Origin of the sequence: Yokenella regensburgei ATCC 49455 (genome assembly GCF_000735455.1) — a bacterium.
GTDB classification, from domain to species: domain Bacteria; phylum Pseudomonadota; class Gammaproteobacteria; order Enterobacterales; family Enterobacteriaceae; genus Yokenella; species Yokenella regensburgei.
This window is the reverse complement of the sequence record NZ_JMPS01000076.1, coordinates 56,990-106,488: the sequence shown is the minus strand read 5'-3', so window position 1 is coordinate 106,488 and position 49,499 is coordinate 56,990. Positions and strand designations below refer to the sequence as shown.

General features: G+C 56.4%; 44 protein-coding genes (1 of these 44 cut by a window edge). 31 read left to right on the top strand and 13 right to left on the bottom strand.

Annotated features, from left to right (window positions below; translation table 11 throughout):
* Nucleotides 1-278 (bottom strand): META domain-containing protein (locus tag GYRE_RS19815; RefSeq protein WP_038257738.1); only part of this gene is annotated, 278 nt, incomplete at its 3' end.
* A gap of 111 nt (nucleotides 279-389) precedes the next feature.
* Nucleotides 390-1,379 carry a 2-hydroxyacid dehydrogenase gene (locus GYRE_RS19810; protein ID WP_006819800.1) on the bottom strand — a complete coding sequence of 330 codons (990 nt, stop codon included), beginning with the start codon at nucleotides 1,377-1,379 and terminating at the stop codon, nucleotides 390-392.
* A gap of 272 nt (nucleotides 1,380-1,651) precedes the next feature.
* On the opposite strand from GYRE_RS19810, the gene leuE reads away from it, so the two are divergent.
* The 4 genes from leuE to GYRE_RS19790 all read left to right on the top strand — a co-directional run bounded on the left by leuE (nucleotide 1,652) and on the right by GYRE_RS19790 (nucleotide 5,566).
* The gene (gene leuE, locus GYRE_RS19805; protein WP_006819801.1) at nucleotides 1,652-2,290 is read left to right on the top strand and encodes a leucine efflux protein LeuE; all 639 of its coding nucleotides are present in this window, start codon (nucleotides 1,652-1,654) and stop codon (nucleotides 2,288-2,290) included.
* A gap of 116 nt (nucleotides 2,291-2,406) precedes the next feature.
* Nucleotides 2,407-5,043 (top strand): YdbH family protein, encoded by a 2,637-nt coding sequence (locus GYRE_RS19800; protein ID WP_006819802.1) that lies wholly within the window; start codon nucleotides 2,407-2,409, stop codon nucleotides 5,041-5,043.
* Nucleotides 5,043-5,234 carry a YnbE family lipoprotein gene (locus GYRE_RS19795; protein ID WP_006819803.1) on the top strand — a complete coding sequence of 64 codons (192 nt, stop codon included), beginning with the start codon at nucleotides 5,043-5,045 and terminating at the stop codon, nucleotides 5,232-5,234. Before GYRE_RS19800 ends, GYRE_RS19795 begins: the two co-directional genes overlap by 1 nt.
* An 8-nt stretch (nucleotides 5,235-5,242) precedes the next feature.
* Nucleotides 5,243-5,566 carry a YdbL family probable chaperone protein gene (locus GYRE_RS19790; protein ID WP_038257735.1) on the top strand — a complete coding sequence of 108 codons (324 nt, stop codon included), beginning with the start codon at nucleotides 5,243-5,245 and terminating at the stop codon, nucleotides 5,564-5,566.
* On the opposite strand, the gene feaR is transcribed toward GYRE_RS19790, so the two are convergent.
* Nucleotides 5,567-6,463 (bottom strand): transcriptional regulator FeaR, encoded by an 897-nt coding sequence (gene feaR, locus GYRE_RS19785; protein WP_006819805.1) that lies wholly within the window; start codon nucleotides 6,461-6,463, stop codon nucleotides 5,567-5,569.
* A gap of 237 nt (nucleotides 6,464-6,700) precedes the next feature.
* On the opposite strand from feaR, the gene GYRE_RS19780 reads away from it, so the two are divergent.
* The 4 genes from GYRE_RS19780 (at nucleotide 6,701) to GYRE_RS19765 (ending at nucleotide 14,356) form a co-directional block, all read left to right on the top strand.
* Nucleotides 6,701-8,200 carry an aldehyde dehydrogenase family protein gene (locus GYRE_RS19780; protein WP_038257733.1) on the top strand — a complete coding sequence of 500 codons (1,500 nt, stop codon included), beginning with the start codon at nucleotides 6,701-6,703 and terminating at the stop codon, nucleotides 8,198-8,200.
* Between the two features lie 559 nt (nucleotides 8,201-8,759).
* Nucleotides 8,760-12,566, top strand: a complete 3,807-nt coding sequence (locus GYRE_RS19775) for a YadA-like family protein (protein ID WP_038257730.1) — start codon at nucleotides 8,760-8,762, stop codon at nucleotides 12,564-12,566.
* A 55-nt stretch (nucleotides 12,567-12,621) separates the two neighbouring features.
* On the top strand, nucleotides 12,622-13,422 hold the full coding sequence (locus GYRE_RS19770) for an OmpA family protein (protein WP_038257758.1): 801 nt from the start codon (nucleotides 12,622-12,624) through the stop codon (nucleotides 13,420-13,422).
* 4 nt (nucleotides 13,423-13,426) lie between these two features.
* Complete coding sequence (locus GYRE_RS19765; RefSeq protein WP_006819812.1) at nucleotides 13,427-14,356, top strand: hypothetical protein; 930 nt, start codon at nucleotides 13,427-13,429, stop codon at nucleotides 14,354-14,356.
* An 83-nt stretch (nucleotides 14,357-14,439) separates the two neighbouring features.
* On the opposite strand, the gene GYRE_RS19760 is transcribed toward GYRE_RS19765, so the two are convergent.
* Complete coding sequence (locus GYRE_RS19760) at nucleotides 14,440-14,952, bottom strand: helix-turn-helix domain-containing protein (protein WP_006819813.1); 513 nt, start codon at nucleotides 14,950-14,952, stop codon at nucleotides 14,440-14,442.
* Nucleotides 14,953-15,421: 469 nt separating this feature from the next.
* Between GYRE_RS19760 and GYRE_RS19755 the strand changes: the two genes are divergently transcribed.
* Nucleotides 15,422-16,627, top strand: a complete 1,206-nt coding sequence (locus GYRE_RS19755; RefSeq protein WP_051861002.1) for an FAD-dependent monooxygenase — start codon at nucleotides 15,422-15,424, stop codon at nucleotides 16,625-16,627.
* A 64-nt stretch (nucleotides 16,628-16,691) separates the two neighbouring features.
* Nucleotides 16,692-17,636 (top strand): zinc-dependent alcohol dehydrogenase family protein, encoded by a 945-nt coding sequence (locus GYRE_RS19750; protein WP_038257727.1) that lies wholly within the window; start codon nucleotides 16,692-16,694, stop codon nucleotides 17,634-17,636.
* Between the two features lie 24 nt (nucleotides 17,637-17,660).
* On the opposite strand, the gene tynA is transcribed toward GYRE_RS19750, so the two are convergent.
* Both tynA and paaZ read right to left on the bottom strand, forming a co-directional pair.
* The gene (gene tynA, locus GYRE_RS19745) at nucleotides 17,661-19,931 is read right to left on the bottom strand and encodes a primary-amine oxidase (protein WP_038257724.1); all 2,271 of its coding nucleotides are present in this window, start codon (nucleotides 19,929-19,931) and stop codon (nucleotides 17,661-17,663) included.
* A 162-nt stretch (nucleotides 19,932-20,093) separates the two neighbouring features.
* Entirely contained in the window at nucleotides 20,094-22,139 is a 2,046-nt protein-coding gene (paaZ, locus tag GYRE_RS19740; protein ID WP_038257723.1) for a phenylacetic acid degradation bifunctional protein PaaZ, read from the bottom strand.
* 287 nt (nucleotides 22,140-22,426) lie between these two features.
* Between paaZ and paaA the strand changes: the two genes are divergently transcribed.
* The 13 genes from paaA (at nucleotide 22,427) to paaY (ending at nucleotide 33,591) form a co-directional block, all read left to right on the top strand.
* A complete protein-coding gene (gene paaA / locus GYRE_RS19735; RefSeq protein ID WP_006819818.1) occupies nucleotides 22,427-23,356 on the top strand; it encodes a 1,2-phenylacetyl-CoA epoxidase subunit PaaA in 930 nt (309 codons plus the stop codon).
* Between the two features lie 10 nt (nucleotides 23,357-23,366).
* A complete protein-coding gene (paaB, locus tag GYRE_RS19730; protein ID WP_006819819.1) occupies nucleotides 23,367-23,654 on the top strand; it encodes a 1,2-phenylacetyl-CoA epoxidase subunit PaaB in 288 nt (95 codons plus the stop codon).
* 7 nt (nucleotides 23,655-23,661) lie between these two features.
* Nucleotides 23,662-24,417, top strand: coding sequence for a 1,2-phenylacetyl-CoA epoxidase subunit PaaC (gene paaC / locus GYRE_RS19725; RefSeq protein WP_006819820.1), 756 nt, complete (start codon nucleotides 23,662-23,664; stop codon nucleotides 24,415-24,417).
* A 15-nt stretch (nucleotides 24,418-24,432) separates the two neighbouring features.
* The gene (paaD, locus tag GYRE_RS19720; protein ID WP_006819821.1) at nucleotides 24,433-24,930 is read left to right on the top strand and encodes a 1,2-phenylacetyl-CoA epoxidase subunit PaaD; all 498 of its coding nucleotides are present in this window, start codon (nucleotides 24,433-24,435) and stop codon (nucleotides 24,928-24,930) included.
* Between the two features lie 7 nt (nucleotides 24,931-24,937).
* The gene (paaE, locus tag GYRE_RS19715; RefSeq protein WP_038257720.1) at nucleotides 24,938-26,008 is read left to right on the top strand and encodes a 1,2-phenylacetyl-CoA epoxidase subunit PaaE; all 1,071 of its coding nucleotides are present in this window, start codon (nucleotides 24,938-24,940) and stop codon (nucleotides 26,006-26,008) included.
* The gene (gene paaF, locus GYRE_RS19710; protein ID WP_006819823.1) at nucleotides 26,005-26,772 is read left to right on the top strand and encodes a 2,3-dehydroadipyl-CoA hydratase PaaF; all 768 of its coding nucleotides are present in this window, start codon (nucleotides 26,005-26,007) and stop codon (nucleotides 26,770-26,772) included. Before paaE ends, paaF begins: the two co-directional genes overlap by 4 nt.
* A 2-nt stretch (nucleotides 26,773-26,774) precedes the next feature.
* Nucleotides 26,775-27,569, top strand: coding sequence for a 2-(1,2-epoxy-1,2-dihydrophenyl)acetyl-CoA isomerase PaaG (gene paaG / locus GYRE_RS19705; RefSeq protein WP_006819824.1), 795 nt, complete (start codon nucleotides 26,775-26,777; stop codon nucleotides 27,567-27,569).
* Nucleotides 27,566-28,984, top strand: coding sequence for a 3-hydroxyacyl-CoA dehydrogenase (locus GYRE_RS19700; RefSeq protein WP_038257718.1), 1,419 nt, complete (start codon nucleotides 27,566-27,568; stop codon nucleotides 28,982-28,984). The genes paaG and GYRE_RS19700 overlap by 4 nt, the downstream gene beginning before the upstream one ends.
* Nucleotides 28,974-29,396, top strand: coding sequence for a hydroxyphenylacetyl-CoA thioesterase PaaI (gene paaI, locus GYRE_RS19695; protein WP_006819826.1), 423 nt, complete (start codon nucleotides 28,974-28,976; stop codon nucleotides 29,394-29,396). The genes GYRE_RS19700 and paaI overlap by 11 nt, the downstream gene beginning before the upstream one ends.
* Nucleotides 29,396-30,601 (top strand): 3-oxoadipyl-CoA thiolase, encoded by a 1,206-nt coding sequence (gene pcaF / locus GYRE_RS19690; protein WP_038257716.1) that lies wholly within the window; start codon nucleotides 29,396-29,398, stop codon nucleotides 30,599-30,601. Before paaI ends, pcaF begins: the two co-directional genes overlap by 1 nt.
* 33 nt (nucleotides 30,602-30,634) lie before the next feature.
* The gene (paaK, locus tag GYRE_RS19685) at nucleotides 30,635-31,951 is read left to right on the top strand and encodes a phenylacetate--CoA ligase PaaK (protein ID WP_006819828.1); all 1,317 of its coding nucleotides are present in this window, start codon (nucleotides 30,635-30,637) and stop codon (nucleotides 31,949-31,951) included.
* 99 nt (nucleotides 31,952-32,050) lie between these two features.
* On the top strand, nucleotides 32,051-32,992 hold the full coding sequence (paaX, locus tag GYRE_RS19680; RefSeq protein WP_006819829.1) for a phenylacetic acid degradation operon negative regulatory protein PaaX: 942 nt from the start codon (nucleotides 32,051-32,053) through the stop codon (nucleotides 32,990-32,992).
* Nucleotides 32,993-32,994: 2 nt separating this feature from the next.
* Nucleotides 32,995-33,591 carry a phenylacetic acid degradation protein PaaY gene (paaY, locus tag GYRE_RS19675; protein WP_038257714.1) on the top strand — a complete coding sequence of 199 codons (597 nt, stop codon included), beginning with the start codon at nucleotides 32,995-32,997 and terminating at the stop codon, nucleotides 33,589-33,591.
* A 98-nt stretch (nucleotides 33,592-33,689) separates the two neighbouring features.
* Here paaY and GYRE_RS24020 read toward each other — a convergent pair whose 3' ends face one another.
* Nucleotides 33,690-33,842: a Hok/Gef family protein gene (locus GYRE_RS24020; RefSeq protein WP_006819831.1), complete on the bottom strand. Its 153-nt coding sequence runs from the start codon at nucleotides 33,840-33,842 to the stop codon at nucleotides 33,690-33,692.
* 357 nt (nucleotides 33,843-34,199) lie between these two features.
* Between GYRE_RS24020 and GYRE_RS19665 the strand changes: the two genes are divergently transcribed.
* Together GYRE_RS19665 and GYRE_RS19660 are read left to right on the top strand one after the other, a co-directional pair.
* Nucleotides 34,200-34,898, top strand: a complete 699-nt coding sequence (locus tag GYRE_RS19665; protein WP_038257712.1) for a cysteine hydrolase family protein — start codon at nucleotides 34,200-34,202, stop codon at nucleotides 34,896-34,898.
* Nucleotides 34,899-34,976: 78 nt separating this feature from the next.
* On the top strand, nucleotides 34,977-35,930 hold the full coding sequence (locus tag GYRE_RS19660) for a GlxA family transcriptional regulator (protein WP_051861001.1): 954 nt from the start codon (nucleotides 34,977-34,979) through the stop codon (nucleotides 35,928-35,930).
* Between the two features lie 41 nt (nucleotides 35,931-35,971).
* On the opposite strand, the gene azoR is transcribed toward GYRE_RS19660, so the two are convergent.
* Entirely contained in the window at nucleotides 35,972-36,577 is a 606-nt protein-coding gene (gene azoR, locus GYRE_RS19655; RefSeq protein ID WP_006819835.1) for an FMN-dependent NADH-azoreductase, read from the bottom strand.
* Between the two features lie 201 nt (nucleotides 36,578-36,778).
* On the opposite strand from azoR, the gene hrpA reads away from it, so the two are divergent.
* The gene (gene hrpA, locus GYRE_RS19650) at nucleotides 36,779-40,678 is read left to right on the top strand and encodes an ATP-dependent RNA helicase HrpA (protein ID WP_038257753.1); all 3,900 of its coding nucleotides are present in this window, start codon (nucleotides 36,779-36,781) and stop codon (nucleotides 40,676-40,678) included.
* Between the two features lie 72 nt (nucleotides 40,679-40,750).
* On the opposite strand, the gene GYRE_RS19645 is transcribed toward hrpA, so the two are convergent.
* From GYRE_RS19645 to GYRE_RS19635, 3 genes are read right to left on the bottom strand one after another with little or no spacing between them, the layout of a single operon-like run.
* Nucleotides 40,751-42,121 carry an efflux transporter outer membrane subunit gene (locus GYRE_RS19645; RefSeq protein WP_038257706.1) on the bottom strand — a complete coding sequence of 457 codons (1,371 nt, stop codon included), beginning with the start codon at nucleotides 42,119-42,121 and terminating at the stop codon, nucleotides 40,751-40,753.
* Complete coding sequence (locus tag GYRE_RS19640) at nucleotides 42,118-43,200, bottom strand: HlyD family secretion protein (RefSeq protein ID WP_038257704.1); 1,083 nt, start codon at nucleotides 43,198-43,200, stop codon at nucleotides 42,118-42,120. Before GYRE_RS19640 ends, GYRE_RS19645 begins: the two co-directional genes overlap by 4 nt.
* Nucleotides 43,201-43,231: 31 nt before the next feature.
* On the bottom strand, nucleotides 43,232-44,884 hold the full coding sequence (locus GYRE_RS19635; protein WP_038257702.1) for an MFS transporter: 1,653 nt from the start codon (nucleotides 44,882-44,884) through the stop codon (nucleotides 43,232-43,234).
* Between the two features lie 330 nt (nucleotides 44,885-45,214).
* Between GYRE_RS19635 and GYRE_RS25050 the strand changes: the two genes are divergently transcribed.
* The 3 genes from GYRE_RS25050 (at nucleotide 45,215) to GYRE_RS19625 (ending at nucleotide 46,709) form a co-directional block, all read left to right on the top strand.
* On the top strand, nucleotides 45,215-45,532 hold the full coding sequence (locus GYRE_RS25050) for a hypothetical protein (protein ID WP_245939522.1): 318 nt from the start codon (nucleotides 45,215-45,217) through the stop codon (nucleotides 45,530-45,532).
* Nucleotides 45,533-45,575: 43 nt separating this feature from the next.
* The gene (locus GYRE_RS25045; RefSeq protein ID WP_244922349.1) at nucleotides 45,576-45,836 is read left to right on the top strand and encodes a hypothetical protein; all 261 of its coding nucleotides are present in this window, start codon (nucleotides 45,576-45,578) and stop codon (nucleotides 45,834-45,836) included.
* 72 nt (nucleotides 45,837-45,908) lie between these two features.
* The gene (locus tag GYRE_RS19625) at nucleotides 45,909-46,709 is read left to right on the top strand and encodes a YdcF family protein (RefSeq protein ID WP_081874684.1); all 801 of its coding nucleotides are present in this window, start codon (nucleotides 45,909-45,911) and stop codon (nucleotides 46,707-46,709) included.
* Nucleotides 46,710-46,749: 40 nt separating this feature from the next.
* On the opposite strand, the gene GYRE_RS19620 is transcribed toward GYRE_RS19625, so the two are convergent.
* Together GYRE_RS19620 and gap are read right to left on the bottom strand one after the other, a co-directional pair.
* Nucleotides 46,750-47,526, bottom strand: a complete 777-nt coding sequence (locus GYRE_RS19620) for an MBL fold metallo-hydrolase (protein WP_038257750.1) — start codon at nucleotides 47,524-47,526, stop codon at nucleotides 46,750-46,752.
* A 57-nt stretch (nucleotides 47,527-47,583) separates the two neighbouring features.
* Nucleotides 47,584-48,585: a type I glyceraldehyde-3-phosphate dehydrogenase gene (gap, locus tag GYRE_RS19615; RefSeq protein WP_006819844.1), complete on the bottom strand. Its 1,002-nt coding sequence runs from the start codon at nucleotides 48,583-48,585 to the stop codon at nucleotides 47,584-47,586.
* A 196-nt stretch (nucleotides 48,586-48,781) separates the two neighbouring features.
* Between gap and cybB the strand changes: the two genes are divergently transcribed.
* Nucleotides 48,782-49,312, top strand: a complete 531-nt coding sequence (gene cybB, locus GYRE_RS19610) for a cytochrome b561 (protein ID WP_006819845.1) — start codon at nucleotides 48,782-48,784, stop codon at nucleotides 49,310-49,312.
* A gap of 110 nt (nucleotides 49,313-49,422) precedes the next feature.
* On the top strand, nucleotides 49,423-49,499 hold the start of the coding sequence (locus GYRE_RS19605) for a TehB family protein (RefSeq protein WP_038257698.1). 283 nt of this gene lie beyond the right edge of the window; only the first 77 of its 360 coding nucleotides appear in the window; it begins with the start codon at nucleotides 49,423-49,425; the stop codon falls past the right edge of the window.

Sequence of the window (49,499 nt, the reverse complement as noted above, 5' to 3'; positions counted from 1 at the left end):
CAGAGCATCTGCGTCATTGCCATATTCTTGACCGTCAGTGCGCCCTCGGAGAGCTTACCTTCGCCGGTAAAACCGTTGCACATCTTGCCGGAAACATGCATCTTCTCGCCAAAGCTCAGCTCTGGCGGCGTCTGCGTTGGCGCAATATTTTTGCCGTTGACGCTCTCCAGCACAAAGCGGTGGTGCTGTAGCTGAGATTCATTCACGGTCACTTTGCTGGTGTTTACACAACCTGCCAGCAGCATCCCCGCTGCCAGAAGTAAAATCGTTTTGTTCATTCATAGATCCTGATTTAGTGCTCTCGAGGGAGTGTAACTCTACTGCGCGTCACGTCATTGAGGATTATCTGAAAGTGCTCCCCCGGAACGAGGGAGCAGGCGTATAGCGAATCAGAACAGTGCGTTAGGACAGGTTTCGCCGTTGCCGATCTGCTTTAAGTTTTCCAGCGTGGTTTCGGAAATGCTGGTCAGCGCTTCGGCGGTCAGGAACGCCTGGTGGCCGGTGAACAGCACGTTGTGGCAGGCGGAAAGACGACGGAATACGTCATCCTGAATAACGTCGTTAGATTTGTCTTCGAAGAACAGATCGCGTTCGTTTTCATACACGTCCATCCCCAGCGCGCCGATTTTCTGATTCTTCAGCGCGTCGATGGCGGCCTGGGAATCGATAAGACCACCGCGGCTGGTGTTAATGATCATCACCCCGTCTTTCATCTGTTCAAAGGCGGACTGGTTCAGCAGGTGATAATTTTCCGGAGTCAGCGGGCAATGCAGAGAGATAACGTCCGACTGCGAGAATAGGGTCGGCAGGTCGACATACTCTACGCCCAGATCCAGCGCTGCTGCACTCGGGTACGGATCGAACGCCAGCAGACGCATGCCAAAACCTTTCAGAATACGCAGGGTGGCCACGCCGATTTTACCGGTGCCGATAACCGCTGCCGTTTTGCCATACATGGTAAAACCGGTCAGGCCTTCGAGAGAGAAGTTGGCATCACGGGTGCGCTGATACGCACGGTGAATACGACGGTTCAGCGTCATCATCATCCCGATGGCGTGTTCTGCCACCGCTTCTGGTGAATAGGCCGGAACGCGCACGACCTGCAGACCCAGCTCTTTCGCTGCATCGAGATCGACGTTATTAAAGCCAGCGCAGCGCAGGGCAATATACTTCACCCCGTTCTTTTTCAGCTCTTCGAGCACCGGGCGGCTGCCGTCGTCGTTGACGAAGATGCAGACCGCTTCGCAGCCATGGGCGGTTTTTGCTGTTTTTTCGCTTAAAAGGAAGTCGAAAAATTCAAGTTCAAAGCCATATGCATCATTAACATGTTGCAGATACTTTTTATCGTACTGCTTTGTACTGTAAACGGCGATTTTCATAAGACTTTTCTCCAGTGATTTTACTGTCACGTTAGCACACTGCGATTTTTCTTACAATTTTTAAAAATTAGTTTAATCAACGGTTTATACACATAAAGTGCAGGTGATTAAAAAACAACGCATTAGATTAATTGTACCCGGTCTGCTGAAACCTTGTCTGATTCCGTTCCCGGGGCTTTAAAGCCAGGGCACTCTGCGATAGCATTCTGTGATCAAGGTAACGCTTCCTGCGACCAGGGAAGCCATCAACGGATGAATTGCGGGAGTAAAACGTGTTTGCGGAGTTTGGTGTACTAAATTATTGGACCTACCTGATTGGCGCGATTTTTATTATTCTGGTGCCAGGCCCGAATACGCTGTTTGTACTGAAAACCGGGATCGCTCACGGCGTGAAGAAGGGTTACCTCGCCGCGCTTGGCGTGTTTGTTGGCGATGCGGTGCTGATGTTTCTGGCCTATGCCGGCGTTGCCACGCTGATTAAAACCACTCCGGTACTGTTTAATATTGTCCGTTACCTTGGCGCAATGTACCTGCTGTGGCTGGGCGGAAAAATGCTCTACGCTACGCTGACCCAGCGCGGTAAACAGCAGGAAGAGGGGGCAGAACCCGGCAGCGCTATCCTGAAACGCGCGCTGGTGCTGAGCCTGACTAACCCGAAAGCGATTCTGTTCTACGTGTCGTTCTTCGTGCAGTTTATCGATGTTAATGCCGCAAGTGCCGGTACTGCGTTCTTTATTCTGGCCGTCACCCTGGAGCTGGTGAGCTTTGCTTACCTGAGCTTCCTGATTGTCTCCGGCTCGTTTGTCACGCGCTATGTGAAAACCAAAAAGAAACTGGCGAAACTGGGCAACAGCCTGATTGGTCTGATGTTTGTGGGTTTTGCCGCGCGTCTGGCAACGCTTCAGTCTTAACGCATTCGCGTTTATCATAATCCGAGGGGATTCGGCGTTCTTCCCATTGCGAATCCCCTTGTAGCATCTATTATTCTTACATTCGTCACGCCGCCACCTCAGGATATTTATTGCCCATGAAGGGTAGATACAAAGTCGCCATCGCGCTGATTCTGGTTTTCTTCATTCTTCCTTTGACGTTGCTACTCACGCTGACGCGATGGGTGCCGACGCTCGCCGGGATCTGGCTGCCGGTAGGGACGCGTATTGCGCTTGATCAGAGCCCGCGTTTACACCGTGCTTCGGTGGAGATCCCGAGCCTGCGCTATCTGGTGGGGGACTGCGAGCTGGCGCGGGTGTCAGGCGCGACGTTGTCACATCCGAGCCGCTGGCGGCTGAACATTGCGGCGCTGGACGTCGACTCTGCCTGTCTGAGCAAACTCCCTGAAAGCGAACCCGCTCCCGGCGCGCCGCGCACGCTGGCGGAGTGGCAGTCGATGCTGCCAAATAGCTGGCTGACTATCGACAAACTGACGCTTTCCCCCTGGCAGCAGTGGCAGGGCAAACTGGATGTGGGCCTGACGCCCGCCATTCAGGACATTGCCTTTAACGGCGATGCGCTGAAGCTGCGCGCCCGTCTGCACGGCCAGGCGCTGACCGTCAGCGAATTTGAAGCGAAGCTGGTCGACGGTCAGCCGCCGATTAAACTTGTTGGCGACTTCACCATGCCGCTGGTGCCGGATGGCCTTCCGGTTTCCGGACACCTGGTTTCCTCCTTTGAGTTCCCGCAAACCCCGCAGCTGGTGGATGCCGAGCTTGAGTGGCAAAAGAATCAGGGCCAGCTGGTGGTGACCGCCCGCGATAACCCGGAGCCGTTGTTGGATCTGCCGTGGACGTTGACGGAGCACGTAGCCAGCATCAGCGACGGGCGCTGGAGCTGGCCATATCAGGGACAGCCGTTGAGCGGGCGCGTGTCTTTCAAAGCCGAGCAGTGGCAGCAGGGTCTGGATACGATGCAAATCAGCGGGCGTCTGAACGTGCTGACCCACGGCGACAACGGTAAAGGAAACGCCGTGCTGACTATCGGCCCCGGCAAGCTCAGCGCCGACGACAGCCACATGCCGCTGCGGCTGACCGGTGAAGCCAAGCAGGACGATTTGATTTTCTATGCCGTACTGCCTGCCACGCTGAGCGGCCCGCTAAGCTCACCGCATCTGGCGTTTGAACCTGGCGCGCTGCTGCGTTCACGCGGAAGAGTGATTGATTCCCTCAATATCGATGAAGTTCGCCTGCCGCTCGCGGGCGTCAAGGTGACCGAGCAGGGTATCGATGGGCGTTTGCAGGCGATTCTGCGGGCCCATGAGAATGAAATGGGTGATTTTACGCTGCATCTCGATGGGCTGGCGGATAACTTCCTGCCGGATAAAGGCACCTGGCGCTGGCGCTACTGGGGGGATGGCCGTTTCACCCCGATGCACGCCCGCTGGGATGTCGCCGGAACGGGGTTGTGGCGCGACCAGTCTATTGTCCTGAACTCGCTCTCTACCGGCTTCGATAAGCTTGAATACGGGACCATGCTGGTCAACAAACCGCGGCTGGTGCTGGAGAAACCTGTTCACTGGCTCCGCGATGAACAGCATCCGCGACTGACCGGGGCGCTGTCGCTTGATGCCGGGCAAACCAACTTCAGCGGCGGCAGCGTGCTCCCGCCATCGACGCTCAAATTCAGCATCGACGGGCGCGACCCGACGTTCTTCCAGTTTAAAGGCGACCTGCACGCCGACAAGATTGGCCCAATACGGGTGGGGGGGCGTTGGGATGGCGAACGCCTGCGCGGCGAGGCCTGGTGGCCGAAGCAGTCGCTGACGGTGTTCCAGCCGCTAATTCCGCCGGATCTGAAAATGAACCTGCGGGAGGGCACGTTATACGCGCAGGTGGCGTTTTCCGCCGCCGCCGGGCAGGGCTTTGAGGCCGGTGGTCATGGGGTACTGAAGGGCGGTAGTGCCTGGATGCCGGATAACCAAATCAACGGCGTCGACTTTGTGCTGCCGTTCCGCTTTAGCGAAGGTACCTGGCTGCTGGGCAAAAAGCATCCGGTGTCGCTGCGCATTGCGGAAATCGTCAACCAGGTGACGGCGAAGAATCTGACCGCCGACCTGCAGGGCGCTTATCCGTGGAGTGAGGACGCACCGCTGTTATTAAGCAACGTTAGCGTCGATATCCTCGGCGGTAAGCTCTCTATGCTGCAACTGCGCATGCCGCAGCACGACCCGGCGCTGCTGCGGGTACAGAATATTTCCACCAGCGAACTCATCAGTGCAGTAAATCCGAAGCAGTTTGCCATGTCCGGCCCGGTGAACGGCGCGCTGCCGCTGTGGCTCAACAACGACAAATGGATAATTAAAGACGGCTGGCTGTCAAACCCGGGCCCAATGACCCTGCGTATTGATAAAGATACGGCAGATGCGGTGGTTAACGACAACATCGCCGCCGGGGCGGCCATCAACTGGCTGCGCTATATGGAAATTTCCCGTTCGTGGACGAAAATTAATCTCAGCAACCTGGGATTACTGACCCTCACAGCGAACGTGACCGGCATTAGCCACGTCGATGGAAAAAGTAATACCGTTCATCTGAACTATACGCACGAAGAGAACGTCTTTGACCTGTGGCGGAGTTTACGCTTTGGCGACAATTTACAGGCGTGGCTTGAACAAAATACGGCGCTGCCCGCGCCACGCTGCTCAGGCGGCAAGGAATGTAAGGAGCAATAATGAAAATCTTAACCGCCCTGTTGTGCGCCCCGGCCGCCCTGATGCTGACGGGCTGTACCCCGCGCATAGAAGTTGCCGCGCCGAAAGAGCCGATCACCATCAATATGAATGTCAAAATTGAGCACGAGATTCATATCAAGGTCGATAAGGACGTGGAAAATCTGCTGAAATCGCGCAGCGATCTGTTCTGAGGTGATGAATGAAAAAATCACTGATAGGTCTGTTTTTGGGATTGTGCGTGCTGAGCTCTGGTGCCTGGGCGCTAAGCCTGAACGAAGCTCGTCAACAGGGACGCGTGGGCGAGACGCTGAGCGGCTACGTTGGCGCTATTAAGCAGGATAAAGAAACGCTCGCTCTGGTAAAACAGATCAACGATGCGCGCAGCGCGAGCTATCAGCAGCTGGCGGATACCAATAATCTGCCGGTGGATGAAGTGGCGAAGATGGCCGGGCAAAAGCTGGTTTCCCGCGCGCAGCCGGGCGAGTTTGTCCAGGGGATCAACGGTAAATGGCTACAGAAGTAATCAGCGGAAGCGGCGGCGGTACTCACCAGGGGTAACGCCGAAGCGTTGTTTGAAGGCCGTTGAGAAGTGGCTGTGATCGGTAAAACCCCAGCTGTAGCCGATCCCGGCCAGTTTTTCCTCATCGCTGGCGCGCTCCAGCGCCTGAGCGCAGAGATCGAGACGACGATTTTTGATGTACTGCGCGACCACTAATCCTTTATCGGCAAACATCCGGTACAGACTGCGTACCGACATGCCCGTTTCACTGGCGAGCCACTCCGGGCGCAGCTGTTCCGACTGAATAGAGTCATCAATCAGGGCCATGATTTTCTGATACTGGCGCTCGCGGCGGCTGGGCTGAACATCCTGTTGATGCAGCACCGGGCGCAGCAGGCAGCCAATGGCTTCCAGCGCGGCGGCGCTCTCATCCTCGTTCATTGCACCGCTACTCAGGCTTTCCTGCAGTAATCGGTGGCTGAGTTGAACCATCGGCAGATGGCGTGAAAGCTTGCCAGCACTGCAGCGACGCTGCTGTTGTTCGATGAGCTGGCGGGGCAGCAGCAGAGAGACCTGGCGCGAGGTACCCTGCCAGTAAAATGAACAGGGGCGGGCGGCATCGATAAGCGTCATGTCACCCGCATCCAGCACAATCTGTCGGTCGTCCTGCTCCATCACCGCCTGGCCTTCCAGCTGAAAAACGGTATAGAACCACGCGTCGCTGCTGCGACGGACGTCATCCATGGTACGAAACAGATTGATGCTCTGCGTGGTCACCGTGCTGACCTTCATGCCACGCGCGTAGCCGGATTCAATATCACCGTAGAATTGGCCCTCAAGCGGACGCGCGTCGAAGCTGCCGCAGAGCTGGTTTACCTTCGCCAGCCAGTCCCGGTAGTTCTGTGTACTGTTTTCGCGCATCACGAAGCACCCTGATGTTCAGTATTTGTTCATGCATTGTTGCGTAAATGTTTCTCAAAGCAAGAGCGAAGCGGCAACTATATGAAAGAACTATTACCCCCGGCACACTTCTGCCGGGGAAAGATCGCTATTTGCGGTTGCTGTCACAGCGGCACAAACGAATGTCAGAGAGAAAAAAGCGCGTTTGCCGATCTCGCCTTAGACTGAATGCACTAATAGTGAAAAAAAGGAGTGGGTATGTCCGGTTCACAGGTCGCAACGCTCGCCAGCGTGCAGCAGTTTCTGGATCGTCAACATGGTTTGTTCATCGATGGTGCGCAGCAGGCAGCACAGAGTGAAAAGCGATTAACGGTCTATAACCCGGCCACGGGCGAGGCCATCGCCACCACGGCGGATGCCAGTGCGGCTGATGTCGACCGCGCGGTGATGTCAGCCTGGAAGGCATTTGTGTCCCGCAGCTGGGCAGGGCGTTTACCCGCCGAGCGCGAACGTATTCTGCTGCGCTTCGCCGATCTGGTTGAGCAGCACTGCGAAGAGCTGGCGCAGCTGGAAACCCTTGAGCAGGGGAAATCCATCAATATTTCCCGGGCGTTTGAAGTAGGCTGCACCCTGAACTGGATGCGCTACACCGCCGGGCTTGCCACCAAGATTACCGGCAGCACGCTGGATGTCTCTATCCCGATGCCGCAGGGCGCACGCTATCAGGCGTGGACGCGAAAAGAGCCGGTGGGCGTAGTGGCCGGGATCGTCCCGTGGAACTTCCCGCTGATGATCGGCATGTGGAAAGTGATGCCAGCGCTCGCAGCCGGGTGCTCAATCGTCATCAAACCTTCGGAAACCACGCCGCTGACGTTACTGCGCGTGGCGGAACTGGCGACGGAAGCCGGCGTGCCGGAAGGGGTATTCAACGTGGTGACCGGCAGCGGTAGCGAGTGCGGCGCCGCGCTGACCTCGCATCCGCACGTCGCGAAGGTGAGCTTTACCGGCTCTACCGCCACCGGCAAACAGATTGCCCGTACCGCCGCCGACCGACTGACCCGCGTGACGCTGGAGCTGGGGGGTAAAAACCCGGCTATCGTGCTGAAAGATGCCGATCCGCAGTGGGTAATTGAAGGCCTGATGACCGGCAGTTTCCTTAACCAGGGACAGGTGTGCGCCGCCAGCTCGCGTATTTATATTGAGGCACCGCTGTTTGATACGCTGGTGAGTGGCTTTGAGCAAGCGGTGAAATCGCTCAACGTTGGGCCGGGAATGTCGGAAGCGGCGCACATCAACCCGCTGGCCTCTCGTGCGCACTGTGACAAAGTGCAGGCGTTTCTCCACGAAGCGCAGCAGGGGCGTGCTGAGCTGCTGAGCGGTAACGCGGGGCCGGATGGCAAAGGCTATTACGTTGCCCCAACGCTTTTGGTGAACCCGGAAGCCAGCCTGCGTCTGACCCGTGAAGAGGTGTTTGGCCCGGTGGTAAACCTGGTACGCGTCGCCGATGGTGAAGAGGCGCTGCGTCTGGCGAACGATACGGAATATGGTCTGACCGCCAGCGTCTGGACGCGGGATATCAGCCAGGCGCTGAGCTACACCGATCGCCTGCAGGCCGGCACGGTGTGGATCAACAGTCATACACTTATTGACGCCAACCTGCCGTTTGGCGGGATGAAGCAGTCCGGTACCGGTCGTGACTTCGGCCCTGACTGGCTCGACGGCTGGTGTGAAACCAAATCGGTATGTGTGCGTTATTAGTGAACTCCCCCGGCATCGCTGCCGGGGTACTCCCTCCCGGTAATGCTTAACCCCGGTCATCTGAATTTATATTTATTGTTTGTTGTAATTAACGCCAATCCCTACATCATTTATGCATATTTATATTCCCACCCCCCGCTAAATGAACGCTTAGCCCCCGTGGTCACCCATTATTGAGTCGCTATTTACATATCTAAATGTTCGTTTAAATAACTATGCTGAGAATCGTCCTAATAAACGGCCTGGTATTTTTGCAAAAATGTTAAATAATTTAATATTAAATGTGCAAGAAATTGTTTTCGACAAATGCATGCTGTTCTCATTACACGCATAGCTTCTGTCTGCCTTTTATTTCCTGGTGTTTTCAACTGGCTTTAAGCGGGTGAGTTGGTTTTATATCTTGTCATCATAACGTAAATTGATGACCAAAGATCTCATATCTTCATTAACGGCACGGACGTTAATATTTATCCGCAACTCCTTTTTGACAAAAACTGCTATTTATCGCCTTCGGGGAAAATCAGCGGCGGAATATGATTGCCATAATAAAGGTTAGGATATGAATAAGATATATCGATTAGTCTGGAGTCATCGCTTGCAAGCGACGGTGATTGCGCCTGAAACCGCCAGAGGGAAAGGTAAAAGCGGATTAGTTTCGAAAGTGATTTCTATCGTGGGTATTGCCGTACTCGCCAGTCAGAATGCATTAGCTTTTGCGCCGATTGGAACGGGAGCGACCTCCACGACGGTGACTTCACCTGGGGCTGCGGGAAATCTGGTGATTGGCGATAACGCCTCTGCGACAAACTCCATACAAACATGTGGTAATCCTGACGATATTCTGGGTAACCCTTATTTAAATGGCGGGTGCGCATCTTCAACCGTCATTGGCAATAATGCAACCAATAACGGGTTTGCCGCATCCCTGGTGCTGGGTGAAAGTGCCCAGGTGACCGGTACCGGTTCAACCGCTATTGGCTCATTAAGTACGGCTGCCACTAACGCACTGGCCGCGGGTTTTGGCGCTGAAGCTTCGGCTAATGGCTCAACGGCGTTGGGTCAGGGGAGCCTGGCATCGGGTATTAATTCCGTGGCTATCGGTAAAGGGGCATTTACCTACGGCGATCAGAGTATTGCGCTGGGTATTAATGCCGGCGTCGGGGAAGGCACAAACCCTATTCCGGGCTCTACCTTTGGTAATCAGGGCGATAATATCGCCATCGGTGATAATGCGGGTAATACCGTTCTGGGGACAAAAAACGTTGCGCTGGGGAGATCCAGTGGTTCGAATGTGTCGGGGAATGAAAATACCGCCTTTGGTTCTGGTACCGGTTCCAATATTTACGGCTTCGATAACGTCGCCTTTGGTCCTAACTCAGGTAATAATATTACCGGTGGAGCATTTGATACTGGTAATAACAACACGGCAGTGGGCCCCCATTCAGGAAATGACGTTGCGGGCGGTGGTAACGTTGCTGTAGGTCAGGATGCGGGAAATAGTGTCAACGCTAACCAGACCGTAAGTATTGGTCACGTGGCTAATGCCGGCGGGGATGCCTCTATTGCGATTGGTAATAACTCTTCGGTCAGCGCGGGTGTCACCAACGCTATCGCGCAGGGGACATCCACCACCGTTTCCGGTAACTCGAGTATCGGCATCGGTGAAGCCGCCAATATAACGGGTATACAGTCCGTAGGTATTGGTTATCACTCGACTATCGCAGGAAATAATAGCTACGCGATTGGTTCAAGTAACACGGTCAATTCTAATAACGTTGCGGTGCTTGGGAACAATATTACCGTCGCGACCGGGCTGGATAATTCGGTGGTGTTGGGGTCAGGATCAAGCGTTGCTGCTGCTGTAGGGACATCGTCAACGACCCTGAATGGTCAACAGTACAATTTTGCCGGCATCTCACCGAATGCTTCCGTCAGTATTGGCACCACAACCTCCCAGCGTACCTTAACCAATCTGGCGGCTGGGCGGATTAACAGCCTGAGTACCGACGCGGTGAACGGCAGCCAGCTGTTTGCGTCCAACACCGCTATCAATAATCTGGGCGATAATCTGAATACGCTTGATTCCCAGGCGGTGAAATACGATCTCAACCCGGACAACTCCGTCAATTACAACAGCGTGACAATGGGTGGCACGACCTACGATAACAGCACCCATACCGGCGGTACGACCATTACCAACGTGGCGGATGGCACTGCGCCGAGCGATGCGGTTAACTTCTCACAGCTGACGCAAACGAACACCCAGATTGCCAATATCTACAACACGGGCACCAAATACTTCCACGCCAATTCCACCGGGACGGATTCGTCCGCGCTGGGTCTGGATGCGGTGGCGATTGGCCTGAGCGCGGTGGCCAATCATGACAACGATGTGGCCCTGGGCGCGAATGCCGTCACCGGTACGACCACGGGCACTACCGGCGTCACGCTGCTTGGCACGCAGTACAATTTTGCGGGCACTACACCAGCGAGCCAGGTCAGCGTAGGCTCCGTGGGCAATGAACGTCTGGTGACCAACGTGGCGGCGGGCAGCCTGAGCGACACCAGCACCGACGCGGTTAACGGCTCTCAGCTCTTTAGCACCAACACCGCGCTGACGACGCTGGGCGATAGCCTGGCAGCGCTCGATACCGGCTCGGTGAAATACGATCGCAACCCGGACAACTCCGTCAACTACAACAGCGTGACGATGGGTGGCACGACCTACGATAACAGCACCCATACCGGCGGTACGACCATTACCAACGTGGCGGACGGCGCTGCGCCGAGCGATGCGGTGAATTTCTCGCAGCTGACGCAAACCAACACCCAGATTGCCAATATCTACAACACGGGCACCAAATACTTCCACGCCAATTCCACCGGGACGGATTCGTCCGTGCTGGGTCTGGATGCGGTGGCTATTGGCCTGAGCGCGGTGGCCAATCATGACAACGATGTGGCCCTGGGGGCGAATTCCGTTACCGGCACGACCACGGGCACTGCCGGCGTCACACTGTTAGGCACACAGTACTCCTTCGCTGGCACCACACCAGCGAGCCAGGTCAGCGTAGGCTCCGTGGGCAATGAACGCCTGGTGACCAACGTGGCGGCGGGCAGCCTGAGTGACACCAGCACCGATGCGGTCAACGGTAGCCAACTGTTTGCCACCAATACTGCACTGAACGGCGTGTCGACGCTGGTGGGTTCATTACAGCAGGATGCGCTGCTTTGGGATTCTGCGCTGGGTGGCTTTAGCGCCAGCCATGGCGGAACGGTTATCAACAAAATTACCAACGTCGCGCCAGGGACGCTTTCGCCAACCAGCACCGATGCGGTTAACGGTTCACAGTTGAATCAAACCAACCAGAACGTCACTAACCTCGATAACCGCGTCACAAATGTTGAAAACGTGGTGAATAACAACCCACTCAACCGCTATGTGAAGGTTAACTCTACCGGCCCTGCGGCCAGCGCGACGGGGAGCGATGCTGTCGCGGTTGGTCAGGGAACCGATGCTTCTGGTAATGACACGGTTGCTATTGGTAACGGTGCCTCCTCAACGGCAGACAATGCGGTTGCGTTAGGGGCGGGTTCGGTCGCCGATCGTGAGAACAGCGTTTCCGTTGGTTCGAAGGGGAATGAGCGGCAAATCACCAACGTTGCGGCGGGAACGGAGGATACCGATGCGGTTAACGTTGCTCAGTTGCGCTCGGCAACTGGGGATATTACCGAAGTTAAGAATATTGAAAACAATCTGGTTTCGGGCCGTGATGGCATGTTCCAGGTCAACAACTCCAGCAATCTGCCTAAGCCAGTGGTAAGCGGAAACGATGCGGTTGCCGGTGGTGCAGGATCTGAAGCGTCGGGTAATAACAGCACCGCGTTAGGGACGCGTTCGAAAGCGACGGCAAACAACAGCGTTGCGCTGGGGAGTGACTCTGTCGCCGACCGGGCAAATACCGTTTCTGTAGGCTCTGTCGGTAATGAGCGGCAGATAGCTAACGTCGCGGCAGGGACGCAGGGTACTGATGCCGTCAACCTTAATCAGTTGAATAAAGGGATCAGCAGCGCCAACGATTACACCGACAAACGATTCGGCGACCTTAAAAACATGGTCGATGAGCGTGATGACAAACTGAGCGCGGGGATTGCGGGCGCAATGGCGATGGCGTCCTTGCCTCAGCCTTATAGCGCAGGCGGCAGTATGGTTGGGATCGGTGGTGGTACTTACCAGGGACAGTCAGCGGTATCGCTTGGAGTATCAACCATTTCGGATAACGGCAAATGGGTAACAAAACTTTCAGGAACCACTAACAGCCAGGGCGACCTTGGTGCGGCTGTCGGAGTGGGTTATCAGTGGTAAATAAAAGCCCGGGCGTTACGCCCGGGATTCTGAAAGAAATATGTGGATAATGATTATGTTCAAGACTAACAAAGCGTTTTATCTTCTCTCTATTGCGTTAGGTACGCTGTTACTCAGCGCCTGTACCCGTTCTGTCAGCGATGTGGATGCTCAGGGGAAAACGGTCGCGCCGGTATTTCCTGATGCCACCTCAGCGGTGCGTCCGGAGGGGAGTTACGTTAATGTGGCTAACCTGTCGCAGGTTAAACCGGGTATGACGAAAAATCAGCTGTATGAATTGATTGGGGTGCCACATTTTAAAGAAGGTATTATTAGAGTAAAAGAGTGGGATTACATTTTCCACTTTACGCAAAAAGATAAAAGCGTTCTGACCTGTCAGTATAAAGTCTTGTTCAATAATGACATGCAGGCGTCGAGTTTCTATTTCAAACCGGATAACTGTCTGGAGAGATTGCAGGCATCACCGACGAAACCCGTTAAACCTTCGGTAGACAGAACGCTGGCCGCAGCAAGCCTGTTTACTTTTGGTAGCGCCGTATTAAGCCCGGAAGGAAAGACACAGATTCATCAGATGGCGACGGAGCTGAATAAATCATCATCAGTATTAAGCAAAGTGGTGATTACCGGTCATTCGGACAGAATTGGTCATGAAGATAAAAACCAGGCTTTGTCGATGGCGCGCGCTGAGGCGGTTAAATCACTTCTGGTGGCTGACGGTATTCCAGCCTCGACGATCGAAACCCGGGGAGTGGGATCGACTCAGCCGGTTGTTATTTGTCCCGGTAAGGCCACGCCTGCTGTTATTGCCTGCCTTGCTGAAAATCGACGAATGACGATTGATGTCGTGGAGAAGTAAAAATATGCTTTCGTTTCGCATTCAGGCCGTCTTAGGCGGCCTGCTTTTTATCAGCGCCGGGCAGGCATTTTCTGCGGCACAGAATTTCCCGGTAAAAACGGTGAGTATGCCTGCGTGGAATATTATTACTGATACGCTGATGAAAATGACGCCGCTTATTGAAGGGCGCCGTGATGATGGTGTGATGTCATTGGTTTGCGATCTTGCCAGAGGCAATAAATCCCAACGTGATATTGATGATATTCTGCAGAAAAAGAATATTGATATGCAGGCGCTAGCCAAAGCGCCGGATGCCATGCGTTTATTAGTGAATCATGATATAGCGGCTCAGCAAACGGCCTGTTCGGTGTATCTGATGACCTCATTATTTGTACCGGTCGATAATTCTGTCTATATGCAAGAAGACACGTCGGCCACAAAAAAAGAGGAAGCAGGTAAGGAAACCGTCAAGACAGATAAGGCTAAAGCGGGGGCGAACGTAAAATCCTCAGTGGCAAAAATTTTCAATCAGCCACGTTTTGAGGCAGACGTAAGAGCACAGATTGCCATTGCCCAGGCGACGGCTCAACTCTATGCCATCGTGGCCGGAAATCTTGAGCGCAGTAAGGGTGAATCATGGGGGTTTTACCAGGCCAGCACGACGCAAATGATAAGTGACTATGCGCCTGATTTTCTCAAGACAGTCACCGCGTTTTATCAGAATGGAGCCCCCGGTTCGTTGGCAATTCGACAGCTCACGGCTAAGGGCTATGATGTTTTTGATGCTAATAATCATCAACTTCAGAGGGATCAAAACGAGTTCCTCTTCCGGTCAAGAAACGTTGATTGGTTGGGGAACAGCAGTATTATGGGCAAGCCGTATTACGTCGCTCTAAAAATCATCAATGTAGAAGAGAAGAGCAAGGGATCTCCTCAGCATAGTAAGAAAAGATAACAGGAATAAAAAAGCGCCGAAGTTCGGCGCTTTTTTGTTGGCTGGAGAAGGTGACTGCAATAACCATTTTTCGCGATTTACAATTACTTGAAAAGACTGAACCAGCGCTGCAAGCGGTAAAGCGCATTTCGGTTTTGTAATTCGAGTTTTTTAATAATAGCATTGCGGTGTGAATAAATTGTTTTGCCATTCTTTTTTAGTTTCTCGGCTGTTTCATCAACGCTGTTTCCTTGCATCAAACACTCCATGACCTGTAGTTCGCATTGACTGAGCGATAATCTGGCTTTATAGCATTCCTTTTTTTCAAAGAGCAGTATTGAGGTTAAGATATCGCTTAATTTGGCTTTTTTGTTAATGAGAAGTAATCCAATATCACGAGCAAGGATCTGTAATGCGTAATAATCCAGATCATTGTCAATGAATATAATGGATTGCGAACTGGTGGCGTGGATGGAGTCTTTTACGCCATGCTTTAATATGTACTCATTATCAAAAAAAGCGAAAGTTCCATGTGCTAAACCACTCGGAATAACTTCAGCGAGGCCAATAGCAAAAAACTTGTCATTGCAAAATATAAACTCGTTATTGGAATTCATAGAAATGAACAAACTCAATAGAAAGTGAATGCGTTTTTAGTTACCTGTACCTGCTTGTGTATTATTTCTTGAAAGTATTTTTGGATCCATCATTTATTATTGAGATTCATAATTAAATTAATTATCTGTTGCGCAGAATAACTTACTTTCATAAAATAAAAAAACAAAACGCATCACTCACTTTCCCACTAATTATAGAGTGTTCTGCTGTCAGCTTCAGTAAATCATCAGTTTACTAAATATAATGAGTATTTATGTGTATTCAAATGTGTAAGGATAATCATTTATATTGAAACTTATTTGAACTTGACGTTCTGTATGGATAAATTCCAGGACAGTTATTAGGAGTTTTCCTGGCTTGTTCTGGCAATGGAGAAAAACTGGCAGCATTAACAACAGTCGTTATACTTTTCCCCAACAAAATAACCACATAAAAATAATGGTTATTAACTACCACGTGAGGGATAAGATGACGAAAGTGATAATTGTCGGAGCCGGAGTGGGCGGTTTAACCTTAGCATTGGCGCTGCATGAACGCGGGATCGTAAGCCAGATTTATGAGGCACACGATCGGGTAAAAACGGTAGGTGCCGGAATTAACCTGCAGGCGTATGCGGTGAAAGTACTACATCAACTGGGTATTGCTGAAGAACTTAGCAACAACGCCATCTGCCCGGAAGAGTCTGCCTACATCAGTGCCGCAGGGCAGACGCTCTTCAAAGAACCTCTTGGTCATCACGGTGGAAGCGATTTCCCTCAGTATTCCATCCACCGTTACACATTGCAGAAAATCCTCTGCGACGCGGTACAGAAACGCCTGGGGCAGCATGCCGTGCAGTTCTCTACCCGGGTGAACGCTTTTTCACAGGATGAAAACGGTGTGACGGTACAGTTTGAAGGCGGTGACACGACTGACCGCGCGGATGTACTGGTGGGCTGCGACGGCGTTCACTCGATAATCTGCCACCAGATGTATCCCGATAACAGTGCCGTTCGCCTGCCGGGTATCACCATGTGGCGCGGAGTGGCACGTAATATTCCTCCGTTCTCGCGCCACCGGGTGCTGCGGGCAGGGCGCCTTGAGAGCGGTAAGCTCATCGCTTATCCCATCAAAGATCCCGATGACGACACCGCGATTCTGTGGAACTGGGTGGCTGAGCTGCATACCGGCAAGAAAGCGAAAGTGGAAAAAACCAGCTTGGTGGCGATAAATACGCTCCCTGAAGTGTTCAATATGCTGCAGCTTGGCGAGTTAGACGGTGAGCAGCTTATTCAGAACTCAAGCCACGCGTTACGTCTGCCAATGGCCGATCGCAAACCGCTGCCGAACTGGAGTATTGGTAAGGTCACGCTGCTTGGCGATGCTGCGCACCCGATGTATCCCGTGGGTTCCAACGGTGCCGGACAGGCAATCATTGATGCCGCGACGCTCGCCGAATGCCTGCAACAGCAGTCTGTAGAGGAGGCGCTCCAGCTTTACAACACCCTGCGCCGCCCGGCGGTGAGTAAGCTGGTGGAGGGCGATCGGTTAGGTGGTCCGGATGTGGTATTGAACGAAATGCACCGTATTGTTGGCAGTCTGCATGTCCCGGAGGGGATGCTGCCTGGCCTGCAGACCACCTTCCACGAGAAAATCAGCCGCTATCGTAAAAGCGTGGGCATCTTAATCACCTAATCGCCACAGGACGGTTCGTTTGTTATCATCCGGCGCTCATCCGTTACCCCATGAGCGCTGGACCATGCTGAACCATCGCCTGCTGTATCAACGCTATGGCGATCCCGCCTTGGTGCTGCAACGGCAGTCAGTCCCCTTAACGACGCGAGAAAATTCACTTCTGCGGGTGCGAATGCGCTTTGCGCCAGTCAATCCTTCCGATCTTATCCCGGTTACCGGAGCCTACCGCCACCGCACTACGCTGCCCGCGGTCTCGGGTTATGAAGGACTGGGAACGGTTGAGCAGGTACCGCCGTCCCATGCGGCGCTGTTGGGCCGGCGGGTGCTGCCGCTTCGCGGTGATGGTACCTGGCAAACGCATCTGGATATCGCCCCGGACTGGCTGATACCAGTACCTGACGCCATTCCTGATAGCCTGGCGGCTCGGGGCTATATTAACCCGCTCACCGCGTGGCTGATGCTGACACGCTGGCCAGTGGCGGGAAAACACGTGGTGCTGACGGCGGCATCTTCTTCCTGTGCGGCGTTATTAGGGCAGTGGGCGCTACGAATGGGGGCAGCGTCGGTGACCGGGATTTTACGCTCGCCGGAGCATGCACCACGTCTCATCGGATGGGGCATGATGCCGCTGCTGGCGGATAACCTGACTGAGATCCGCAACGCCTGTCGCCGTGCGGATCTGGTGTTTGACGCCGTCGGCGGCGCGCTGGCTACCGCTATCCTTCATTTCCTGCCGCCCGCCGCCACGCTTATCTCTTACGGACTGCTTTCTGGTGAGCCAATCACCTTTAGCCACGGCACGGCGCGGGTGGCGAAATTTCATCTGCGTGAAGCGCTGCCGGGATTGAGCATTGAAGCGTGGCAGCACGCCTTTCGACAACTCTGGCTACTGTTGCCCGCCACGGCGTTGCCGGAGGTGCAAATCGTTCCGTACCGGGAATGGCGCGAGGCGCTGAGGCTCTGCGGTGGGAAATACAAAGTGGTGCTGGACTTCAGGGACGCAGAATGAAAAAGGGGGCCGCAGCCCCCTCAATTATTTTTCCTTCTTCTCACCCAGCGTCGGTGTCTCATCGAAGAAGTTCCACGGCTTCAGCAACGCATGCACCCATTCGGTTGGCATAATCGGCCACTCTTCCGCGCGGGCGACGTGGGTCGTGCCGGTGGTGATCCACACCACATCGTCATGGTTGTCCAGCGACTCGTTGTCTTTGCTGTACTGCCCAAGCCCGGTGTCATGCATCGAGCGGTTTGGATACTTACCTTCCGGGTAGCGTTCGTCCGGATGGTAACGCGTGACCCAGAGCTGTTTGTCCATAAAGCTCAGGCGGTGGTAAATCCACTCGTCCGGTGCAAACTTCGCACCGGTGGCGACCGGATGGGTGCCGCCCGCATAGGGAATAATCTGGTACGACACCGGGTTGCCCATCCGGTTCTCTTTGGTGGTGTTGCTCAGCAGGCGAATGGTGCCCGGATCAAACTTCTGCGCGGCCTGCTGTTCGCTGTCGATGGTGTACTGATTGATTTGCATGGTGCTGGTGCGCGGGCCACCGGCGGTGTTGGGCTTCACCTCTGGATCCATCGCCACCAGCGTGTTGTTCTCACCGTCCACGTCGAGATCGAGGCGGAAGTTATAGATGTGCTGGTGGGTGGTGCCGACAATGTTGTGGTCGATAAGCGTGCCGTAGCGGGTATCATCTTTCGCCGACGGATCGTGCATGGTCTTTGCCTTCACGCCTTTGACCGCTTCAATCCCGGTGGCACCGGCATCGATACCGATAGTGCCATTCTCGTGGAACACCCAGTCGAAGATATAGTCGTAGTTGCCAACGGTACTTATCCAGCGGACCACCAGCTCACGCCGCTCGGTGCTGACGTTAGGTTGTCCCATCTCCTGATGTTTGTATTCCGGCCCGGCATAGCGTTCGAAGACGGCAATGGCGCGAGGAATGTCCATTGGTGCACCGGTGTAGTCGGCGATGGTCTCATTGAGCAGCACGGCGTTCGACGGCGCATCTTTTCCACGGGCGATAGGCGAGGTCAGGGTGCCCATGCCGTAATCGCCGGAGTCGAGGTAGGCTTTGAAGTACCAGCCGATATCCGGGTCGCCGTAGGGCACAATCATCCCGCCGAGCGATCCTTCGTACATGATTTTGCGTTTTTTACCGTTATCGTTATAGGTGACGGTGGAGAGGATTGGCCCCACGCGAGAGTTAAGCCGCAGGTGGAAGTCCCAGTTCTGCCAGTGGATCATGTCGCCGGTGATGGTGTAATTCTTACCCTCTGGCTCAATGATATCGAGCGGTTTAACCGCCGCCTGCACGCGGTCGCGTCCGTCATAAGGGCGTGGTGTTAACGGAACCGGGATCACCGCGCCTTCTTCAATTTTGATAATTTTCTTCTGCTCAAGATCAACCACCGCCACCAGATTTTCAATCGGATGCGCCCAGTAGTTGCCGTCACCGACATCGAGATAGCTCACGACTTTCAGCAGACGGTCTTCCTGTTTCAGCCCGTCCTTGCCGTCAAAATAGCCGACGGTGAGCGGGGTGGTGATCACTTTTTTGGTATCGGTGATCCCGTGCTTTTTCAGCACCTCGGCGAACGCTGTGCTGTCGTTAATCACCTGCTGCACGGTGGCGAAATCATCAAGCAGCACCATGCCGTGGGCATCTTTGACGGGCTGCCAGGAGACCACTTTTTTACTTTGCAGGTCGACGACACCTTCAATCACATGTTTACCGTCGAGCATAATCACGTTGGCCATGCGCGGGGCATCCACCGTTTTGCCGGTCAGGGCAAAATCCCACACCGCGGCTTTGTCAGGCTCGCGCAGCGAAATCTCGGTAAAGCGAGTATTCGGTTTAAAATCGGCAGCCGTTTTAACGATCTCCACCGCGGTGCGGATCTCCGCGGCGGTCAGTGAATTCAGCGGATGCGGTTTCTTTTCAACCTGGAACGTCTGGTCGAGGCCGGACTGAAACACATCGTTGATGAAGGTATCGGATATCCAGGCTTTCTTGTCTTTCATCACCACAGGCACCTGCAGGGTGAGCGGCTTGCCGTTTACGATGGCGGTTTTCGCCCCCGGCTTCACTTTGACGTAGGCCCCGTCTTTAATCAGCGTAAACACCTGTGCGTAATCATCCCACTGAACGTCGGCGCCAAAATCCTGCAGCGTTTTTTCCATCGGTACCATATGCGCTTCGCCACCGTGGGCGAAAACCGGAGTTTGCCAGGTACAGCACAGCGCAACGGCCAGGGCCAGCGCTGTTTTACGGGGAGAAAGAAGAGAGCGGCTTCCCATACATGACCTCATTGTTGTTGTGTTTTTGAAGTGGTGACAGCGTCATCGTGCCAGCCTTTAGCCGTTGGCGTTTGCCTGCTCCTGCCAGGTTATTTGTCAGATGTGCCAGGTTGGTTTTTTTGTTGACCGGGTGACGAATGCCACCCGGTAAGTACAGTCAGATCAAGCGCTGAAGTCGCCGGTCTTACGCGCAACAAGGGTCAGGATGGAGTACAGCGCCACCGGCTGCTGATGCTGGTTGAACACTTCCACCGCCCATTCCACCACGCCGGTCGGGCGCTCTTCGGCGGTACGCTGGCGTTTCACCGTTTTCCGTTTGCAGGTGAGGCGCACCTGGATGGTATCGCCAGGTTTCACCGGCTCGATGAAGCGCAGATTTTCCATTCCGTAGTTGGCAATTACCGGCCCGACGCCATCATCAACGAACAGCCCGGCCGCCGCGGAGATGATGAAGTAGCCGTGCACCACGCGCTCGCCAAAAAGCGATTCCGCCGCGGCGATTTTGTCCATGTGGGCGTAGAAGTGATCGCCGCTCAGACAGGCAAAATTGACGATATCCGCTTCCGTCATGGTACGACGCGGGGTGAGCAGGCTGTCGCCCGGCTGCAGCTCTTCAAAGTATTTACAGAACGGGTGGATCCGGTCTTCCGCCACCTGGGCTCCACGCACCCACTGCTGGCTGATGGCGGCGAGCATGGTCGGGCTGCCCTGGACCGCGGTGCGCTGCATGTAGTGTTTAACCGCGCGCAGGCCGCCCAGCTCTTCGCCACCGCCGGCGCGTCCCGGGCCGCCGTGCACCAGCTGCGGCAGCGGGGAGCCGTGCCCGGTGGATTCTTTAGCGGACTCAGCGTTCAGGATCTGAATACGCCCATGGGCACGCGCTGCACCCAGGATAAACTCGCGCGCAAGCGTAGTGCTTGCGGTCACCAGCGTCCCGGCCAGGCTTCCCTGACCGGCGCGCGCCAATGCCAGCGCATGTTCGGCGGAGCGATAAGGCATCAGGGTCGCGACCGGGCCGAAAGCCTCCACGGCGTGAACTTCCGGGGTTTCATCCGGCTGAGCGCAATAGAGCAGCGTTGGCGGGAAGAAGGCTCCGGCTTCGTTGAGACTGGCTTTACCACCAAGGCGAACTTCACACCCGGCTGCAATCAGCGTATCAACTCTTTCCTGCACATCCTGACGCTGCTCGCTGTTGATAAGCGCGCCCATCTTCACCCCTTCCTGCGCGGGATCGCCAACAACCACTTTCTCAAGCTTTGCTATCAGCGCGTCGCTTACCGCCTGCACCTGCGCCTGCGGCACGATAATACGGCGAATAGCGGTACATTTTTGCCCGGCTTTGGCGGTCATTTCACGTACTACTTCGCGAATGAACAGGGCGAATTCAGGCTGCTCCGGCGTAACGTCGTCACCAAGGACCGCGCAGTTTAGCGAATCGGCCTCCATGGTGAAGGGCACTGAGTTAGCCACCAGATTCGGATGCACGCGCAGCGCCTGACCCGTGGCCGCCGAGCCGGTAAAGGTCACGACATCCTGGGTATCAAGCTGGTCGAGCAAATTGCCAGCGCCGCCGCAGATAAGGCTCAACGCGCCTTCCGGCAGCAGACCGCTGTCGACAATCGCTTTCACCATCGCCTGCGCCACCTGTGCGGTGGCGGTGGCGGGTTTCACGATGGCGGGCATACCCGCAAGCCACGTTGGCGCCAGTTTCTCCAGCATCCCCCAGCAGGGGAAGTTAAAGGCGTTGATATGCACCGCGACGCCAGATTTTGAGGTCAGGACGTGGCGTGCCGCAAAACCGCCTGCTTTAGAAAGCGGGATCAGTTCATCTTCCGGCCACAGGGTGTCATCGGGCAGTTCGCGTCCGCCGAGGCTTGCGTAGGTAAACAAGGTGCCGATACCGCCTTCGATATCCACCCAGCTGTCGGCGCGGGTCGCCCCGGTTTGTGCCGACAGTGCGTAAAAGGTCTCTTTCTGCTCCAGCAGATGGCGGGCAATCGCTTTCAGCATCGCCGCACGCTCAATAAACGTCATCGCCTGCAGCGCTTTACCGCCGCGCGCAATGGCAAAACGGCGGGCTTGTGCCATGTCCAGCCCTTCACTGGTCACTTCCCACAGCGCTTCACCGCTGATGGCGTGGTGAATGTGCCGTTCGCGGCCACGGCCTGCCTGCCACGAGCCGGATAAGTAACTGGTTAATTGCTGCATCGCGTATCTCCAAAGTGTTACGTGTCGTTGTGTTACATAGTTTGATTATGAATCATAAAAATCAAGACTGAATTTAATAATTTATTAACAATGAGATCGTTGTCGAAATGGTGTTGTTTGTTATTTCATTGATATTTATTAAGTTAATGAAATCCGCTGCGAGCGTCATCACAGAATAAACAAACATAATTTGTGGTTTAGGTTAACCATTATGTAACGTTTCCAAAACAAAGTGATTCACAAATTGTCTATACTTGAGTTAATCGGAATCATAAAAAGGTGATGACGTGACAGAAGAGCAACGCTTTAACGAACGCATCGAGCAGGAGACGGCCATCGAGCCGCAAGACTGGATGCCGGAGGCCTACCGCAACACGCTGATCCGCCAGATTGGTCAGCACGCGCACTCCGAGATCGTCGGCATGTTGCCGGAAGGCAACTGGATAACCCGTGCCCCCACGCTGCGCCGCAAAGCGATTCTGCTGGCAAAAGTGCAGGACGAGGCGGGTCACGGACTCTACCTGTACAGCGCCGCCGAAACCCTGGGCTGTGCGCGGGAAGATCTGTATCAAAAGATGCTCGACGGCAAGATGAAGTACTCCTCCATCTTCAACTATCCGACCCTCAACTGGGCCGATATCGGCGTGATCGGCTGGCTGGTCGATGGTGCCGCCATCGTCAACCAGGTCGCGCTGTGTCGTACCTCTTATGGCCCCTACGCCCGGGCGATGGTGAAAATCTGTAAAGAGGAGAGCTTCCATCAGCGGCAGGGCTTTGAGGCTTGCCTGGCGCTGTCGAAGGGCAGTGAAGATCAGCGGCAGATGCTGCAGGACTCCATCAACCGCTTCTGGTGGCCAGCGTTAATGATGTTCGGGCCGAACGATGACAACTCGCCGAACAGCGCCCGAAGCCTGGCGTGGAAAATCAAACGCCATTCCAACGACGAGCTGCGCCAGCGCTTTGTCGATAACACCGTACCGCAGGTCGACATGCTGGGAATGACCGTGCCGGATGCGGCGCTGCAGCTTGATGAAGAGAGCGGTCATTACCGTTTTGGTGAGATTGACTGGCAGGAATTTAACGACGTGGTGAGCGGTCGTGGGATTTGTAACCACGAACGTATCGCCGCTAAACGCAAGGCGTGGGAAGAGGGTGAATGGGTGCGTGAAGCCGCGCTCGCCCATGCACAGAAACTGCACACCCGTGACGTCGCCTGAGGAGAACACAATGAGCAATGTCTACTGGCCATTATATGAAGTATTTGTTCGAAGCAAGCAGGGGCTTTCGCACCGTCACGTGGGCAGCCTCCACGCGGCCGACGACCGCATGGCGCTGGAAAATGCCCGTGATGCCTACACGCGTCGCAACGAAGGCTGCTCTATCTGGGTGGTGAAGGCGAGTGAAATCGTGGCCTCGCAGCCGGAAGAGCGCGGCGAGTTTTTCGACCCGTCAGAGAGCAAGGTGTACCGTCACCCGACGTTCTACACCCTGCCTGACGGCATTGAGCATATGTGAGGTGGCGATGACGACTCAGGATCCTATCGCCACCTACGCCTTACGGCTTGGCGACAACTGTCTGGTGCTGGCGCAACGCCTTTCGGGCTGGTGCGGACATGCGCCGGAGCTGGAGATTGACCTGGCGCTGGCCAACATCGGCCTCGACCTGCTGGGGCAGGCGCGTAACTTCCTCGCCTATGCCGCAGAGCGCCGTGGCGAAGGTGATGAAGATCAGCTTGCCTATTTTCGCGATGAGCGCCAGTTCCTGAACCTGCTGTTGGTTGAGCTGCCGAACGGCAACTTCGCCGATACGCTCGCCCGTCAGTATCTGATGGACGCCTGGCACGTGGCGCTGTTCAGCCGCCTGACCGCCAGCCGCGACTCGCAAATCGCTGCCATTGCGGCCAAAGCGATTAAAGAGGCGCGCTATCACCTGCGTTTCAGCCGCGGCTGGGTCGAGCGTCTTGGGCGCGGCACGGCGCTTTCAACCCACCGTATGCAGCAGGCGCTGGAAAACGTCTGGCGCTTTAGCGCTGAACTGTTCGACGCCGATGCGCTCGATATCAGCCTGAGCGAGCAGGGTATCGCCGTCGATCCGCGTACGCTACGCGCGCCGTGGGAAGAAGAGGTGCTCGCCGGGCTTAAAAATGCCGGGCTGTCGGTGCCTGCTGACGCGCCTTACCGCACGGGGGGGAAACAGGGCCTGCATACCGAACATCTCGGGCCGATGCTGGCAGAAATGCAGTATCTGCAGCGAATGTACCCCGCACAGCAGTGGTAACCGGAGGAGGTCAGCATGCAACGTCTTGCCACTATCGCTCCCGCTGAGGTTCGCCAGATTTGGGCGCTGCTGGAGCAGATCCCGGATCCGGAAGTGCCGGTGCTCTCCATCACCGATTTAGGGATGGTACGCAGCGTGTCGCCGCAGGGTGAAGGCTGGGTGATTGGCTTTACGCCGACCTATTCCGGCTGCCCGGCAACCGAACATCTTCTGGGCGAGATCCGCGCGGTGATGACCCGTCACGGTTTTACCCCGGTGCATATCGTCCTGCAGCTCGACCCGCCGTGGACCACCGACTGGATGAACGCCGGGGCCCGCGAGCGCCTGCGTCAGTACGGTATCAGTCCGCCGCAGGCGCATGCCTGCCATGCCGGACTGCCTCCGGCGGTGAGCTGCCCGCGCTGCGGCAGCACGCATACCACGCTGATTAGCGAATTCGGTTCGACGGCCTGCAAAGCACTGTACCGCTGCGACAGCTGCCGTGAACCCTTTGATTACTTTAAATGTATTTGAGGTTGCCATGACCACGTTTCATTCACTTACGGTGGCAAGCGTCGAACCCCAAACCCGCGACGCGGTAACGATCACCTTCGCGGTGCCCGAGGCGCTGCAGGCGGCCTACGCTTTTCGTCCCGGGCAGCACCTGACGCTGAAAGCGCGTCTGGGCAATGAAGAACTGCGCCGCTGCTACTCCATCTGCCACCGGGCAAAACCGGGTGAGATCAGCGTGGCGGTAAAAGCCATTGAAGGCGGCCGTTTTTCTAACTACGCCCGCCAGGAGATTAAAGCCGGTATGCAGCTTGAGGTGATGGTGCCCCAGGGGCTGTTTGGCTACCAGCCAGAGGCGGGGCACTGTGGAAACTATCTCGCCATTGCCGCCGGCTCCGGCATCACTCCGATGCTGGCTATCGTTGAGAGCACGCTGGCCACCGAAACAGAAAGCCTGTTCACCGTTATCTACGGCAACCGCAGCAGTCAGAGCATGATGTTCCGCCAGACGCTGGCGGATCTGAAAGACCGCTACCCAACCCGCCTGCAGCTGGTGTGCCTGTTCAGCCAGGAGAGCCTCGACGGTGACCTGCTGGAGGGGCGCATCGATGCCGTGAAGCTTGAAGCGCTTTCTCAGCGGTTGATTAACTTTACCCAGTTTGATGCGGCCTTCATCTGCGGCCCAACCGTAATGATGGACGAGGCCGAAGCGGCGCTGCTGGCCCTCGGCATGCCGAAGAAATCGGTTCACCTTGAGCGCTTTAATACCCCGGGCGGCAGTATCCGTCACGCCAGCAGCGTGCAGGCGGGCGGCCAGACGGTGACCGTGCGCCAGGACGGTCGTGAGCGTCTGGTGACGCTTACCGCCGATGACGAAAGCATTCTTGATGCGGCCCTGCGCCAGGGCGCGGATTTACCGTATGCCTGCAAAGGCGGCGTCTGCGCCACCTGCAAATGCAAAGTGCTGCGCGGCAGCGTTTCGATGGCGACCAACTACAGCCTGGAAGCCGACGAACTGGCGGCGGGCTATGTCCTGAGCTGTCAGTCGCTGCCGACCACGCCGGACGTGATTGTCGATTTTGATGCGAAGGGGATGGCATGAGCGAACTGCTGATAACCCAGCACGACCGCGTGCTGCTGCTGACGCTCAACCGGCCGCAGGCACGAAACGCGCTGAACAATGCGCTGTTGCTGCAGCTTGCCGAAGCGCTGGAAGCGGCGGCGCAGGATGCGGACATTGGTGCCTGCGTCATCACCGGCGACGAGCGTTTTTTTGCCGCCGGCGCGGATCTCAACGAAATGGCGGACAACGACCTCGTTGCCACGCTGAACGACACCCGCCCGCAGCTGTGGGCGCGAATCGACGCGTGCAAAAAGCCGCTTATCGCCGCGGTTAACGGCTATGCGCTGGGGGCGGGCTGCGAGCTGGCCCTGCTGTGCGACATCGTGATGGCCGGCGACAACGCCCGTTTCGGCCTGCCGGAAATTACCCTCGGCATTATGCCGGGCGCGGGCGGCACCCAGCGTCTTATTCGCAGCGTAGGTAAATCGCTGGCAAGCAAAATGGTGCTGAGCGGCGAAAGCATCGACGCACAGCGTGCGCTGCAGGCGGGGCTGGTCAGTGATATCTGCCCACCGGCGCTGACCGTCGAATACGCCGTGAAGCTTGCCACCACCGTTGCCGGACGTTCACCGCTGGCGCTACAGGCGGCGAAACAGGCGCTGCGCCAGTCGCAGGAAGTGAGCCTGCATGCCGGGCTTCAGCTCGAACGCCAGCTGTTCACGCTGCTTGCGGCTACCGACGATCGCGCGGAAGGCATTGCCGCTTTTCGCGAAAAACGCACCCCAACATTCAAAGGACGTTAACGATGGATGCTTTCATTCTTTGCGCAGTGGAGCAGGGCGTGATGACCCTGACCCTCAATCGCCCGGATCGTCTGAACAGCTTTAACGACGTGATGCACCAGCAGCTTGCCGAGTGCCTGAAGCAGGCCGAGCGCGACGACAGCGTGCGCTGTCTGCTGATCACCGGCGCCGGGCGCGGCTTTTGTGCCGGTCAGGATCTCAACGACCGTAACGTCGACCCGCTGGGCAATGCGCCGGATCTCGGGATGTCGGTAGAGAATTTCTATAACCCGCTGGTGCGCCGCCTGGCGGCGTTGCCAAAGCCGGTTATTGCCGCGGTGAACGGCGTGGCGGCCGGTGCCGGGGCGACGCTGGCGCTCGGCTGCGACATGGTCATCGCTGCGCGTTCAGTGAATTTCATCATGGCCTTCAGCAAACTGGGGCTTATCCCGGACTGCGGCGGCACCTGGTTTTTACCACGCGTTGCCGGGCGCGCCCGGGCGCTGGGACTGGCGCTGATGGGCGATAAGCTCAGCGCCGAGCAGGCGCTGCAGTGGGGAATGATCTGGCAGGTGGTTGACGACGAACAGCTGGCGGACACCGCGCTGACGCTGGCGCGCCATCTGGCGGCTCAGCCGACCTATGGCCTCGGCCTTATCAAGCAGGCGATGCTGGCGGCAGAAACCAACACGCTGGACGAGCAGCTCACCCTTGAGCGTGACTACCAGCGTCTGGCAGGCCGCAGCCCGGATTACCGCGAAGGGGTTAGCGCGTTTCTGGCGAAAAGACCGCCTCAGTTTAGCGGAAAGTCCTCATGAGCCCGCGTATTCATACCGTTGCGGTGATCGGTAGCGGCACCATGGGGGCCGGGATCGCCGAAGTGGCGGCGGCGGCGGGGCATCCGGTGCTGTTGTACGACATCGCAAGCGAAGCGTTAACCCGGGCGGTGGACGGTATTCGTCGCCGTCTCGAGTCGCGGGTGACGCGCGGAAAGCTCAGCCAGGATGCCTGCGCGGCAACGCTCGCCCGCCTCTTTCCTGTTGCGGATATGCAGGCGCTGGCCTCGGCGGATCTGGTCATTGAAGCGGCGAGCGAGCGTCCGGAAGTGAAAGCGGCGTTGTTCAGCCAGCTTGCGGAAATCTGCCCGGCGCAGACCCTGTTGACCAGCAACACGTCATCGATTTCGATAACCGCGATTGCGGCCGGAGTACGTCATCCGGAGCGCGTGGCGGGGCTGCACTTTTTTAACCCGGCACCGGTGATGAAGCTGGTGGAAGTGGTGAGCGGTATTGCGACCTCGACGGAAGTGGTTGAGCAGCTTTGCCAGTGCGTCAGCGGCTGGGGTAAACAGCCGGTTCGCTGCCGCTCCACGCCGGGATTTATCGTTAACCGCGTTGCCAGACCTTTTTATGCCGAGGCGTGGCGGGCGCTGGAAGAGCAGGTCGCTGACGCGGCGGTGATTGATACCGTGCTGCGAGAAGCGGGTGGCTTCCCGATGGGGCCGCTGGCGCTGACTGACCTGATTGGTCAGGACGTCAACTTCGCCGTGACCTGTTCGGTATTCAACGCCTTCTGGCAGGAGCGCCGTTTTCTGCCCTCGTTAATTCAGCAGGAGCTGGTGCTGGCAGGACGACTGGGTAAAAAGAGCGGGCAAGGGGTTTACGCCTGGCCGCAGGGTGCCCCGGAAGTCGCGTTTTATCCGGATGTGAAGCACCTTGCGCAGCATACTCAATCATCAGGTGACAGTGTCACCATTGATGACGTGCTGGTCACGCATTGCGACGGTGAAACCGCGCTGGAAAAGGTCAGCAGGCTGAAGCGTCCGGTGGTGGTGGTGGACTATAGCGAAGGCGACGTTGTTGCTGTTGCCGCCGCCGCCACTAACAGCCAACGGCAGACGGAAACGGCCATCGGCTGGCTGCAGCAGCAGGGCAAAAAAGTGCTGCTCATCGCCGACTATCCGGGCCTGCTGGTAAGCCGCGCTCTTGCAATGCTGATTAATGAAGCGCTGGACGCGGTGCAAAAGGAGGTGGCCAGCGAGGCGGATATCGATACCGCGATGCGCCTTGGGGTGAACTATCCGCACGGCCCGCTGCAGTGGGGCAGCAACCTCGGCTGGCAGCGCGTGCTGACCCTGCTTGAGAACCTGCAACGCCATTACGGGGAAGAGCGCTATCGTCCCTGTTCGTTACTGCGCCAGCGTGCGCTTCTGGAGAATCGTCATGAGTCATAACGCCTGGCACAACGCTCGCGTGATGTATGAGAACGACGCCTGCGCGCAGGCGTTGGGGATCGATATTGTCGAAATGGACGACGGCTATGCGGTGGTCACGATGAAGGTGCAGCCGCAGATGCTGAATGGGCATCAGACCTGCCACGGCGGGCAGCTTTTTTCTCTGGCCGATACCGCTTTTGCCTACGCCTGCAACAGCCAGGGGCTGGTGGCGGTGGCCTCTGCCTGCTCGATTGAGTTTCTGCGTCCGGGGCTTGCGGGGGATACCCTTACCGCCACCGCCTGCGTGAAGCATCAGGGCAAGGTGGCCGGGGTGTACGACATTGAAATAGTGAACCAACATAATAAGACCGTTGCCCTGTTTCGCGGAAAATCACACCGCACCGGCGGCACGATTACAGGAGAAGCCTGATGCGCGATGCATTTATCTGTGATGGTGTCCGAACCGCGGTAGGCCGCTACGGTGGCGCACTTTCCGGCGTTCGCGCCGACGATCTGGCGGCAGTACCGCTGCGCGCGCTGTTAAGCCGCCATCCGCTGCTCGATGCGGCGCTGATTGATGATGTCATTCTCGGCTGTGCTAACCAGGCCGGAGAAGATAACCGCAACGTGGCGCGTATGGCTACGCTGCTTGCGGGGCTGCCGCAGACGGTCTCCGGTACCACCATCAACCGCCTGTGCGGTTCCGGGCTTGATGCGCTGGGCTTTGCGGCACGTGCCATTCGTGCGGGCGATGCCGATCTGCTGCTGGCGGGCGGGGTGGAGTCGATGTCTCGCGCCCCGTTCGTGATGGGGAAAGCGACCACCGCGTTTTCCCGCCAGGCGGAGATTTTTGATACCACCATCGGCTGGCGTTTTGTGAATCCGCTCATGCTGCAACATTTTGGTACTGACAGTATGCCGGAAACGGCAGAGAATGTAGCTGAATTGTTAAATATCAGCCGTGCGGACCAGGATGCTTATGCCTTGCGTAGCCAGCAGCGTACCGCTCAGGCCCAGCGTAACGGCATTCTGGCGCAGGAGATTGTGCCGGTCGAAATTAAAGGCAAAAAAGGGGCCATTCTCGAAGTGAAAGAGGACGAGCACCTGCGCCCGGAAACCACCCTTGAACAACTGGCAGCGTTGAAGACACCGTTTCGTCACAACGGCTGCATCACCGCCGGGAACGCCTCGGGCGTCAACGATGGTGCTGCGGCGCTGATCGTCGCGAGTGAGGAAATGGCATTGTCACAGGGCCTGACGCCGCGGACGCGCATCGTGGCGATGGCTACGGCGGGCGTGGAACCACGCCTGATGGGGCTTGGGCCGGTGCCGGCAACCCGCAAAGTGCTTGAGCGCGCGGGGCTGAATATTAACGATATGGATGTGATTGAGCTGAACGAAGCCTTCGCCGCGCAGGCGCTGGGCGTTCTCAGACAACTGGGGCTCCCGGATGATGCCCCGCATGTGAATCCCAACGGTGGCGCCATCGCGCTTGGCCATCCGTTAGGCATGAGTGGGGCCCGACTGGCGATTGCCGCCAGCCATGAGCTGCACCGACGCGGCGGCCGTTATGCGCTGTGCACGATGTGTATCGGTGTGGGTCAGGGCATCGCCATGATCCTGGAGCGTGTTTGATCTGTGAGCTAATCAACCTGCGAGTACCCTATAATGATAACGAAAACCATGCTTGACCCGATTGAAACCGCCTCCCGTGACGAACTTCAGGCGCTGCAGACTGAGCGCATGAAATGGACGCTGAATCACGCGTACCAGAACGTCCCGATGTATCGCCGTAAGTTCGATGCGGCGGGCGTTCACCCTGACGACTTCAAAGAGCTTGCCGACATCCGCAAATTTCCCTGCACCACCAAGCAGGATCTGCGGGACAACTATCCGTTCGACACCTTCGCGGTGCCAATGGAGAAAATCGTGCGTATCCACGCCTCTTCCGGCACGACCGGTAAACCAACGGTCGTAGGCTATACGCAAAATGACATCGATACCTGGGCAAACCTGGTGGCGCGTTCGCTGCGCGCGGCGGGTGCCAGTGCGAAAGACAAAATTCACGTGGCTTATGGCTACGGTCTCTTTACCGGCGGACTTGGCGCGCACTACGGGGCAGAACGCCTCGGGGCGACGGTTATCCCGATGTCCGGCGGTCAGACGGAGAAACAGGCGCAGCTTATCCGCGACTTTCAGCCGGATATCATCATGGTGACGCCATCCTATTGCCTGAATCTGATTGAAGAGCTGGAGCGGCAGATGGGCGGTGACGCCCGCAGTTGTTCGCTGCGGGTAGGGGTGTTTGGCGCCGAGCCGTGGACCCAGGCGATGCGCAATGAAATTGAGCACCGTCTTGGGATCACCGCGCTTGATATCTACGGCCTGTCGGAAGTCATGGGGCCGGGCGTGGCGATGGAATGCATCGAAACCGCCGACGGCCCGACCATCTGGGAAGATCATTTCTATCCGGAAATCGTCAACCCGGATACCGGCGTACCGCTGGAAGACGGCGAACTGGGTGAGCTGCTGTTTACCACGCTCACCAAAGAGGGGCTGCCGGTTATCCGTTATCGTACCCGCGATCTGACGCGTCTGCTGCCTGGAACGGCGCGCACCATGCGGCGAATGGACAGGATCAGTGGACGCAGCGACGACATGCTGATTATCCGTGGCGTGAACGTCTTCCCGTCACAGCTGGAAGAGGAGATCGTTAAGTTCGAACATCTCTCCCCGCACTATCAGCTGGAGGTCAACCGTCGCGGGCATCTTGATTCGCTTTCGGTGCGGGTTGAGCTCAAAGAGAGTAGCCTCAGCCTGACCCACGAACAGCGTTGCCAGGTGTGTCATCAGCTGCGCCACCGCATCAAATCAATGGTGGGGATCTCAACCGACGTCACCATCGTCAACTGCGGCAGTATCCCGCGTTCTGAAGGTAAAGCCTGCCGGGTGTTCGATCTGCGTAAGGTCGCGGCTAACGGTTAAAAGACGTGTAATCTGAATCCCTCTCCCCATGGGCGAGGGATTCAGACGAGGGCAACAGAATCCGTGCTATGATTCAGCCAGGATAAAAAAGATAAAAGAATGAATCAGATGAGTAAACTCGACGCTTTTATTCAACAGGCGGTTTCCTCCGTTCCCATCAGCGGTACATCGTTAATTTCTTCTCTGTATGGTGATGCACTGTCGCATCGTGGCGGTGAAATCTGGCTCGGGAGCCTGGCAACGCTGCTGGAAGGGCTGGGTTTTGGTGAACGTTTTGTGCGCACGGCGCTGTTTCGCCTCAACAAAGAGGGCTGGCTGGACGTTGACCGCGTCGGGCGACGAAGCTACTACCGGCTCAGCGATAAAGGCCTGCGTCTGACCCGCCGTGCCGAAGGCAAAATCTACCGCGCCGAGCAGCCCGCCTGGGACGGTACCTGGCTGCTGCTGCTTTCGGAAGGGCTGGATAAATCGACGCTGGCGGATGTCAAAAAACAGCTCATCTGGCAGGGATTTGGTACGCTGGCCCCGAGCCTGATGGCCTCGCCGTCGCAAAAGCTGGCGGACGTACAGGCGTTGCTGCATGAGGCCGGAGTAGCGGAAAACGTTATCTGCTTTGAGGCTCATTCCCCGCTGGCGATGTCGGTGGCAGCACTGCGCTCAAGGGTCGAAGAGTGCTGGCAGCTGACCGAGCAGAACGTGATGTACGAATCGCTGATCCACTCCTTCCGCCCACTGCTGCCGCTGCTGCGGGACGCCGGGCCGGAGGAGCTGACGCCGGCGCGCTGTTTTCAGATCCAACTGCTATTGATTCACTTTTATCGTCGCGTGGTGCTGAAAGACCCTTTACTGCCGGAGGCGTTATTGCCTGCGCACTGGGCCGGACAGGCCGCGCGTCAGCTGTGCATTAACATTTATCAACGCGTGGCAGCAGGAGCGCTGAGCTGGGTAAGCGAGAACGCGGAAACGTCGGTGGGCGAACTGCCGCCGCCGGGAAGCCAGTTTTACCAGCGCTTTGGCGGGCTGCATCTGAATAAGGAGTGAGTATGCCGGTTTATCAAATCGACGGCCTGACCCCGGTCGTACCTGAAGAGAGCTATGTTCATCCTACCGCGGTGCTGATTGGCGACGTGATTCTGGGCAAGGGGGTATATGTTGGCCCGAACGCCAGTCTGCGCGGCGATTTTGGGCGTATTGTGGTGAAAGATGGTGCCAATATTCAGGATAACTGCGTGATGCACGGTTTTCCGGAGCAGGACACGGTGGTGGAAGAGGACGGACATATTGGCCATAGCGCCGTGCTCCACGGCTGCATCATCCGCCGCAATGCGCTGGTTGGCATGAACGCGGTGATTATGGATGGCGCGGTGATTGGCGAAGACAGCATCGTCGGGGCGGCGGCCTTCGTAAAAGCGAAAGCGGAGATGCCCGCCAGACACCTTATCGTCGGCAGTCCGGCAAAAGCGATTCGCCCGCTCAGCGACAGCGAGATCGCCTGGAAAGTGCGCGGCACCCGTGAGTATCAGGTGCTGGTTGAACGCTGCAAACTGACGATGCATCAGGTTGAACCACTGCGCGAAGTCGAAGCCGGGCGCAAACGGCTGGAGTTTGGTGATGACCTGCGGCCAAAATCAGCGCAGTAGCCCGTGTTGGTTAGCCCTCTCACCGGAGAGGGCTAAAAGGGTGCGTCAGGCATCAAACCTCGCCGTCTGACGCGGGGATTGCTCCCCGCGTGCGTCAGCTACTTCCTCGATTCGTAAGCGAGAACAGCCTTAATCTCCATACCACGCTCTTTTACGCTTAACTCACATAACGTCTCGCGTACCAGAAACGTGAATCCGAGTACTGCGATACACAGTACAATGATTGCCACGAGGGCGTACTTCGTCAGCATGTTATTGCCTCCTTGCTAAGAAGAGACTAACATCCAACCTGCTGTGGTTTGGAGTGTTAGCCCCGGGTTGATAGAACTATCACCTGGGGCTTTTCACTATCTGGCTCCTGCCAGCGGCCTGAGACCAGACAGCCTCAAGCACCCGCGCTGATTCTATGCTTTTCCCATTCCGCCAACAGCGCAGCCTACGGATTTTACGAGCCTGCTCGTAAAGTAAATTGACACCGTCTTTTTCTGATCGTTTCTGCGACAAATATTGGCCCGAAAGTGCCGCTTTTGGTGCTGCGAGTGGCTTCTGGCCGCGCGTGGATTGCTCAATAATTTCTCCGACATTTGATACCTCAACGGAGAAAGATAATGAAAAACCCCCTTCGCTATGCGTTACTGGCAACGATGATGTCAGCCATTACCCAGCAAGCTCTGGCACAGGAGAACACCTCAGTGAATACGAAAACCATTCGTGAAATGAGCGGTGCGACCGCCGTGACGTCGCTGTCGGCGTCGAAAACGGCGCTGATTGTTATTGATATTCAGAACGAGTATTTCACCGGGAAAATGGTGATCCCGGATGGCATGCAGGCGCTGAATAACAGCAAAAAGCTGGTGAACTTTGCGCATCAGAAGGGCATGCCGGTGTTTTTCGTGCAGCACGTTGGTGCGAAAAACGACCCGCTGTTTGCCGAAGGTTCGGTATATGCCGAATTTCACAAAGACCTGTTGCCTGGCGCCAACGACATCACGGTGAAAAAGGCTACGCCCAGCGCCTTTGTTGGCACCAGTCTCGATGCGCAGCTAAAAAAACGCGGTATCAATCAGCTGGTGGTGACCGGGCTGATGACTCATATGTGCGTGTCGTCGACCGCGCGAGATGCGGTACCGCTCGGCTACAGCGTCATCATTCCTGAAGATGCGACGGCAACCCGGGATCTGAACGACTGGCAGGGTGGAGTGGTTGACCATCGTGTTCTGCAACGGGCTGCGCTTACGGCCGTCGCCGATGTATTTGCGGAAATTAGCACCACCGAGCGGGTGCTGGCGCTGCCGGTTGAGCCGTAACCTGCAACCTTTAAACACCGCGCAGCCGTCAGGGAAGTCCTGTCCTGTACTGGCTTAACAACTCTGGAGGCTGCTCACATGGGCGTGAAAATTGGCATTGTGGTTTTTGATGGGATCATCCCTTTTCATCTTTCGGTTCCCTGTGCGGTGTTTGAAAAAGCCGTCACTAGCGGGGGCGATGCGCTCTGTTCGCTGACTATCTGCGCCACGCAACCCGGTACTTTAAATACCAACGCCGGATTCGCCATCGTCGTTGAAAATGGTCTTGATGCCCTGGGCGATATGGACATGGTTATCGTCCCCAGTTGGGATACCCCACAGCATATTCCGGAGCCAGAACTGGTGGCGGCGCTGCAGCGGGCGCATACGGCCGGGGCGCTGGTGGTGGGGCTTTGCATGGGCGCTTTTGTCGTCGCCGCCGCCGGGCTGCTGGCTGGCCGACAGGCCACCACCCACTGGCGCTGGGCTGCGGATTTTCAACGGCGCTACCCAAATGTACGCGTGGATCACGACGTGCTGTACATTGACGAAGGGGACGTGATTACCTCTGCCGGAACCGCAGCCAGCATCGATTGCTGTCTGCACGTGGTACGCCGATTGTGGGGGGCGGAGATTGCCACTACCGTGGCGCGACAGCTGGTGGTGCCGCCGCATCGGCAGGGCGGTCAGGCGCAGTACGCAGAGCATCCGGTACAGAATACCCGCCAGGGGGATAGTTTTTCTCGCACTCTTGCCTGGGCCAGTGAAAATCTGCAATTACCCTTGACGCTGGATGGGGTAGCCGAAAAAGCCGGCATGAGTCGGCGCAGCTTTTCCCGCCGCTTTCGGCAGAATACCGGCAGTAGTTTTGCGGTCTGGCTGTTGAATCAGCGCATTATTCTCGCGCAGCGATTTCTTGAAAAAACCGATCAACCGATTGAATTGATTGCCGGAGAAGTCGGGTTACCGTCAACAACGTCGTTACGACGTCACTTTCAAAAACAGTTTTCGACGTCCCCTTCACGCTATCGTCGTGAGTTTCGCGGGCGTTAAAACAGAAAACCCTCCCACCGGGCGGTGAGAGGGGCAATGCATCAGGCAGCGACGAAGCCGTCGATAGCCAGTTTAGCGTCGTTCTGCGCTTTGGTCGCTACTTCCGGACCGTAAGCCACGCCTTCAGCAAACACGAAGTTCACGTCGGTGATACCGATGAAGCCAAGGAACAGCTTCATGTACGGAGCCACGATGTCGGTCGGGGTATCTTTGTGGATACCGCCACGGCTTGACAGCACGACAGCACGTTTACCGGTAACCAGACCTTCCGGGCCGTTCTCGGTGTAGCGGAAGGTTACGCCAGCGCGAGCGACCAGGTCGAAGTAGTTCTTCAGCTGAGTCGGGATGTTGAAGTTGTACATCGGTGCGGCGATAACAATCACGTCATGCGCTTTCAGTTCAGCGATGAGCTCATCAGAGAGCGCCAGCGCTTCCTGCTGACGTGGGGTCAGCGGAGTATCGCCTGGGCGCAGGGCGCCGACCAGTTCACCATCCAGTACCGGGATCGGGTTGGCGGCGAGGTCACGCACGGTGATTTGATCTGCGGAGTGCTGTTCACGCCATTGTTCAACAAAATAGTCGGTAAGCTGACCAGATTGTGAGTACCCTGCCAGAATACTGGATTTCAGAACTAATACTTTGCTCATGGGTGATTCCTTATATTAGATTGACGGGCCCGTGCCCTGTTGCTTGTTGACACTTTATTCACAATCCTGATGCAGGGATAGCGCAATATATCGAATCCTATGTTCGAATTTATTGAACAAGGCACAGAAAACGTGGATGTGGTACTCTATACCCATTGCGTAAGAACGAACTTTTCCGGCAGTGCGCTGCCCGCTAACACTATGACAGAACAACAAAAAATCACCTTCTCATCACTCTACCCGCAGCTTGATAACCTGATGTTGCGCGACAAACAGCGCTTCTCGCGTCGTCTGCAGGGGGTGAAGAAAGTTAAAAATCCTGAGTCTCAGCAGGCCATTCTTCAGGAAATGGCGAATGAAATCAGTCAGGCTGCAGCGTCGGTTGCACGCCGTGAATCCGCGCGTCCGGCGATTACCTACCCGGAAAACCTGCCGGTCAGCCAGAAGAAACAGGACATCCTCAACGCCATTCGCGACCACCAGGTGGTGATTGTGGCCGGGGAAACCGGCTCCGGGAAAACTACCCAGCTGCCGAAGATTTGTATGGAGCTGGGACGCGGGGTGAAAGGGCTGATTGGCCACACCCAGCCGCGTCGTCTGGCGGCGCGTACCGTTGCCAACCGTATTGCCGAAGAGCTGCAAACCGAGCCGGGCGGCTGCGTGGGGTATAAAGTTCGCTTTAGCGACCACGTTAGCGACAACACCATGGTCAAGCTGATGACCGACGGGATCCTGCTGGCGGAAATCCAGCAGGACCGTCTGCTGATGCAGTACGACACCATCATTATTGATGAAGCGCACGAGCGTAGTCTCAACATCGACTTCCTGCTCGGATACCTGCGTGAGCTGCTGCCACGGCGTCCGGATCTGAAAATCATCATCACCTCCGCGACCATCGATCCTGAGCGCTTCTCGCGTCACTTCAATAATGCGCCAATTATCGAGGTCTCGGGGCGGACATTCCCGGTTGAAGTGCGCTATCGCCCGATTGTCGAAGAAGCCGATGATACCGAGCGCGATCAGCTGCAGGCGATTTTTGATGCCGTGGATGAGCTGGGTCGTGAGAGTGCGGGTGATATTCTGATCTTCATGAGCGGTGAACGTGAAATCCGCGACACCGCCGATGCGCTCAGCAAGCGTGACCTGCGCCATACCGAGATCCTGCCGCTGTACGCGCGTCTGTCGAACAGCGAGCAAAACCGCGTGTTCCAGTCGCACAGCGGGCGGCGTATCGTGCTGGCGACCAACGTGGCTGAAACCTCGCTGACCGTGCCGGGTATCAAGTACGTTATCGATCCGGGTACCGCGCGGATCAGCCGCTACAGCTACCGCACTAAAGTCCAGCGCCTGCCCATTGAACCGGTATCTCAGGCGTCGGCTAACCAGCGTAAAGGCCGCTGCGGACGTGTGTCGGAAGGTATCTGTATTCGACTCTACTCTGAGGATGATTTCCTCTCGCGCCCGGAGTTTACCGACCCGGAAATTCTGCGCACCAACCTGGCCTCGGTCATCCTGCAGATGACGGCGCTGGGGCTGGGCGATATTGCGGCCTTCCCGTTTGTGGAGGCGCCGGATAAGCGTAACATCCAGGATGGCGTACGCCTGCTCGAAGAGCTGGGAGCCATTACCACCGACGAGCAGCAAACGGCCTATAAGCTCACCGCACAGGGTCGTCAGCTTTCGCAACTGCCGGTGGATCCGCGCCTGGCGCGAATGGTGCTGGAGGCGCAAAAACACGGCTGCGTGCGTGAGGCGATGATCATTACCTCGGCGCTGTCGATTCAGGACCCGCGCGAGCGTCCGATGGACAAACAGCAGGCCTCGGACGAAAAACATCGTCGTTTCCACGACAAAGAGTCCGATTTCCTCGCTTTCGTTAATCTGTGGAACTACCTCGGCGAGCAGCAGAAAGCGCTGTCGTCGAACCAGTTCCGCCGCTTATGCCGTACCGAATATCTCAACTATCTGCGCGTGCGCGAGTGGCAGGATATCTACACCCAGCTGCGCCAGGTGGTGAAGGAGCTGGGGATTCCGGTGAACAGCACACCGGCGGAGTATCGTGAGATCCACATTTCGTTGCTGACCGGTCTGCTATCGCACATCGGGATGAAAGATGCCGATAAGCAGGAATTTACCGGCGCGCGCAACGCCCGCTTCTCGATCTTCCCGGGTTCTGGTTTATTCAAAAAACCGCCGAAGTGGACGATGGTGGCAGAACTTGTTGAAACCAGCCGCCTGTGGGGGCGCATCGCGGCCCGTATCGATCCGGAATGGGTCGAGCCGGTGGCTCAGCACCTGCTGAAACGCTCGTACAGCGAGCCGCACTGGGAGCGCGCGCAGGGCGCGGTGATGGCGACCGAGAAGGTGACGGTGTACGGCCTGCCGGTGGTTGCTGCCCGTAAGGTTAACTACAGCCAGATTGACCCGATGCTCTGCCGCGAGCTGTTTATTCGCCACGCGCTGGTAGAGGGCGACTGGCAGACGCGTCACGCTTTCTTCCGCGAGAACCTGAAGCTGCGGGCGGAAGTGGAAGAGCTGGAACATAAAACCCGTCGCCGCGATATTCTGGTGGATGATGAATCGCTGTTTGAGTTCTACGACCAGCGCATCAGCCATGATGTGATTTCTGCCCGCCACTTCGACAACTGGTGGAAAAAGGCCAGCCGTGAAACGCCGGACCTGCTCAACTTTGAGAAGAGCATGCTTATCAAAGAAGGGGCGGAGTCGGTTAGCAAACTCGATTACCCGAACTTCTGGCATCAGGGCAACCTGAAGCTGCGCCTGAGCTACCAGTTTGAACCCGGTGCCGATGCCGACGGCGTGACGGTGCATATTCCGCTGCCGCTGCTGAACCAGGTTGATGAAGGCGGCTTCGAGTGGCAAATCCCGGGGCTGCGTCGCGAGCTGGTGATTGCACTGATTAAATCCCTGCCAAAACCCGTGCGACGTAATTTTGTTCCGGCACCGAACTATGCCGAAGCGTTCCTGGGCCGCGTTACGCCACTGGAGCTACCGCTGCTGGAATCGCTTGAGCGTGAACTACGGCGAATGACCGGCGTGACCGTTGACCGTGAAGACTGGCACTGGGATCAGGTGCCCGATCACCTGAAAGTGACGTTCCGGGTACTCGACGACAAAAACAAAAAACTGCAGGAAGGGCGTGACCTTGCCGCGCTGAAGGCGGCGCTGAAAGGCAAGGTGCAGGAAACGCTGTCGGCGGTAGCCGATGACGGTATTGAGCAGAGCGGCCTGCACATCTGGAGCTTCGGCGAACTGCCGGAAAGCTACGAACAGAAGCGCGGCAACTACAAGGTGAAGGCCTGGCCCGCGCTGGTGGACGAGCGTGACAGCGTGGCTATCAAACTTTTCGATAACCCGCAGGAACAACAGCAGGCGATGTGGCGCGGGCTGCGTCGTTTGCTGCTGCTCAATATTCCGTCGCCGATTAAATATCTGCACGAAAAACTGCCGAACAAAGCTAAGCTTGGACTTTACTTCAACCCGTACGGCAAAGTGCTGGATCTCATCGACGACTGCATCTCCTGCGGCGTGGATAAGCTGATCCACGAGGCGGGTGGCCCGGTGTGGAGCGAGAGCGGTTTTACCGCGCTGCACGATAAGGTTCGCGCCGGGCTCAACGAGACGGTGGTGGAGATAGCCAAACAGGTCGAGCAGATATTGACCACGGTGTTCAATATCAACAAACGCCTGAAAGGGCGTGTGGATATGACCATGGCGCTGGGGCTGTCTGACGTAAAATCGCAGATGACCGGTCTGGTGTACCGTGGGTTCGTCACCGGCAACGGATTCCGCAAACTTGGCGATACGCTGCGTTATCTGCAGGCGATTGAGCGTCGGCTGGAGAAAATGGCAATCGATCCGCACCGCGATCGGGCGCAGATGCTGAAAGTCGACAGCGTTCAGCAGGCGTGGCAGCAGTGGTTCAACAAACTACCGCCTGCCCGTCGTGACGATGACGACGTCAAAGAGATCCGCTGGATGCTTGAAGAGCTGCGCGTCAGCTACTTTGCGCAGCAGCTGGGAACGCCGTATCCGATTTCGGATAAGCGTATTTTGCAGGCGATGGAACAGCTGGCGTAGTTGGATGCGCTGCGCTTATCCGGCCTGCTGGCGAGAGTAGGCCGGATAAAGCACTCGCCGCATCCGGCAGGTCTACACAGCGCTCCAGCCGCCGCCCAGCGCACGGTAAAGATCGATTTGCGCCAGCAGCAGGCTGTTTTTCACCTGAACTTCACTGAGCTGGGTGCTAAACAGCGTGCGCTGCGCGTCCAGCACGTCAAGATATGAAGAGTAACCGTTGCGATAACGGTTGCTGGCAATGCGCAGCGTCTCCTGGGCGACCGCTTCCTGGCCGCGCAGTTCCTCCAGCTGTTCCCCAAGACGAGCGATAGCGTCGATGCTGTCGTTAACCTCTCTGAATGCGTTACGCACGGTTTTCTCATAGCCGTACAGCGCCTGATTACGCTGCGACATCGACACGTCGACCTGGGCATTCAGCGCCTGGCGGTTGAGCAACGGCGCCAGAATACTGCCGCCGACGCTCCACAGGCTGAGCGGATTATCAATAAGCCCCGACAGCGTGTCTTTCTGCAGGCTGCCGGTGGCGGTGAGATTGATTGACGGCAGCAGCTGTGCCCGCGAGGCGGCGAGGGTGTTATCAGCGGCCAACAGCTGGCGCTGGGCCTGCACAATATCCGGGCGGCGGTTAAGCAGGGTAGACGGCAGCTGTGACGGCAGCATCAGCGGCGTGAGGCTGGCAAACTCCCCGCGACGCAGCGTCGTCGGATTTTCACCGAGAAGAATACTCAGGGCATTCTCCTGCAGGGTTATCTGGTGCTGTATCTGCGGCACCTGCGCCCGGGTGGCGCGCAGTTCAGAATCGGCCTGCATTAGCTCCAGGCGTGAGGTATAGCCGGTCTCATACTGACGTTTAGCAAGCTGGTAGGCCTCTTCGCGGGATTTCAGCGTATCTCGCGTTACCTGCAGCTGCTCGTCGAGTGAAAGCAGGGTGACATATCCCGCAGAGACGGCGGTGGCAACGGTGAGGTCGGCGGCTGCTGCCGCTGCTTTTTGTGCATCCAGCGAGGCTCCGGCGGCGCGCGCGGTGCTGCGGTTGGCTCCCCACAGGTCAACGTCGTAGCTGGCCGTCAGATTGCCGCGATACAGCGTACTGTGCAGCGGTAGCCCGGTGGCGGCCGACTGCGCCCGGGCGCGGGTGGCGTTGAGAGCGACGTCCACTTCAGGGAACAGGCTGCCTTCGCTGGCGTAAACCCGGGCCTGATACTCGTTTACCCGTTCGCGGGCGATGAGCACATCGCTGTTGTAGCGCAACGCCTGGTCAACATAACCGTTCAACTGGCTATCGTGAAAATTGCGCCACCAGAACCCTTCGGCCGCGCTCGACGGGCCAACCGCCGCCCGCCACTGGGCCGGGATGGTCAGCGTGGGTGCCGCCTGTTTAACATCGGCAGACTGACATCCTGCAAGCAGCAGAGCCGCCGCAATCAGCGTAAGGCGCCTCATGGCTTCTCCTTATGCGTGTCGATATCCACCTGTACCGACATCCCCGGGCGCAGCTGGCTCACCAGCTTTTCGTCTTCGTTAATGGTTATCCGCACTGGAATGCGCTGGGCTATCTTCACAAAGTTCCCGGTGGCGTTATCCGGGGAAATGGCGCTGAATTCGACGCCGGTGGCGGGCGAAATGCGCTCCACCACGCCGCGGAATTCTTTATCGTTCAGCGCATCGACGGTAAAGACCACCGGCTGACCCACGCGAATATGCGCCAACTGCGTCTCTTTGACGTTGGCTATCACCCAGCGCGGCGGTGGGACCAGCGAGGTGAGATGCGTTCCGGCGCTGACATACGCGCCCAGACGCACGGCAATCTGCCCCAACTGGCCGTCGCGCGGGGCAATAATTTTACTGTTCTGCAGGTCAATCTGCGCCAGCTCCAGGCTTGCTTTGGCGTTTTCTACGTCGGCTTGCAGCGCGGCGTGGTTAACGATGGTTGACTGTAGATCCTGGCGCGAGACCTCAAGCGTCGCTTTGGCCTGCTCGATATCGGCACTGCTTTGTGCGGCCCCGGCGAGCGCCGCGTCGCGTTCACGAATCGACAACGAACCATCGGCAGTCAGATCTTTCACCCTGCGTAAATCGGCCTGTGATTTCTGGCTCTGCGCCCGGGCGTTCTGCAGCGCGGCTTCGTTGCGGGCAATCACCGCTTCGGCACTTTTTCGCTGCTGCTGGTTGTTATTGAGCGCCGCTACTTTCATGGCGAGCTGGGCTTGCGCCTGATGAACACGCTGTTTATAGATACGATCATCAATCTGAATCAGCACATCACCCTGTTTGACGTTGTCAAAATCACGGACGTTGACCGCCGTAATATAGCCGTTGACCTGGGGGCTGATGAAGGTGGTAAGCCCGCGGACATAGGCGTTATCGGTAAACTGGCTGTGGCGGGTGAACGGCGGCAGTTGCCACGCGTAGAGAATAACCAGCACCCCCACGAGGCCGATAGCCGCGGCGGTAAATATCGACACGACCTTCAGATTATTGCGGGTGTTGGCCTGCGCTTTGGCAGCATCCTGCTGACTCATAACCACTCCATGAATAAAACGTCAAACATCATTATTTGCTTCCTGTTGCGCGTTTGAGCGCTAAATAGGCGGTGATCTTCAGGCGTAACAAACGCCAGAGAAGCCACAGCAGCGCGACCCCGGAAACCGCGGCGGTCAGTAAGTAAGTATCGTTCCAGGCCAGAATATTGGCCTCCAGCGCGCTGGCGGCCTGCAGCTGGGTAACGGCCTGGGTGCCGAGCAGCGCGCTGTCACCAATCAGATTCTGGTACATCTGGCTGTAGAGCTGGAGTCGCTCATTTACCAGTGGATTAAGGGTCGTGAGCTGGTCGGCGATAACGCTTGAGTGAAACTTCTCCCGCCAGGTCTGGAAGGTGCCAAGAATGGCCGATCCAAGAAGCCCGCCGATGTTCTGGCTCATGCCGAAAAGCACCGAGAAACTGACCAGATTGCGCGGGTCGGCAACCACGCCGCCGATGCCGACAATCATGGCTGGCGCAAGGAAGTAGGTGCTGCCAAAGCCGATTAAAAACTGGCTTAGCATCAGCTGATCAGGCCGTGTCAGGCTGCTCGACTGGCTATCCAGCAGGGAGGCAACCATCATCGCCGTGAGCGAAATAATAATCGGCAGGACCAGTTTTTGCGGCTTCAGCGTCAGGCAACTGGCAACGATGCCGCAGACAATACCGGCAAAGATTGACCAGGCGAGGCGCGTCATCTGCTCATTCTGTAGCCCCACGTACTGCAGCCAGCCGATGATTCCGGTGTTTTGCTCTGCCAGCGCGATGCGAATAAGCAGCATGATGAGGCCAAGGCGGACAATACTGCCGCTCGACAACCAGCGGGTGTTGAGCAGCGGGTTGCTGCGATTATGTTCAAATACCAGGGCTGCGATAATCAGTACCGTTGCCGCCGCCAGCGACCAGCCAATCCACGGCGCTTCAAACCACCAGACGAGTTTGCCAAGGGACAGCACGGCGCAGAGCAGCGCCATCCCGGGGGCGAGCAGAAAGAAGGTGATGAAATCTTTCTTTTCAAAAACTTTTTTACGGTCGCTTGGCGGCAGTTTCAGGGCGATAACGCAGGCCAGGGAAACCAGCGCCAGGCCCAGCTCAAAGAAGTAGAGCCCGCGCCAATTGTCGAGTTGTAAAAGCTCCGTGGAAAACAGACGGGCAATGGGGATCGCCAGCGACGAGCCGGTTATTCCGATGGTCAGCCCTTTTAAGCGGTGCTTCGCGGGCCAGGCCTGAATTTGATAGTAAATACCGAGCGAGCTGAGCGCTGCAGCCACCATGCCGTGCGCGGCACGCACCATCATGGCGCTGCTGAGATCGTTAACGAACAGGTGGAAAAACGTCACCAGTACGTACAGCACCAGAAAGCCTTCGGTGAAGGCGCGCAGCCCGTACTGTTGGCGAAACTTCACCAGCAGCAGGTTGATGGAGATGTTGGTCATCACGTAAACCGCCGGTAGCCAGGCGATTTCCGTCGACCAGGCGGCAAACGTACCCTGCAAATTTTGCAGGTTAGCGGCTACTACCGCGTTACCGAGCGCGCCGGTCAGGCAGACCAGGAGGCCAACAATGCCGTAGGCAATACGCTTCGGTGTCGTATGTTCCGGAGTCGAGGGCGAACCCAAAAGCACCGGTTTTTCGTGTGGGGCCCAGTCGTGCGGGGCGTAGGGATCACGTTTCGGCAGGTGCATGAATGATAGATTTTATGAATGAATTTGGCTCGGGCGAGTTTACCTTTGATAGAAAATATTTATCAAGTGAATGGTTTGAGTATCCGTGCGAATTTCTTATGGGAATACCTATTAAGACGATTTTAAGGAAGCGGGACACCTGCGTTAGAGTGTAAGTATTTTCATTATCTTGTTTTGTGAGCTGGTTAGTAAAATAAACTCTTTCGTTTTGTTTTTATTTACAGGGGTTACGTCGAAGTGGAAAGATAGCGAAGGTTTTACAATCAAAAAATTCAGATGATTCTGATGTCTGGATTGAGTTGCATCTAACAATTAGCCACGGGCCAGATTATGAAAAGAAGAACTTTTATAAAGTCTGCTGCACTGTTATCGATAGCATCAGCGGTGCCGGCATATTCTAATACCCCACAAGTATGTTCGGCTTTGACGAATAATATTGACACAGCAAAAGGCGAAGCGGTTGCGTTAATCAGCGATTTGCATATTAACGACGACCCATTGATCGCCGAATTTACCACCGCACTGCAGAATATAAAGCGTCGTGGTATCAACAATATTATACGGTGGGTTTGGCGAACAGGACCAGAAAATAAAAACGCTGCTCATGCAGCGGCAATATGGAACCTTGATCGAGATACCGTCATTTAACCGTACCGAGAACGGTCTGATTGAAAAGGGATACGGATTCATCATGTATTTGCAGAACGAAAATGTGCTATTTGAGGCATGGAATTTCTTCACCGACACCCATTATCCCGAATACGATATTCATATCCGCCAGCAGGCCGTCGCGACACTATTAAATAATAATGACTGCCAGCAACGCCTGCGCGCAGAACGCTATCCGTGGCAGGAGATAGCCCAACAAAATGACGGTGGCGATGATATTACCGACGGTCCTGAACATTTTGGCATTCGCAAACTGTGGCCCGCCTGGCGATGGCAGGTTTAAATTCATCGTGCGGGCAATAATCGGCGGTGCAGTGGTATGATAGTGGGCTGGGACGACTGAGAAGAGAACATGATGCCAACGCCTTTTGCACTATTATCCGACGCCACGCTCAATGCTGCCAACGTGCTTGGTAGCTGGCTTGCCGAAAACGACTATGCACCGCGCCCGCAGCCGGGTGAGGGCGACGTGGTGGTGCTGGCGGGAAACGCGGTGATCCCAACAATAGATGCTGCCTGCCAGCTGGTGGCGGGCGGTGAGCAAATTCTGCTCATCAGCGGTGGTATTGGCCACTCCACGTCTTTTCTGTACGACACCATTGCCCACCATCCGCGCTATAGCGCCATTGCGACGACCGGCCGTCCGGAGGCCGCTATCCTCGCGGATATCGCGCATCAGTTCTGGAATATTCCTCAGGATCGCATCCTCGTTGAGGATAAATCGACAAACTGCGGGCAAAACGCCTGGTTCACCCGGGCGATGATGGAAGACGTCGGTCTGGCGTGTCGCCACGGCATTGTGGTGCAGGATCCGACGATGCAGCGCCGCACCATGGCCACCTTTACCCGCGTGTGGCAGGAGGCAGAACAGGCGCCGGTATGGACGAGCTATCCCGGGTTTATCCCCGTATTACGCCACGACGAAGGCGGCGTTCGTTTCGACGGAGAAGAGGCGGGGCTGTGGGCGGTAGAACGCTATCTGTCGCTGCTGATGGGTGAAGTGCCGCGCCTGCGCGACGACGCAGAAGGCTACGGACCGCTCGGCAAAGACTTCATTGCCCACGTTGAAGTTCCACCGGAAGTCGAGGCGGCGTGGCAGACGCTGCGTGACGACGAGCCGCTACAGAACGCGCTGAAAAGCCGGGCGCTGGCTTGAAGGTGACCCGCTGGAGATCTCTTCAGCGGGCAAATCTGATTCAGAAGGTCAAGGTTTCGCCGTCGGCAGGAACGCGAACATGCTGTTCAATTTGCTCTGCTGCGGCATAGGCCCGCAGCTCGTCGCGGCTCAGGATACAATGATTCACCGCCTCCATATGTGAGGCTATGATCACCGCATGAGGTAACACCTGGTGCGTACCCAGCACATCCTCTTTTCCCATGATGATGGCGCCAATGCCGTCGACCATTGCCTGACCGGCATTTAACACCACGACATCGGGTCGATGGGTGCGAAGACTCTCTTCATAGGGTTTCACCCAGATGGTATCGCCAGCGATATACAGCGTTTTTTCTGCAGGATCTTTAAACACCAGGCCACAGGCGTCGCCGAGAAACGCGGCCATCTGCGGGTTGGCGTAGGCTTCGTCGCTGCCGTGCTGACCCGTTGTTTTGATGATGGTGATGCCCGCTACGCGGTTTTCCGTCAACAACGTCTGTACGTTGGTGAATCCCTGGGAACGTATAAGCGCAGCATCGCTGTCGTTTTGCGTATAAATGGGGATGGCGGTGGGGAGCGCCTCTCGGGCGGCATCATCCCAGTGATCCGGATGCGTATGGGTGATAAGAACGGCATCAACATCAATAAGTTCAGCAACCGGCACCGGCAGAGCGACCAGCGGGTTACGCAGGTGGGGGCGGGCAGTACCGGGAAAACCGGGAGAAGAGGCCTTATCGGCGAACATCGGATCTATCAGAAACCGCCTTCCCGCATAATCCAGACGTAATGTGGCATTGCGAATCTGTTGAATTTTCATCAGCATTTCCCGACAACGGTGACATCGCGGAGGGCTTAGCCTCCGCGAGACCGGGTATTACAGCTTGTTGAATTTATCCAGTACCCGAACCAGCTGGGTCACGAACCCGTACTCGTTGTCGTACCAGGAGACGGTTTTCACTAACTGCAGATCGCCCGCTTCGGTGATTTCGGTTTGAGTGGCATCAAACACTGAACCGAAGTGTGAACCGATAACGTCGGAGGAGACGATTTCTTCTTCGGTATAGCCGAAGGATTCGTTCTTCTCGGTGGCTTTTTTCACCGCCTGATGAATTTCATCGACGGTGACTTTCTTGTTCAGAATTGACACCAGCTCGGTGACGGAGCCGGTTTTCACCGGTACGCGCTGGGCGTGGCCTTTGAGCTTGCCGCTAAGCGCCGGAATAACCAGACCGATGGCCTTTGCCGCCCCGGTGGTATGCGGAATGATGTTTTCCGCCGCCGCGCGGGAGGCGCGAAGATCTTTGCCACGCGGCCCGTCGACCAGCGCCTGGGTGCCGGTGTAGGCGTGAATGGTGGTCATGGTGCCAAGTTTAATGCCAAAAGCATCGTTCAGCACTTTCGCCATCGGTGCCAGGCAGTTGGTGGTGCAGGATGCCACCGAGATAATGGTGTCTTTAGCATCGAGCGTGTCATCGTTGACGTTATAAACGATGGTTTTCATCTCGCCCGCAGGGGCAGAGATAAGCACTTTCTTCGCCCCGGCATCCAGGTGCGCCTGTGCTTTTTCGGCGGAGGTGTAGAACCCGGTACATTCGACAATTAACGTGGCCCCCGCGGCTTTCCACGGGATATTTTTCGCGTCTTTTTCGGCGTAGACCGTGATTTTTTTGCCGTTCACAATCAGCGCGTCTTCGGTGTAGTCCACGCTCCAGGGGAAGGGACCGTAGTTGCTGTCATGCTTGAGCAGGTAGGCCAGTACTTTGGGGGAGGTGAGGTCGTTTATCGCGACGACTTCGACCGGGGTTTTGACTTCGAGAAGACGGCGCAACACCAGGCGGCCAATACGTCCAAAACCATTTATGCCAATTTTACTCATGGAATACTCCTTAGATGAGAATTTAACAGGTCGGGATGTATAAACTTATCCAGGCATAGCGCACTCTGTTGAATGGGGCAAACTATCATTGCGATACACAGATTAAGCACTTGAAAATCTATACAGAAAAGTTAATGAATTTTTAAGGAAAGGTCGTTATGTTGTGCACATCACACTTTTGGTAGCGGGAACTGAGATGCGCGACAAATATTCGGGATTGCAGATAGGTATTCACTGGCTGGTCTTTTTGCTGGTTATCGTCACCTATACGGCGATGGAAATACGGGGCTTCTTCCCAAGGGAGTACCGTCCTGCGTTTAACATGGTGCACGTGTCCGGTGGCATCTCGATTCTGGTATTGATGGTGGCGCGTTTACTGATTCGCCTGAAGCGCCCGGCGCCGCCAATTGTGCCGAAACCAAAACCGATGATCACCGGGATGTCGCACCTTGGTCACCTGGTTATCTATCTGCTGTTCATCATTCTGCCGATTATCGGTCTGGTGATGCAGTACAGCAAAGGGAGCCCGTGGTTTGCCTTTGGTCTTACCATGCCGAGCGCATCGGTGGCTAATTTTAAGCTGGCAGATACCCTGAAGGAGTACCACGGCTTTCTTGCTAATTTAGGCTACTGGGTCATTGGTATTCATGCTGCTGCGGCGCTGGCACATCACTATTACTGGAAAGATAACACCCTGTTGCGGATGATGCCGCGCAAGCGTTCCTGAGTTAACCCCTAAGGATAACATGCATCTAAACTGCACGTTTTGTGTGGTCACCCTTCTCTGAGAGTGGTGTAATAGTCCTCACGGACTCACGCTCTGAGAAGGGGAGCAGCATGTTACGCATTCCACCTGACTGTATTCACACCCGTTCCACTCCCTTGTGGAACAACCAGACCGCGCCCGCGGGACT

What these genes read in the sequence shown, in the direction of transcription:
- paaI (WP_006819826.1), top strand. Translation starts at nt 28,974, where the DNA reads ATGAGTCATAACGCCTGGCACAACGCTCGCGTGATGTATGAGAACGAC.
- paaE (WP_038257720.1), top strand. Translation starts at nt 24,938, where the DNA reads ATGACCACGTTTCATTCACTTACGGTGGCAAGCGTCGAACCCCAAACC.
- gap (WP_006819844.1), bottom strand. Translation starts at nt 48,585, where the DNA reads ATGAGTAAAATTGGCATAAATGGTTTTGGACGTATTGGCCGCCTGGTG.
- GYRE_RS19800 (WP_006819802.1), top strand. Translation starts at nt 2,407, where the DNA reads ATGAAGGGTAGATACAAAGTCGCCATCGCGCTGATTCTGGTTTTCTTC.
- hrpA (WP_038257753.1), top strand. Translation starts at nt 36,779, where the DNA reads ATGACAGAACAACAAAAAATCACCTTCTCATCACTCTACCCGCAGCTT.
- GYRE_RS19700 (WP_038257718.1), top strand. Translation starts at nt 27,566, where the DNA reads ATGAGCCCGCGTATTCATACCGTTGCGGTGATCGGTAGCGGCACCATG.
- GYRE_RS19640 (WP_038257704.1), bottom strand. Translation starts at nt 43,200, where the DNA reads ATGAGTCAGCAGGATGCTGCCAAAGCGCAGGCCAACACCCGCAATAAT.
- cybB (WP_006819845.1), top strand. Translation starts at nt 48,782, where the DNA reads ATGCGCGACAAATATTCGGGATTGCAGATAGGTATTCACTGGCTGGTC.
- GYRE_RS25050 (WP_245939522.1), top strand. Translation starts at nt 45,215, where the DNA reads ATGAAAAGAAGAACTTTTATAAAGTCTGCTGCACTGTTATCGATAGCA.
- GYRE_RS19810 (WP_006819800.1), bottom strand. Translation starts at nt 1,379, where the DNA reads ATGAAAATCGCCGTTTACAGTACAAAGCAGTACGATAAAAAGTATCTG.
- GYRE_RS19750 (WP_038257727.1), top strand. Translation starts at nt 16,692, where the DNA reads ATGCTGAACCATCGCCTGCTGTATCAACGCTATGGCGATCCCGCCTTG.
- paaZ (WP_038257723.1), bottom strand. Translation starts at nt 22,139, where the DNA reads ATGCAGCAATTAACCAGTTACTTATCCGGCTCGTGGCAGGCAGGCCGT.
- GYRE_RS19665 (WP_038257712.1), top strand. Translation starts at nt 34,200, where the DNA reads ATGAAAAACCCCCTTCGCTATGCGTTACTGGCAACGATGATGTCAGCC.
- GYRE_RS24020 (WP_006819831.1), bottom strand. Translation starts at nt 33,842, where the DNA reads ATGCTGACGAAGTACGCCCTCGTGGCAATCATTGTACTGTGTATCGCA.
- GYRE_RS25045 (WP_244922349.1), top strand. Translation starts at nt 45,576, where the DNA reads ATGTATTTGCAGAACGAAAATGTGCTATTTGAGGCATGGAATTTCTTC.
- GYRE_RS19790 (WP_038257735.1), top strand. Translation starts at nt 5,243, where the DNA reads ATGAAAAAATCACTGATAGGTCTGTTTTTGGGATTGTGCGTGCTGAGC.
- tynA (WP_038257724.1), bottom strand. Translation starts at nt 19,931, where the DNA reads ATGGGAAGCCGCTCTCTTCTTTCTCCCCGTAAAACAGCGCTGGCCCTG.
- paaC (WP_006819820.1), top strand. Translation starts at nt 23,662, where the DNA reads ATGACGACTCAGGATCCTATCGCCACCTACGCCTTACGGCTTGGCGAC.
- GYRE_RS19795 (WP_006819803.1), top strand. Translation starts at nt 5,043, where the DNA reads ATGAAAATCTTAACCGCCCTGTTGTGCGCCCCGGCCGCCCTGATGCTG.
- paaG (WP_006819824.1), top strand. Translation starts at nt 26,775, where the DNA reads ATGGATGCTTTCATTCTTTGCGCAGTGGAGCAGGGCGTGATGACCCTG.
- paaF (WP_006819823.1), top strand. Translation starts at nt 26,005, where the DNA reads ATGAGCGAACTGCTGATAACCCAGCACGACCGCGTGCTGCTGCTGACG.
- GYRE_RS19760 (WP_006819813.1), bottom strand. Translation starts at nt 14,952, where the DNA reads ATGAATTCCAATAACGAGTTTATATTTTGCAATGACAAGTTTTTTGCT.
- GYRE_RS19755 (WP_051861002.1), top strand. Translation starts at nt 15,422, where the DNA reads ATGACGAAAGTGATAATTGTCGGAGCCGGAGTGGGCGGTTTAACCTTA.
- GYRE_RS19770 (WP_038257758.1), top strand. Translation starts at nt 12,622, where the DNA reads ATGTTCAAGACTAACAAAGCGTTTTATCTTCTCTCTATTGCGTTAGGT.
- GYRE_RS19625 (WP_081874684.1), top strand. Translation starts at nt 45,909, where the DNA reads ATGCCAACGCCTTTTGCACTATTATCCGACGCCACGCTCAATGCTGCC.
- GYRE_RS19660 (WP_051861001.1), top strand. Translation starts at nt 34,977, where the DNA reads ATGGGCGTGAAAATTGGCATTGTGGTTTTTGATGGGATCATCCCTTTT.
- GYRE_RS19620 (WP_038257750.1), bottom strand. Translation starts at nt 47,526, where the DNA reads ATGAAAATTCAACAGATTCGCAATGCCACATTACGTCTGGATTATGCG.
- GYRE_RS19765 (WP_006819812.1), top strand. Translation starts at nt 13,427, where the DNA reads ATGCTTTCGTTTCGCATTCAGGCCGTCTTAGGCGGCCTGCTTTTTATC.
- azoR (WP_006819835.1), bottom strand. Translation starts at nt 36,577, where the DNA reads ATGAGCAAAGTATTAGTTCTGAAATCCAGTATTCTGGCAGGGTACTCA.
- paaK (WP_006819828.1), top strand. Translation starts at nt 30,635, where the DNA reads ATGATAACGAAAACCATGCTTGACCCGATTGAAACCGCCTCCCGTGAC.
- paaD (WP_006819821.1), top strand. Translation starts at nt 24,433, where the DNA reads ATGCAACGTCTTGCCACTATCGCTCCCGCTGAGGTTCGCCAGATTTGG.
- paaB (WP_006819819.1), top strand. Translation starts at nt 23,367, where the DNA reads ATGAGCAATGTCTACTGGCCATTATATGAAGTATTTGTTCGAAGCAAG.
- GYRE_RS19780 (WP_038257733.1), top strand. Translation starts at nt 6,701, where the DNA reads ATGTCCGGTTCACAGGTCGCAACGCTCGCCAGCGTGCAGCAGTTTCTG.
- paaX (WP_006819829.1), top strand. Translation starts at nt 32,051, where the DNA reads ATGAATCAGATGAGTAAACTCGACGCTTTTATTCAACAGGCGGTTTCC.
- pcaF (WP_038257716.1), top strand. Translation starts at nt 29,396, where the DNA reads ATGCGCGATGCATTTATCTGTGATGGTGTCCGAACCGCGGTAGGCCGC.
- feaR (WP_006819805.1), bottom strand. Translation starts at nt 6,463, where the DNA reads ATGCGCGAAAACAGTACACAGAACTACCGGGACTGGCTGGCGAAGGTA.
- GYRE_RS19775 (WP_038257730.1), top strand. Translation starts at nt 8,760, where the DNA reads ATGAATAAGATATATCGATTAGTCTGGAGTCATCGCTTGCAAGCGACG.
- GYRE_RS19645 (WP_038257706.1), bottom strand. Translation starts at nt 42,121, where the DNA reads ATGAGGCGCCTTACGCTGATTGCGGCGGCTCTGCTGCTTGCAGGATGT.
- GYRE_RS19635 (WP_038257702.1), bottom strand. Translation starts at nt 44,884, where the DNA reads ATGCACCTGCCGAAACGTGATCCCTACGCCCCGCACGACTGGGCCCCA.
- paaY (WP_038257714.1), top strand. Translation starts at nt 32,995, where the DNA reads ATGCCGGTTTATCAAATCGACGGCCTGACCCCGGTCGTACCTGAAGAG.